The 57,671-nt window shown below is 72.3% G+C and carries 46 protein-coding genes, 5 pseudogenes and 1 riboswitch (2 of these 52 running past the window's edge); of the genes and pseudogenes, 33 read left to right on the forward strand and 18 right to left on the reverse strand.

Translation table 11 applies throughout. From position 1 onward, the window contains the following. Positions 1-2,915, reverse strand: partial view of a carboxyl transferase domain-containing protein gene (locus ACQP0N_RS15780; protein ID WP_433121107.1) — the 5' portion only. The gene continues 2,548 nt to the left of window position 1, outside the view; only the first 2,915 of its 5,463 coding nucleotides appear in the window; it begins with the start codon at positions 2,913-2,915; the stop codon falls past the left edge of the window. 360 nt (positions 2,916-3,275) lie between these two features. Then, positions 3,276-3,482 carry a hypothetical protein gene (locus tag ACQP0N_RS15785; protein WP_355052696.1) on the reverse strand — a complete coding sequence of 69 codons (207 nt, stop codon included), beginning with the start codon at positions 3,480-3,482 and terminating at the stop codon, positions 3,276-3,278. A 230-nt stretch (positions 3,483-3,712) separates the two neighbouring features. Here ACQP0N_RS15785 and ACQP0N_RS15790 point away from each other — a divergent pair, with 230 nt between their 5' ends. Then, positions 3,713-4,540 (forward strand): hypothetical protein, encoded by an 828-nt coding sequence (locus ACQP0N_RS15790; protein WP_433121110.1) that lies wholly within the window; start codon positions 3,713-3,715, stop codon positions 4,538-4,540. 23 nt (positions 4,541-4,563) lie between these two features. Here the strand turns inward: ACQP0N_RS15790 and ACQP0N_RS15795 are convergent, their stop codons facing one another. The 5 genes from ACQP0N_RS15795 to ACQP0N_RS15815 all read right to left on the reverse strand — a co-directional run bounded on the left by ACQP0N_RS15795 (position 4,564) and on the right by ACQP0N_RS15815 (position 9,887). Further along, positions 4,564-5,769, reverse strand: coding sequence for a low temperature requirement protein A (locus tag ACQP0N_RS15795; protein ID WP_433121112.1), 1,206 nt, complete (start codon positions 5,767-5,769; stop codon positions 4,564-4,566). A 204-nt stretch (positions 5,770-5,973) separates the two neighbouring features. Beyond that, a complete protein-coding gene (locus tag ACQP0N_RS15800) occupies positions 5,974-7,047 on the reverse strand; it encodes a helix-hairpin-helix domain-containing protein (protein ID WP_433121114.1) in 1,074 nt (357 codons plus the stop codon). A 238-nt stretch (positions 7,048-7,285) separates the two neighbouring features. Next, positions 7,286-8,635 (reverse strand): FAD-dependent oxidoreductase, encoded by a 1,350-nt coding sequence (locus tag ACQP0N_RS15805; protein WP_433121116.1) that lies wholly within the window; start codon positions 8,633-8,635, stop codon positions 7,286-7,288. Position 8,636: 1 nt separating this feature from the next. Further along, positions 8,637-8,984 carry a TcmI family type II polyketide cyclase gene (locus ACQP0N_RS15810; protein ID WP_355052691.1) on the reverse strand — a complete coding sequence of 116 codons (348 nt, stop codon included), beginning with the start codon at positions 8,982-8,984 and terminating at the stop codon, positions 8,637-8,639. 93 nt (positions 8,985-9,077) lie between these two features. Further along, positions 9,078-9,887 (reverse strand): AfsR/SARP family transcriptional regulator, encoded by an 810-nt coding sequence (locus ACQP0N_RS15815; RefSeq protein WP_433121118.1) that lies wholly within the window; start codon positions 9,885-9,887, stop codon positions 9,078-9,080. Positions 9,888-10,320: 433 nt separating this feature from the next. Between ACQP0N_RS15815 and ACQP0N_RS15820 the strand changes: the two genes are divergently transcribed. The 10 genes and pseudogenes from ACQP0N_RS15820 to ACQP0N_RS15865 all read left to right on the forward strand — a co-directional run bounded on the left by ACQP0N_RS15820 (position 10,321) and on the right by ACQP0N_RS15865 (position 19,508). Beyond that, positions 10,321-10,659, forward strand: coding sequence for a TcmI family type II polyketide cyclase (locus ACQP0N_RS15820; protein WP_355052689.1), 339 nt, complete (start codon positions 10,321-10,323; stop codon positions 10,657-10,659). Beyond that, entirely contained in the window at positions 10,656-12,413 is a 1,758-nt protein-coding gene (locus ACQP0N_RS15825) for an acetyl-CoA carboxylase carboxyltransferase subunit alpha (protein ID WP_433121121.1), read from the forward strand. Before ACQP0N_RS15820 ends, ACQP0N_RS15825 begins: the two co-directional genes overlap by 4 nt. Beyond that, a pseudogene (accB, locus tag ACQP0N_RS15830) lies at positions 12,410-12,984 on the forward strand (acetyl-CoA carboxylase biotin carboxyl carrier protein). Before ACQP0N_RS15825 ends, accB begins: the two are co-directional and overlap by 4 nt. Positions 12,985-12,998: 14 nt before the next feature. Next, positions 12,999-14,428, forward strand: a pseudogene (locus ACQP0N_RS15835) (acetyl-CoA carboxylase biotin carboxylase subunit). Further along, positions 14,425-15,255 carry an SRPBCC family protein gene (locus tag ACQP0N_RS15840; RefSeq protein ID WP_433121123.1) on the forward strand — a complete coding sequence of 277 codons (831 nt, stop codon included), beginning with the start codon at positions 14,425-14,427 and terminating at the stop codon, positions 15,253-15,255. Before ACQP0N_RS15835 ends, ACQP0N_RS15840 begins: the two are co-directional and overlap by 4 nt. Beyond that, positions 15,248-15,664 carry a cupin domain-containing protein gene (locus ACQP0N_RS15845; protein ID WP_433121125.1) on the forward strand — a complete coding sequence of 139 codons (417 nt, stop codon included), beginning with the start codon at positions 15,248-15,250 and terminating at the stop codon, positions 15,662-15,664. Before ACQP0N_RS15840 ends, ACQP0N_RS15845 begins: the two co-directional genes overlap by 8 nt. A 42-nt stretch (positions 15,665-15,706) precedes the next feature. Next, positions 15,707-16,975 carry a beta-ketoacyl-[acyl-carrier-protein] synthase family protein gene (locus ACQP0N_RS15850; protein ID WP_433121127.1) on the forward strand — a complete coding sequence of 423 codons (1,269 nt, stop codon included), beginning with the start codon at positions 15,707-15,709 and terminating at the stop codon, positions 16,973-16,975. After that, a pseudogene (locus tag ACQP0N_RS15855) lies at positions 16,972-18,221 on the forward strand (beta-ketoacyl synthase N-terminal-like domain-containing protein). The gene ACQP0N_RS15850 and the pseudogene ACQP0N_RS15855 overlap by 4 nt, the downstream one beginning before the upstream one ends. Then, entirely contained in the window at positions 18,218-18,559 is a 342-nt protein-coding gene (locus tag ACQP0N_RS15860) for an antibiotic biosynthesis monooxygenase family protein (protein WP_433121129.1), read from the forward strand. Before ACQP0N_RS15855 ends, ACQP0N_RS15860 begins: the two are co-directional and overlap by 4 nt. A 121-nt stretch (positions 18,560-18,680) precedes the next feature. Next, positions 18,681-19,508: a M55 family metallopeptidase gene (locus ACQP0N_RS15865; RefSeq protein WP_433121131.1), complete on the forward strand. Its 828-nt coding sequence runs from the start codon at positions 18,681-18,683 to the stop codon at positions 19,506-19,508. 73 nt (positions 19,509-19,581) lie between these two features. Here ACQP0N_RS15865 and ACQP0N_RS15870 read toward each other — a convergent pair. After that, positions 19,582-19,745, reverse strand: a pseudogene (locus ACQP0N_RS15870) (IS5 family transposase); the annotation flags it as partial. A gap of 536 nt (positions 19,746-20,281) precedes the next feature. Between ACQP0N_RS15870 and ACQP0N_RS15875 the strand changes: the two are divergent. The 16 genes and pseudogenes from ACQP0N_RS15875 to ACQP0N_RS15950 all read left to right on the forward strand — a co-directional run bounded on the left by ACQP0N_RS15875 (position 20,282) and on the right by ACQP0N_RS15950 (position 40,623). Continuing rightward, positions 20,282-26,497 carry an RHS repeat-associated core domain-containing protein gene (locus ACQP0N_RS15875; RefSeq protein ID WP_433121133.1) on the forward strand — a complete coding sequence of 2,072 codons (6,216 nt, stop codon included), beginning with the start codon at positions 20,282-20,284 and terminating at the stop codon, positions 26,495-26,497. Between the two features lie 8 nt (positions 26,498-26,505). Beyond that, on the forward strand, positions 26,506-26,904 hold the full coding sequence (locus ACQP0N_RS15880; RefSeq protein WP_433121135.1) for a hypothetical protein: 399 nt from the start codon (positions 26,506-26,508) through the stop codon (positions 26,902-26,904). Between the two features lie 253 nt (positions 26,905-27,157). Beyond that, positions 27,158-27,487, forward strand: a complete 330-nt coding sequence (locus ACQP0N_RS15885) for a hypothetical protein (RefSeq protein ID WP_433121137.1) — start codon at positions 27,158-27,160, stop codon at positions 27,485-27,487. 262 nt (positions 27,488-27,749) lie between these two features. Beyond that, the gene (locus tag ACQP0N_RS15890; protein WP_433121139.1) at positions 27,750-29,144 is read left to right on the forward strand and encodes a class I adenylate-forming enzyme family protein; all 1,395 of its coding nucleotides are present in this window, start codon (positions 27,750-27,752) and stop codon (positions 29,142-29,144) included. A 182-nt stretch (positions 29,145-29,326) separates the two neighbouring features. Then, positions 29,327-29,593, forward strand: coding sequence for an acyl carrier protein (locus tag ACQP0N_RS15895; protein ID WP_355052676.1), 267 nt, complete (start codon positions 29,327-29,329; stop codon positions 29,591-29,593). Further along, positions 29,593-29,838, forward strand: coding sequence for an acyl carrier protein (locus tag ACQP0N_RS15900; protein ID WP_433121141.1), 246 nt, complete (start codon positions 29,593-29,595; stop codon positions 29,836-29,838). Before ACQP0N_RS15895 ends, ACQP0N_RS15900 begins: the two co-directional genes overlap by 1 nt. Beyond that, entirely contained in the window at positions 29,831-30,928 is a 1,098-nt protein-coding gene (locus ACQP0N_RS15905; RefSeq protein ID WP_433121143.1) for a beta-ketoacyl synthase N-terminal-like domain-containing protein, read from the forward strand. Before ACQP0N_RS15900 ends, ACQP0N_RS15905 begins: the two co-directional genes overlap by 8 nt. A 128-nt stretch (positions 30,929-31,056) precedes the next feature. Next, complete coding sequence (locus tag ACQP0N_RS15910) at positions 31,057-31,551, forward strand: beta-ketoacyl synthase chain length factor (protein WP_433121145.1); 495 nt, start codon at positions 31,057-31,059, stop codon at positions 31,549-31,551. Then, a complete protein-coding gene (locus ACQP0N_RS15915) occupies positions 31,548-33,164 on the forward strand; it encodes a class I adenylate-forming enzyme family protein (RefSeq protein WP_433121147.1) in 1,617 nt (538 codons plus the stop codon). The genes ACQP0N_RS15910 and ACQP0N_RS15915 overlap by 4 nt, the downstream gene beginning before the upstream one ends. An 81-nt stretch (positions 33,165-33,245) precedes the next feature. After that, positions 33,246-34,482, forward strand: a pseudogene (locus ACQP0N_RS15920) (beta-ketoacyl-[acyl-carrier-protein] synthase family protein). A gap of 72 nt (positions 34,483-34,554) precedes the next feature. Continuing rightward, on the forward strand, positions 34,555-35,628 hold the full coding sequence (gene hppD / locus ACQP0N_RS15925; RefSeq protein ID WP_433121149.1) for a 4-hydroxyphenylpyruvate dioxygenase: 1,074 nt from the start codon (positions 34,555-34,557) through the stop codon (positions 35,626-35,628). Then, positions 35,625-36,536, forward strand: a complete 912-nt coding sequence (locus tag ACQP0N_RS15930) for a phytanoyl-CoA dioxygenase family protein (protein ID WP_433121151.1) — start codon at positions 35,625-35,627, stop codon at positions 36,534-36,536. The genes hppD and ACQP0N_RS15930 overlap by 4 nt, the downstream gene beginning before the upstream one ends. Before the next feature lie 2 nt (positions 36,537-36,538). Further along, positions 36,539-37,330, forward strand: coding sequence for a DUF3050 domain-containing protein (locus tag ACQP0N_RS15935; RefSeq protein WP_433121153.1), 792 nt, complete (start codon positions 36,539-36,541; stop codon positions 37,328-37,330). Beyond that, positions 37,327-38,298 (forward strand): thiamine pyrophosphate-dependent dehydrogenase E1 component subunit alpha, encoded by a 972-nt coding sequence (locus ACQP0N_RS15940; RefSeq protein WP_433121155.1) that lies wholly within the window; start codon positions 37,327-37,329, stop codon positions 38,296-38,298. The genes ACQP0N_RS15935 and ACQP0N_RS15940 overlap by 4 nt, the downstream gene beginning before the upstream one ends. Before the next feature lies 1 nt (position 38,299). Further along, the gene (locus tag ACQP0N_RS15945) at positions 38,300-39,268 is read left to right on the forward strand and encodes an alpha-ketoacid dehydrogenase subunit beta (RefSeq protein WP_433121157.1); all 969 of its coding nucleotides are present in this window, start codon (positions 38,300-38,302) and stop codon (positions 39,266-39,268) included. Then, positions 39,265-40,623 (forward strand): hypothetical protein, encoded by a 1,359-nt coding sequence (locus tag ACQP0N_RS15950; RefSeq protein WP_433121159.1) that lies wholly within the window; start codon positions 39,265-39,267, stop codon positions 40,621-40,623. The genes ACQP0N_RS15945 and ACQP0N_RS15950 overlap by 4 nt, the downstream gene beginning before the upstream one ends. Before the next feature lie 70 nt (positions 40,624-40,693). Here ACQP0N_RS15950 and ACQP0N_RS15955 read toward each other — a convergent pair whose 3' ends face one another. From ACQP0N_RS15955 to ACQP0N_RS15975, 5 genes are all read right to left on the reverse strand, one after another. Continuing rightward, positions 40,694-41,386 (reverse strand): SGNH/GDSL hydrolase family protein, encoded by a 693-nt coding sequence (locus tag ACQP0N_RS15955; RefSeq protein WP_433121161.1) that lies wholly within the window; start codon positions 41,384-41,386, stop codon positions 40,694-40,696. 9 nt (positions 41,387-41,395) lie between these two features. Beyond that, positions 41,396-42,334 (reverse strand): exo-alpha-sialidase, encoded by a 939-nt coding sequence (locus ACQP0N_RS15960; RefSeq protein ID WP_433121163.1) that lies wholly within the window; start codon positions 42,332-42,334, stop codon positions 41,396-41,398. A 205-nt stretch (positions 42,335-42,539) separates the two neighbouring features. Continuing rightward, a complete protein-coding gene (locus ACQP0N_RS15965) occupies positions 42,540-43,445 on the reverse strand; it encodes an aminoglycoside phosphotransferase family protein (protein WP_433121165.1) in 906 nt (301 codons plus the stop codon). Between the two features lie 236 nt (positions 43,446-43,681). Beyond that, the gene (locus ACQP0N_RS15970; RefSeq protein ID WP_433121167.1) at positions 43,682-44,902 is read right to left on the reverse strand and encodes an MFS transporter; all 1,221 of its coding nucleotides are present in this window, start codon (positions 44,900-44,902) and stop codon (positions 43,682-43,684) included. Next, entirely contained in the window at positions 44,899-46,458 is a 1,560-nt protein-coding gene (locus ACQP0N_RS15975) for an AMP-binding protein (RefSeq protein WP_433121169.1), read from the reverse strand. Before ACQP0N_RS15975 ends, ACQP0N_RS15970 begins: the two co-directional genes overlap by 4 nt. A 287-nt stretch (positions 46,459-46,745) precedes the next feature. Between ACQP0N_RS15975 and ACQP0N_RS15980 the strand changes: the two genes are divergently transcribed. The 6 genes from ACQP0N_RS15980 (at position 46,746) to ACQP0N_RS16005 (ending at position 52,998) form a co-directional block, all read left to right on the forward strand. Beyond that, positions 46,746-48,050: an SGNH/GDSL hydrolase family protein gene (locus tag ACQP0N_RS15980; RefSeq protein ID WP_433121171.1), complete on the forward strand. Its 1,305-nt coding sequence runs from the start codon at positions 46,746-46,748 to the stop codon at positions 48,048-48,050. A gap of 66 nt (positions 48,051-48,116) precedes the next feature. Continuing rightward, complete coding sequence (locus ACQP0N_RS15985; protein WP_433121173.1) at positions 48,117-49,328, forward strand: cytochrome P450; 1,212 nt, start codon at positions 48,117-48,119, stop codon at positions 49,326-49,328. 9 nt (positions 49,329-49,337) lie between these two features. Next, positions 49,338-50,324: an alpha/beta hydrolase gene (locus tag ACQP0N_RS15990; RefSeq protein ID WP_433121175.1), complete on the forward strand. Its 987-nt coding sequence runs from the start codon at positions 49,338-49,340 to the stop codon at positions 50,322-50,324. Next, positions 50,317-51,417 carry an alpha-hydroxy acid oxidase gene (locus ACQP0N_RS15995; RefSeq protein ID WP_433121177.1) on the forward strand — a complete coding sequence of 367 codons (1,101 nt, stop codon included), beginning with the start codon at positions 50,317-50,319 and terminating at the stop codon, positions 51,415-51,417. The genes ACQP0N_RS15990 and ACQP0N_RS15995 overlap by 8 nt, the downstream gene beginning before the upstream one ends. A gap of 4 nt (positions 51,418-51,421) precedes the next feature. Further along, positions 51,422-52,738, forward strand: coding sequence for an aminotransferase class I/II-fold pyridoxal phosphate-dependent enzyme (locus ACQP0N_RS16000; protein WP_433121179.1), 1,317 nt, complete (start codon positions 51,422-51,424; stop codon positions 52,736-52,738). Next, a complete protein-coding gene (locus tag ACQP0N_RS16005) occupies positions 52,738-52,998 on the forward strand; it encodes a hypothetical protein (protein ID WP_007460594.1) in 261 nt (86 codons plus the stop codon). Before ACQP0N_RS16000 ends, ACQP0N_RS16005 begins: the two co-directional genes overlap by 1 nt. 50 nt (positions 52,999-53,048) lie before the next feature. Here ACQP0N_RS16005 and ACQP0N_RS16010 read toward each other — a convergent pair whose 3' ends face one another. The 5 genes from ACQP0N_RS16010 to ACQP0N_RS16030 form a co-directional block, all read right to left on the reverse strand. Continuing rightward, positions 53,049-54,485 (reverse strand): glycine hydroxymethyltransferase, encoded by a 1,437-nt coding sequence (locus ACQP0N_RS16010; protein WP_357119020.1) that lies wholly within the window; start codon positions 54,483-54,485, stop codon positions 53,049-53,051. Between the two features lie 18 nt (positions 54,486-54,503). Further along, a riboswitch (ZMP/ZTP riboswitch) is annotated at positions 54,504-54,593 on the reverse strand. Between the two features lie 292 nt (positions 54,594-54,885). Further along, positions 54,886-55,386: a hemerythrin domain-containing protein gene (locus ACQP0N_RS16015; protein ID WP_357119014.1), complete on the reverse strand. Its 501-nt coding sequence runs from the start codon at positions 55,384-55,386 to the stop codon at positions 54,886-54,888. Between the two features lie 93 nt (positions 55,387-55,479). After that, complete coding sequence (locus ACQP0N_RS16020; RefSeq protein WP_433121183.1) at positions 55,480-56,349, reverse strand: NAD(P)H-hydrate dehydratase; 870 nt, start codon at positions 56,347-56,349, stop codon at positions 55,480-55,482. Then, the gene (locus ACQP0N_RS16025) at positions 56,333-57,064 is read right to left on the reverse strand and encodes a histidine phosphatase family protein (protein WP_433121646.1); all 732 of its coding nucleotides are present in this window, start codon (positions 57,062-57,064) and stop codon (positions 56,333-56,335) included. Before ACQP0N_RS16025 ends, ACQP0N_RS16020 begins: the two co-directional genes overlap by 17 nt. Positions 57,065-57,126: 62 nt before the next feature. Beyond that, a protein-coding gene (locus tag ACQP0N_RS16030) for a glycosyltransferase family 39 protein (RefSeq protein ID WP_433121185.1) crosses the window boundary here: on the reverse strand, positions 57,127-57,671 show its 3' portion. It continues 1,015 nt past the right edge of the window; the window shows 545 of its 1,560 coding nt (coding positions 1,016-1,560); its start codon lies off the right edge, out of view; it ends in the stop codon at positions 57,127-57,129.

Here is a 57,671-nt window from a genome sequence, read left to right on the forward strand (position 1 = left end):
GAGCAGTCCGCGACCTCGCGGGTCCGCACCCGGTTGAGCGCCTTGTTGCCGTAGTAGCGGCGGGTGAGCACCTCCAGCATGACCGTGTTGTCGAGGTGGTGCCGCACGAGGCGCTGGCCCAGCAGACGGACCAGCGGCTCGGTGCTGCGGACCATCTCGGCAACGCGCTCGGCGCGGTCGGGCGAGTCCGGGTGGGCGTCCAGGTGTCGCAGGTGGGCCCGTACCTGCGCATAGACGCGGGCACGGTTGCGGCGCAGCAGCGGCTGCGCGAACCAGGCGAACACCACGCCCCGGGCCAGGTCGGCGATGGCGGGGAAGCGGACCTGCGTCGCGGCCACCAGCCGCTCCAACGCCAGACCGGCGGGCTCCCGCAGCGACTCGTCCGGCGGCGTCTCGCGCAGCCACTCGCGCAGCAGCGACGCCACGACGGTGGCGTCGACGGACGCGCGCTGCTGGGCCAGGAAGATCCGGAACACGGCGGCTTCCAGGCCGGGGGAGCGCTCCAGGTCGGTCACGCCGTAGTGGCTGAGCGCCTTGGCGAGCTTCGCCTGGAAGGCATCCGGCAGGCCGGCCCGCTCCACGTCGAGGCTCTGCAGGTAGGTGTGCAGGTACTCCCGGTCGCTGCGCGCGTGCGCGCCGCCGTCCTCGCCGGTCGGCCGGTTGCGGCTCAGCTCGGCCAGGTCGGCGAACGCGTCGATGAGGTCCACCTCGGCGGCCAGCGGCCGGTGCCCGTCCTCGGCCGCCAACCGGCGTACGACGAGATAGTCGTCGAGCACCCGACGGTCGTCGTGCGGGTCGACGTCGAAGCCGAGCAGCAGGCCGCGCAGGTCCTCCTGACCGCGCCGGCTGTGCTCGTACGCCGACAGACCGGCGTCGGCGGCGGGCAGGTCCAGCTCGACGGTGGGGCCGCTCGGAGCGGCCACGGTGTCGGCGGCCTCGTCGGCGACCGGCTCCAGCCGCAGCAGCGGCGCACCGGCCTCCACCTGGCTGCCCACCGAGACGGCGCACTCCTTGAGCCGGGCCCGGAACGGCGCGCGCAGCACCGTCTCCATCTTCATGGCCTCCAGCACCAGCACCGGCGCGCCCGCCTCGACCTCGGCGCCCACCTCCAGCGGGGTGGCGACGACGAGCGCCGGCATGGGGGAGCGCAGGACGCCACCCTCGTCGCGGCTGACCCGGTGCGTCACGCCGTCCACCTCGACGAGGTGGGTCGGGCCGTGGGTGCCCGTCAGCAGGCGGTAGCGGATGCCGTTGACGGCGATCTGACCGGTGTGCCGGTCGAAGCGGTCCAGCTCGACGTCGGCCGTGCGGACGTCGCCGCCCACCTCGATGCCCACGCGGAACCGGTGCGCCCCGATCCGGGCCACGCGCAGCCGGTAGGTGACGCCCCGCAGCTTGAGGTCCAACGGTCGGCCGCTGGCGTGCTGCACCTGCGGACGTCCACCGGCGGCGGTCGACAGCAGCCGCTGCCGCTCGGCGCGCTCCTCTTCCTCGTACGACTCGATCGCGGCGGCGGCCAGGGCGACCGCGGAGTGCCGGTGCGTGACGAGTCGGCCCTCGCCCCGGACCCGGTCGATCCAGCCGGTGTCGGCGCTGGCGTCGATGACCTCCGGCTGGTCGAGCAGGTCGAGCACGAAGCTCTTGTTCGTCGCGCCACCGTCGATGATCACGGTGGTGTCGGCCATCGCCCGCCGCAGCTTGCCCAGCGCCTCGTCCCGGTTCCGTCCGTACGCGATGATCTTCGCGATCATCGAGTCGAAGTCGGCCGGAATGGTGTCGCCCTCGCTGACGCCGGTGTCCACCCGGATGCCCGGCCCGGCGGGCAGATCGAGCCGCGCGATCCGCCCCGGCGACGGCGCGAAGTCGCGGTCGGGGTCCTCGGCGTTGAGCCGGGCCTCGATGGCGTGCCCGCGCTCGACCGGCGGGTCACCCACGAGCCGGCCGCCCGACGCGACGTGCAGCTGCGCCTTGACCAGATCGAATCCGGTGGTCAGCTCGGTGATCGGGTGCTCGACCTGCAGGCGGGTGTTGACCTCCAGGAACGCGAACAGCCGGTCGCCGGGGTGGTAGAGGAACTCGACGGTCGCCGCGCCCCGGTAGCCGACCGCCACGGCGAGCCGCTCCGCCGACGTCTTCAGCTCGGCGGCCTGCGCCTTGTCGAGCACCGGCGAGGCCGACTCCTCGATGACCTTCTGGTTGCGCCGCTGCACCGAGCAGTCCCGCACGCCCAGCGCCCACGCGGTGCCCTGACCGTCGGCGATCACCTGGACCTCGACGTGCCGGGCGCCGGTGACCAGGCGCTCCAGGAACACGATGCCGCTGCCGAACGCCCGCGCCGCCTCCTGGCTGGTGCGCTCGTACGCGTCGGCGAGTTCGGCGTCGCTGGTGACCACGCGGATGCCGCGCCCACCGCCGCCGGCGGTCGCCTTGAGCATCAGCGGGTAGCCGATCTCGGCCGCTGCCGCCGTCGCGGCCTCCAGGGTCTCGACGGCGCCGCGACTCCACGGCGCGACCGGTACGCCGACCTCCTCGGCGATCAGCTTCGCGCCGATCTTGTCGCCGAGCTGGCGCATGGCCTCCGGACTCGGTCCGACGAAGGTGACCCCGATCTTCTCGCACAGCTCCGCGAAGGCGGGATCCTCGGCGACGAAGCCCCAGCCGACCCACGCGGCGTCGGCGCCGGTCTCGGTCAGGGCGCGCTCGAGCGTCGCGAGGTTCAGGTACGGGCGGGCCGACGCGGGCCCGAGGTCGTAGGCGATGTCGGCCTCGCGCACGAAGGTGGCCGTGCGGTCGACGTCGGTGTGGAGGGCGACCGTCTCGATCCGGCTGCCCGTCTCCGCAGCCAGCTCCCGGACCGCGTGGATGAGCCGCATGGCGGCCTCACCACGGTTGACGATGGCGACGCGGTTGAACACCCGACTGACCCCTTTGGTAGACCATCTGTACGTGCCGAGACGTGACGGCTCCCGGCAGTGATCACTTTTCCGGCTCGGAGCGGACGGCGCCATGGTGCAACGGCCGAACCAACCGCCGCTGATTTGTAGAGACCCCACAAAACTTTTTGGCTGTCAGCCGCCGGGTGCCGGATAGATGTCCCCTCTTCGCGATGAACGCCCTGACATCACCTTTCGGCTTCTTCACCCCATTGCGCCCGCCCTGGGTGCTGCCCGCACCCTCACCCGACCGGCCACTCGGCGGACCGACCGACCGGGCGCCCGGGACCGAAAACGGCCCGCGCCCTATCACGGGCGCGGGCCGGGCGAACCACCTTCGTCCTACTTGGACGGCTCGGGCAGCTTGCAGTCGATCTTGGGGTTGGCCCCGATGTAGTTCAACGGTCCGGCCACGATCGTGACCAGGATCGTGCCCGCCTCGGCGCAGTTGGTGTCGTCGCCGCTGTAGTAGCCCCGCTGGCCGGCGGCGACCGCGCCGATCACCAGCCAGATAACGACGATGACTCCGAGTATCGAGGTGCCGCGCATCGCTGCCTCCTGAAGGAATGTGGTGGAGCTGAGGTGCACGCGTTGTACCCAATCGGGTCGCGCCGCTAACGGTGGACGCGTCGCACCCCCGCCGCATCGTCCGTCCGGCCGATGCCGGCATCGGCCGCCCGCACGAGGTCTCCCCGCGCGGCTATCGGATCGCCGACCGACCCGGCCGCCGCGCGGGGCATCGGACGTAGAACTGCCTCACGGCCCGCCGAGGAGGACCCATGGACGTCCCGACACCATCGCTCTACGTCGACCGCCCCGACGACGTCGCGGTCGCCGCCCGCGCGCTCGCCCGAGGCGCGGTCGTCGCGGTGGCGTTCGCCAACGTCTACGCCCTCGTCGCCCGCCCGGACCCGGCCACCGTCCGCCGGGTGAACCTGGCCAAGGGCCGGGCCGTCGACCAGGTCGGCAGCATCACCACCGCGATCGGACGTATCCCGGGGATGTTCGACTGGTCCCGCATCTCGCCCCGGTTGCCGGTCGGCCGGGTACGGGCCCTGATGGACGCCCTCTACGGTGCCGGACCGTTCGGCTTCCGGGGTCCGGCCGCCGAGCGGCTGCCCGACCACCTCACCCAGGTCGACTGCGGACTGCGGACCGCCCAGGTCATCGCTCCCGGCCTCACCTGCCCGTCCAACATGTTCTTCGAGCGGGCGCTCGCCGAGGCCGGCACCGACCACCTCTACATCACGTCGGCGAACCGGTCCCGGCACCACACCGGCGCCGCCGACGAGCCGGCCCACTGGAAGGCCGGCGCGCTCGCCGCCGACTTCGCCCACCTGCGCGACCTGGTGGTGCTCGCCCACCCGGACGAGGCGGTGGCCCGCGCCGTCTACCCGGGCTACCTCACCACCTCGGTGACCCTGCTCTCCTTCCACGCGCCGGTCGGCGAGTTGGAGGAGCCGCCGGTGCTGACCGTGGACCGGCACGGTTCGCTGCACGTCGACGACGTACGCCGGGCGGCCGTTCCACTGGGTCTCCAGGTGCGCCTCGGCAACACCGCCGGGCAGCGGCTACAGGCCCGGGGGTACGCGGGCGCGCTGGTGTGACCACCCGCCGGCCGGCGGCCGGTTCAGTGCGGCGGCGCGGGGGACTCCGGCGGCTTGCCACGGCTGCGGCGGTGGTCCGCGTAGGCGACCCCGGCCAGCACCAGCATCGCGCCGAACGAGGCGGCCAGCGGTGGCAGGTACATCACCACGGGCGCGATCGTCAGCAACGCGAGGAGCCCACCGGGGCGGGACGGCGACACCCGACTGAACACCTCGTACTCGAACGAGGACCGGCCGACCAGGAACAGCGCCGGGCCGCCGAGGATCACCGCCACCCAGGCCGGCGGCGTACGTCCCGGGTGGTCGTGCAGCACCAGGTCGAACCCGGAGGCCGTGGTCACCACCCCGGCGATCATCAGCAGGTGGGTGTACGGGGCGGTGAACAGGAACTTGGCCGGCGCGCCGGAGATCTTGATGGCCGCCGGCAACAGCTGGCCGGACTTGTGGACGTAGATCCGCCAGAGCAGCAGGGTGGTCCCGAACGCCACCGCGAACGAGGCGATGTTCTGGGCCTCGGTGTGCGCCAGGTTGAACATGGTGCCGATGGTCAGGATGGCGTCGCCGAGCGCGATGATGAAGAACTGCTGGTACCGCTCGGACAGGTGCTCGGCCGTGACGTTGCGCTGCGGCTCCGGCACCACCCCCAGGCCCGGCACCGGGTACGCGAGCCGGAAGCCGGTGTAGTCGATGGCCAGCGCGATGGCCCAGCACGCCATCCGGGCGTCACCGGCGACGAACGCGCCGATGATCCAGGGGATCGCCGACACGACGAACCAGGTGAAGATGCGCAACGCCCGGCGTTGGGTCTGTGGTTGGCGGCGCACGGCCGGCATCAGGAACAGACCGCGCCCCAGGTGGATGGCCACGTACGTGCCGGCGAAGACGATGCCGCGCGCGTTGAACGCCTCCGGGATCGCGGTGGTCATCAGCAGCGCGCCGAACATGACCGAGGCGATCAGCAGCTTGATCTCGGTCCGTTCCGGGTCGTACAGGTCGGTGACGAGGGTGGTGATCGCCCACGTCCACCAGACGGCGGCCAGCAGGATCAACGCCTGTCCGGCGCGGTGCCAGTCGAGCTGGTCGACCATGCCGCGCGAGATGAGCGCGAGCGCGACCACGAACACCAGGTCGAAGAAGAGTTCGAGCAGAGTCACTCGGCGGGGGGAATCCGGGTCGCGTACCGGTGGTCGCGTCCTGCCCGGCCCGGGCTCCGGCGCGGAGAACTGCACGCTCGCTCCTGCGGTGCCGGTCGACTCGGCGGACCGTCCGGCCCACCTCGACCGACGCTAGCCAGCGGCCCACCCCGTCACCTCGGGATTCGTCCCACCGTCCCCCGACCGGGCGTCGGTCGACCCGCGTCCCGACCTCCGGACACTCGGAACGAGCGAACCCCCGGACGTCCGCGCGGACGTCCGGGGGTTCACGGTGGTACGTCAGCCCTGGTCGCCGCCGGGCAGGACGGCGCTCGCCGCGTCACCGGCGCCGGCCAGCACCCGAGCCTGCTGGGGCCAGGTGGCCAGCGCGGGCGCGGCGCGCAGGCCGGCGGTCCGGATCAGGTCGCGCAGCGCCGGCTCGTCCAGCTCGCCGAGCTGGCGGTAGGTGCGCACTCCGGCCGCCTGCAACGCGGCCGCCATCTTCGGACCCACACCCTGGATCCGACGGAAGTCGTCCGCCGGGCCCGTCGGGTCGGTGTCCGCCGTGGCCGCCGGGATCGGCGCGGCGTCGGCCGCGCGGACCGGCGGCGTGGCCCGCGCCGGCTCGGCCTCGTCGACGTCCGCCGTCGGCAGGCCGGCCGCGACCGCCGGGGTCGTGTCGGCCGGCGTCGTCCCGGTGTACGCGCTCTCGGCGGAAACGGCGTCGGCCTGCTCGTCCGGCGCGGCCGGGACGGTCTCGGCCGGTGTGGCGTCACTGGCGGTCGGCGTGGCGTCGACCGGCTCGACCGGCGTGGTGTCGACCGGCGTGGTGTCGACCGGCTCTGCCGGCGTGGTGTCGATCGGCTCGACCGGCGTGGTGTCGACCGGCTCTGCGGCGGTGGGCTCGTCCGACGGAGTGTCGGTGCGGTCGTCCAGCGGCTGGCGCGGGGCGATCACCGTCGCCGGGGCGGGCTGCTCGTCGACCGTGCCCGGCTCGTCGACCGCGTCGGTCCGGTCGTCGGCCGGAACGGCCGGCGGGGCTTCGGTGAGGGCCATGTCGCCGGGGTCGACGGCGTCCGGCGCGGAATCGTCCGACGTGGTGACGGCGGCCGGCGCGCTGACGGTGTCGACCGGGGTCGGCTCGTCCGCGACCGCCGCGGGCGGGGAGTCGATGCTCGCCGCCGGCCGGGCCTCGTCGGTCGTGGCCGGTGGCTCCGGGCTGGTGACCACGGCCAGGCCGGCGACGGGATCACCGTCCACAATGGGCCGTGCGGTGGCCCCCGCGCCCTGCCGGCCGCGCAGCAACCATCCGGCGGCCAGGCCCAGCAACACCGCCACGACCACTATCAGCGAGTGTCCGATAGACCACTCCACGGCGAACCTCCTTCTCACCTCGTCGAGAAAGTCACGAGAAAAACTCGCCGCAGCTTCGCACACGCGATCGGACGACGACAGACAGGACCGGTCGTACGGCCCGCGTCGACGTCCACCACCTCGCGGGGTGCCGGACGGGTGACGCAGCGTCGCGCCCACCAGCGCCGACGTCGCGGCCGGCACGAGGCGACCCGGGTACGACGCTCGCACGTCGTACCCGGGTCGGTGGGTGCCGCGGTCAGTCCTCGTCGCCCTCGTAGGTGTGGAAGTCGTCGACGAAACGGCGTCGCAGAGGCGGCACCCGACTGGTCACTCCGAAGTAGCCGCGCGCGCCGAGCAGGGCGAGACGGCCCACCACCGGGCGGTACATCCGGTCCTCGCCGTTGGTGCCGCTGCGGTTCAGCGATTCGGCGACCCGGGCGAAGCCGTACGGCACCATGGTGGCTTCGTAGTCCGCCACGGCCTGCACGAGCGTCTTGTCCCCGGCGGCGGCGCCGGTGAGCTGCTGGCACAGCAGGCGGGCGTCGCGTAGCGCGGTGTTCGCCCCCACCCCGCGCCCCGGGGTCATCGTGTGGATGGCGTCCCCGAGCAGGGTGACGGTGCTGCTCTTCCAGGGTGGCGTCGGCTCGGACGTGCTCACCCTGATCGGCAGGACACTGCCCGGATCGCTGATCCGCAACAGTTCCCGCAGGTCCGGGTGCCAGTTCGGGGTCAGGTCCAGCGCGACCCGCTTCAGGTCCTCGCCCCGGCGTTCCAGGACGTCGGACGGGAACCGACGGGCGGTGCTCCAGATGATGAGGTTGATGTAGTCGGCGCTGGTGTGCTCGGACAGGCCGGACCAGGCCCGCAGCAGGGCCGCGTCGTCGTCGCCGACGCCGGGCTTGATCGTCCGGTTCGCGTCCCACTTGAACTCCATCACGTGCAGCACGCCCATCGTGCCGCCGGCGCCGAAGATCAGCGAGATGCCCTTGGCGACGCGCTCGGGTACGAGACCGCGGGTCTGCGCGGTCAGCGGGATGCGGGTGGCGATGTTGATCGTCCCGGCGTCCCGGATGACCGCGTGCGGCAGGTACTGGCGGCGTACCGCCGAGTGCGTGCCGTCCGCCGCCACCAGCAGGTCGCCGGTGGCGGTGGTCCCGTCGGCGAAGTGGGCGGTGACCGTGCCGTCGTCGTGCTGCTCGTACCGGACGAAGGTCTTGTCGAAGTGCACCACGTCGGCCAGGCCGGTCAACAGCACCTGGCGCAGGACCATCCGGGCCACCGAGTGTTCCGTCCGTACGGGATCGACGGTCGGGCGCAGCTCGAACGACGCGGTCTCGCGCAGCCCCTGCGTGACGACGTTGAAGTAGCTCGGCGGCCGCGCGCAGGTAGCCAGGAACGTGGCGAACAGTTGGGGTGGCAGGCAGTCGCGCAGTGCCCGGCTGCCGGTGGGACCGATGCCCACGCGGTATCCGAGCAGCCCTTCTCCGCTGTGTCGGTGCCGCTCGTAGACGGCGACGCTGATGCCGGCGCGGCGCAGCCCGTGCGCCAGGCACAGGCCGCCGGTGCCGGCGCCGATGACCAGGACGTGCGGTCCGGTGGTGGACATGTCAGCCGGCCGGGTGGGGCGCCGCCACGTCGGCCGCGTCCCAGCGGTAGAAGCACTCGGCGATGGCGTCCTTCGGGGAGCGCCAGGTCGACAGGTACGGCGAGGTGTGCGCGGCGAGCCTTTCGTTGACCTGCTGGAACAGCGGATGGTTACGGGCGGCGGCGAGGGCACCCGGATTGACGTCCGAGGTCTCGATGAGGTGCACGAACACGTCGTGCAGGCCGTACAGGGACCGGTGCGTGACGCCGGTGAGGCCGGGCAGTTCGGTGGCGTCGGACTCGGCGAAGATCTGGGCGACCCGCCCCTCCGCGCCCGGGATGATCCGGCTGACGATCAGTAGACGACTCATGGGACCCCTTCCGCCGGTGGCCGATCCCGACCCGCAGGCCGGTGGTCACGTGCTCGATGCGGTCACCGTGCCGCAGGCCGTGTCACGTCACCGTCACGTGCGCCGACCGGCCGGTGACGGTCGTATGGCGGTGTCCCGGCCGACGGCGGGGCGGGTGGCCGCCCGGATCGGGGCGAGCGTGTCGTCGAGCAGGGCGCTCATCGCCGGGCTGGGTTCGAGGCGCAGCTCGCGGCGCAGCAGGTCCCGGTAGACGTAGAAGGCGTGCACGGCTTCGAAGGCGTTGCCCTCGGCGAGGTGGATGCGGACCACCAGCCGGTGCGGTGTCTCGCGCAGCGGTTCGGCGGCCATCGCCTCCAACGCGGCCTCCAACGCCTCGCCGTGCCGCCCCGCGGCGAGGTGCTGGGCGGACACCTGCTCCAGCATGTGCAGACGCAGTTGCCGCAGCCGTTCCCGGTCCAGCAACACCCAGTCGTCGTACCAGCCGGGCAGCAGGTCGTGCCGGCCGGCGACGAGCGCCCCGGCGGTGGTCCGCGGGTCGTCGCCGTTGCGGACACGCTCGGCCGTCCCGACGAGGTCGTCCACGTCGAGACGGACGGCCGGGGACAGCCGGACGGTGTCGCCGGCCACCACCATCGGGCAGCACGGGTCCTGCCGCAGCCGCCACAGCGCGGTCCGCAGCGACGACAGCGCCCGCTCCTCCGACACGTCGGGCCAGAGCAGCCCGGCGAGCTGGCTGCGGGTGGCGCCGGGGCGCAGCCCGATCAGGGCGATCACCCGTTGCAGTCCGCGCGGCACCACGATGTGCGCGGTGGCGTGCAGGAGGCGGAAGCCACCGAGCAGGTGCAGCGAGAGGTCGCCCTCGCCGGGACCTTCGGCGGTCGGCACGGACGGATCAGCGGCCACGGCGGCACCCCCTGTGGAACGCTCGTCCCGACTGTCTGCTGTGTCCCGGATCGGCTGCCCGCGTCGCCACCGTCGGCTCCGTCGATGGAATCCGACCACGGCTGTCCAGGCGCGGCGCCACCCGCCGGGGCCGCCGGGCTGACCACCGTGAAGATTATCAATTACGGTCACGTTGAGTCAACGCCCGCGTTGGCCCTATCTCGCCCATGAAATCGCTTCTGAACTGCAAAAACGTCGATCCTTCGAGCCGTGCCGCACAAGGGACGCATAGCTCATGCACAGGTTGCGTCAACGCAGCGTCACCGTTGGGCGTCGCCGGTCGATCCGTCGCGGTGACGCCGCCGTGACGACGACTGCCGCATCGTGGCGGCAGTCGTCCAGCGCGTCCGAGCCTCATTCGGCCGACCCGGACGCTGTGGGGGGAGGCCCAGCCATGGACCGATCGCTGATCATCGCGAAGGTCGTACCGACCGCGCAGGCGCAGGTCGCCGAAATCTTCGCCGAGTCGGACGCGACCGAGCTGCCGCGCCTGGTCGGCGTCCGGCACCGCGCGCTGTACCGGCTGCACGACCTCTACGTGCACCTGCTCGAGACCGAGCAGCCGGCGCAGCCCGCAGTGGAGGCCGCCCGGGGCCACCCCGAGTTCATCCGGGTCAGCGACCGGCTCCGGCCGTACGTCTCGCCGTACCTGCCGACCTGGCGCTCCCCCCGCGACGCGATGGCGCGCTGCTTCTACCGGTTCGACGCCCCGGACGCCGGAGGGCGCTCGTGACCGCCGCCGCGGGGCAGGAGGAGCAACTCTGGTCCCGGTGCGCCGGCTGCGCGAGCCTGCTCTACCGCAAGCGGCTGCGTCGCAACCTGGACGTCTGCCCGGAGTGCGGGGAGCACTCGCGACTCGGCGCGCCGGAGCGGCTGCGGCAACTCGTCGACCCGGGCTCGCTGCGCCTGCTGCCCGACCGGATACCCGAGGCGGACCCGCTGAACTTCGTCGACGTGCTCCCGTACCCGCACCGGCTCACCGCCGCGCGGGCCGCCACCGGCCTGCCCGAGGCTGTCCTCTGCGGCACCGCCACCATCGGCGGGCACCCGGCCGCCCTGGCGGTGATGGACTTCCGCTTTCTCGGCGGCAGCCTCGGCGCCGCGGTGGGCGAGCTGATCACCCGCACCGCCGAACGGGCGCTCGACGACCGGGTGCCGCTCATCCTGGTCACCGCGTCCGGCGGCGCACGGATGCAGGAGGGCGCCCTGTCGCTGATGCAGATGGCCACGGTCAGCCAGGCGATCGCCGCCCTGCGCGAGGCGGGCCTGCTCACCGTCAGCGTGCTCACCGACCCGACCTACGGCGGTGTGGCGGCGTCCTTCGCCACCAACACCGACCTGGTGCTCGCCGAGAGCGGCGCCCGGATGGGCTTCGCCGGTCCGCGGGTGATCCGTCAGATCACCGGTCGGGCCCTGCCGGAGGGGTTCCAGACCGCCGACTTCCTCCTGCGGCACGGGCAGGTCGACATGGTGGTGCAGCGCCGGTCGCTACGCGGTCGGCTGGCGGCGCTGCTGGCCGCGGCCCGCACCGGCCGTCCGGCGCGGGCGTCCGTACCCCGTCAGGAGCCGGCGCGACACCACGAGCGTCTGGCGGACGCGGTCCCGCCGGCGGTGGCCGACGGGCAGCGACCGCCCACGGCGGCGGCCGACGACGGCACGCAGCCGGCGGTACGTGACGCGTGGGACACCGTGCGCACGGCCCGCCATCCCGGCCGACCCACCACCATGGACTACCTGGACTCGGTCTTCGACGGGTTCGTCGAGTTGCACGGCGACCGGCTCGGCGGGGACTGCCCGGCCATCGTGGGCGGGATCGCCCGGCTGGCCGGGCGGCACGTGATGGTGATCGGCCACCAGAAGGGGCACACCACCGCCGACCTGGTCGCCCGCAACTTCGGCATGGCCAGCCCGGCCGGGCACCGCAAGGCGTTGCGGCTGATGCGTCTCGCCGCGCGACTCGGCCTGCCGGTGGTCACCCTCGTCGACACGCCCGGCGCGGACCCGGGGATCAGCGCCGAGGAGCAGGGGCAGGCGGCGGCGATCGCGGAGAACATCCTCACCCTCACCGTGCTGCCGACGCCCGTCGTCACGGTGATCACCGGCGAGGGCGGCAGCGGCGGCGCGCTGGCCCTCGGCGTCGCCGACCGGGTGCTGATGCTCCAACACGCCGTCTACTCGGTGATCAGCCCGGAGGGCTGCGCCGCCATCCTCTGGCCGGACCGCTCCGCCGCCCCGCAGGCGGCCCGCGCGCTGCGGCTGACCGCGCCCGACCTGTGTCGCCTCGGCGTCGTCGACGAGATCGTCCCCGAGCCGGCGACGGCGGCCCACGACGACCCGGCCGAGACCGCCCGGCGGCTGCGCGCCGCCCTGCTGGCCAATCTGGTGCCGCTGCTGGACGTGCCGCCCGCGATGCTGGTCCGCCTGCGACGGCAGCGCTTCCGTCGGTTCGGCGGCACCCGCGCCGGCACCCAGGCGGGTGCCCGATGACGGCCGGCGCGACGATGTCCACCGCCGACGGCCCGAACGGCCGGGCGGACGTCGACGGGCGCCTCCCGGCGGACGGGCTCGACGCGGACGGCGAGGAGGTGCTGGCCGGGCTACGCCGACAGGCCCAGCACCTGCTCGCCGAGCTGGCCGGGCCGGTACGTCGGATCCGGCTGCGCAGCGGGGCGACCGTGCTCGAGATCGAGTGGCATCCGGACGAGCCGGCCGGCGGCTCGGTCGTACCTCCGGCTCTGCCGGCGACGGCCGCCACGCCGCCGCCGAGCGCGGCCGCGCCCGGTTCGCCGGCCGCGCTGATCCGCCCCCGGTTCCTGGCCGCGCCGCGATCCGGGCGCCGATCGTCGGCACGTTCTACCGCGCGCCGGAGCCGGGCGCGCGGCCGTTCGTCGCGGTCGGCGACCTGGTCCGCCCCGGTCAGCCGGTGGCGATCGTCGAGGCCATGAAGTTGATGAACGAGGTGAGCGCCGACCGGGCCGGCCGGGTGGTCGCGATCCTCGTCGAGGACGGTCAGCCGGTGGAGTACGACCAGCCACTGGTCGAGCTGGATCCGGCCTGACGGCGGGGATGGCCATGTTCGAGACCGTCCTGATCGCCAACCGGGGCGAGATCGCCCTGCGGGTGCTGCGGGCCTGCCGGGAACTCGGCGTCCGTACCGCGGTGGTCTACTCCGCCGCCGACGCGGACTCCGCGGCCGTCCGCCTCGCCGACCAGGCCGTCCGGATCGGACCGGCGTCCAGTCGGCGCAGCTATCTCAACGCCGCCGCGATCGTGGAGGCTGCCCGCCAGGTCGGCGCGCAGGCCGTCCACCCCGGGTACGGGTTCCTCTCCGAGGACGCCGACTTCGCCGAGATCTGCGCGGACAACGGCCTGACGTTCATCGGCCCACCGCCGGCGGTGATGGCGGCGCTGGCCGACAAGTCCTCGGCCCGGGCCCTGATGAGTGGGGCCGGACTGCCGCTGCCGGCGGGCAGCGTCGCGCCGGTGGCCACCGCCGCGGCGGCGGCCGAGGTCGCCGACGCCGTCGGCTACCCGGTGATCGTCAAGGCCGCCGCCGGGGGCGGCGGCCGGGGATGACCGTGGTGCGCCGTCCGGCCGAGCTGGCCCGGGCGTACGCGCGGACGCGGGCCGCCGCGCAGGCCGCCTTCGGCGACGACCGGGTGTACGTCGAGCGTTACCTCACCGAGGCCCGGCACGTCGAGGTGCAGGTGCTCTGCGACGCCCACGGCAACGGCGTGCACCTGGGCACCCGGGACTGCTCGGTGCAGCGCCGGCACCAGAAACTCGTCGAGGAGGCCCCCGCACCCGCGTTGTCCGCCGCGACGCTCGACTCCATCGCCGAGACCGCGCTGCGGGGCGCGCTGGAGGTGGGCTTCGTCGGCGCCGGCACGCTGGAGTTCCTGGTCGACGCCGAGGAACGCTTCCACTTCCTGGAGATCAACTGTCGGATCCAGGTGGAGCACCCGGTCACCGAGATGGTCACCGGGATCGACCTGGTGCACGAGCAGCTGCACATCGCGGCCGGCGTGCCGCTGCGGTGGCGGCAGGAGGAGATACAACTGCGCGGCGTCTCCGTGGAGTGCCGCGTGAACACCGAGGACCCGTCACGCGGCTTCGCCCCCACCCCCGGACGGCTCGAGCGGTTCACCCCGCCGGGCGGCCCGTTCACCCGGGTGGACACCCACGCCCGCGCCGGCTACCTGGTCGGCCCCTGGTACGACTCCCTGCTGGCCAAGGTCGTGGTCTGGGCGCCCGACCGGGAGTCGGCGCTCAACCGGCTGGAACGCGCCCTGTACGAGTTCGACATCGCCGGTCCGGGTGTGCACACCACCATCCCGTTCGTCCGGCGGGTGCTCGACGACGCCGGGTTCCGCAAGGGCCGCTACACCACCGGCCTCGTCGACCGCCTGCTCGCCGCGCCCGCGTCGCGGCCGGCGGCCACCCCCACACCCCGCGCCGCGCCCGCCGCGGAGCCCGACGTAACCCACAGGAGGACCCGATGACCGTCACTCATGGTCGCCCGATGACCGCCGAGATCACCGACATCCTGGTGGCGCACTGCGGCCTGGACGCCGAGGCCGCGGCCCGCACGCCCGCCGCGTCGCTGGAGGAACTCGGCATGGACTCGCTCGCCCTGCTGGAACTCTCGGCGGTCGTCGCCGACCGGTGGCAGGTGAGCATCCCCGAGGAGGCCGGGCAACTGAGCATCGCGGCGGTGGCCGACCTGGTCGCCCGCCGTAGCGACCCGCCCGGGCACACCGAGAACACCGTGGTCATCGACGCGCCGCTCGCGCTGGTCTGGGACGTCACCAACGACGTGGCGAACTGGACCGAGCTGTTCACCGAGTACGCCGTGGTGGAGATCCTGCACCGCGACGGGCTCACCGTACGGTTCCGGCTCACCATGTACCCGGACGAGAACGGGGTGGCGTGGAGCTGGGTCAGCGAGCGTACGGCCGACCCGGTGAGCCGTCAGGTACGGGCGCACCGGGTGGAGACCGGGCCGTTCGAGTACATGCGGATCCACTGGCGCTACGCCGAGGAGACCGGCGGCACCCGGATGACCTGGACGCAGGACTTCGCCATGAAGCCGACCGCGCCCGTCGACAACGCCGCCATGACCGAGCGGATCAACACCAACAGCGTCATCCAACTCGCGGTGATCAAGGATCGGGTGGAGCGGATCGCCCGGGACCGTGCCGGCCAGAGCGGCCCGCTCGGCGGCTCGGTTCCGGCGCAGGCCGGACCCGTCGACGGCGACGCCTCGGCGCAGGTCGGTTCCGCCTCGGCGCAGGCCGGTTCCGCCGCGGGGGAGGCCGGCGATGAGTGATCTGGGCACCCGTCTCATAGCGGTGTCGGACGTGACGGCGGACCGGCGACGCGGCGGTGAGTTGCGGGTGCTGTTGGGCCCCCGCACCGTCGGCAGCACCTCCGGCTTCCTCGGGGTGGCGACCCTCGCGCCCGGCGAGCGGATCGCCGAGCACTACCACCCCTACAGCGAGGAGTTCCTGTACGTGGCTCGCGGCACGATCACCGTGGACCTGGACGACCAGCCCACGCAGGTGGCCACCGGCGAGGCGCTGTTCGTACCGGTCAACGTGCGGCACCGGCTGCGCAACACCGGCACCGAGCCGGCCGAGGTGGTCTTCCACCTGGGCCCGCTGGCCCCGCGCCCGGAGCTGGGGCACGTCGACACCGAACTCGTCGAACAGGGGGTGGGTCGTGAGCGCGAGGAGTGAGCCGGGTTTGCGAGCCCCGCAGTCGCGAACAGAGGTGGCGCGGTGACCGGGCGGCGCACGGTGGTGACCGGGGTGGGCGTCGTCGCCCCCGGCGGCGCCAGCCGGGACCGGTTCTGGAAGACCATCACCGAGGGGCGTACGGCCACGCGGCGGATCAGCTTCTTCGACCCGTCGCCGTTCCGCTCGCAGATCGCCGCCGAGTGTGACTTCGACCCGGTCGCCGCCGGGCTCACCGACGCCGAGCGGCGTCGCGCCGACCGCTACGTGCAGTTCGCGCTGGCCTGCTCCACCGAGGCCATCGCCGACGCCGGCCTGGTGCTCGACGACGCCGAGCGGGACCGCGCCGGGGTGGTGCTCGGCACCGCCGTGGGCGGCACGATGGCCCTGGAAGAGGAGTACGTCCGGGTCAGCGAGCACGGTCGGCGGTGGCTGGTCGACGCGGCGCTCGGCGGCCCGTACCTGTACCAGGCGCTGGTGCCCAGCAGCCTGGCCGCCGACGTGGCCTGCCGGCACGGCCTGCACGGCCCCGCGCAGGTCGTCTCCACCGGCTGCACGTCCGGTATCGACGCCATCGGCTACGCCCACCAGATGATCGTGGACGGCGAGGCGGACATCGTGCTGGCCGGCGCGGCCGACTCGCCGATCTCACCGGTCACCGTCGCCTCGTTCGACGCGATCAAGGCGACCAGTCCCGACAACGACGACCCGGCGCACGCCTCCCGCCCGTTCGACGCCGACCGGCACGGATTCGTGCTGGCCGAGGGCGCGGCCGTGCTGGTGCTCGAGGAGGCCGAGCACGCCCGACGGCGGGGCGCCCACGTCTACTGCGAGGTCGCCGGCTACGCCAGCCGCAGCAACGGATTCCACATGACCGGGCTGCGCCCCGACGGGCTGGAGATGGGCCTCGCCGTCAGCGACGCGCTGCGACAGGGCCGGATCAACCCCGAACAGGTCTCCTACATCAGCGCGCACGGCTCGGGCACCCGGCAGAACGACCGGCACGAGACGGCCGCGTTCAAGCGGGCGCTGGGCGAGGCCGCGTACCGGGTGCCGATCAGCTCCATCAAGTCGATGGTCGGGCACTCGCTCGGGGCGATCGGGTCGATCGAGATGGCCGCCTGCGCTCTCGCGATCGAGTTCGGGGTGGTGCCGCCGACGGCCAACTGGAGCACCCGCGACCCCGAGTGCGACCTGGACTACGTACCCAACGAGGCGCGGGAGGTGCCGGTGAACGTGGCGCTGTCGGTGGGCAGCGGGTTCGGTGGCTTCCAGTCGGCGATGGTGTTCCGCCGACTTCCGGCGGCGGCGTGAGCACCGCCCGGGCGGTCGTCACCGGCATCGGTGTGGTCGCGCCCAGCGGCGTCGGCGCGGACGCGCACTGGCGTACCGTCCTGGCCGGCACCCGGCGCACCGGGCCGATCACGCTCTTCGACCCGGCCGGCTACCCCACCCGCCTGGGCGGCGAGGTGCCCGACTTCGCGGCCGAGTCCTACGCCGAGAGCCGGCAACTGGTGCAGACCGACCGATGGACACACCTCGGCTTCGCCGCCACCCGCCTCGCGCTGGCCGACGCCGGGCTGCCCGAGCGGGCGCCCGACCCGTACGGCTACGCGGTGGCCCTGGCCAGCTCCTCCGGGGGCAACCTGTTCGGGCAGCGGGAACTGCAACGGCTCTGGGGTGGGCCGTCGCGCACCGTCGGCGCGTACCAGTCGATCGCCTGGTTCTACGCGGCGAGCGTCGGACAGCTCTCCATCCACCACCAGTTCAAGGGGCCGAGCGGGGTGCTGGTCGCGGAGGCGGCCGGCGGGCTGGACAGCCTCGCGCACGCCGCCCGCGCGGTGCGCCGGGGGACGCCCGTGGTGATCGCCGGGGCGACCGAGTGTCCACTGAGCCCGTACGCCCTGGCCTGCCAGTTGCGCTCCGGGCTGCTCAGCGACGTCGCCGACCCGGAGCGGGCGTACCGGCCGTTCGACGCGACGGCCAGCGGCTACCTCCCGGCCGAGGGCGGCGCGGTCTTCGTGGTGGAGGAGTTGGGACACGCGCTGGCCCGGGGCGCCCGGATCTACGGCGAGGTCAGCGGCTGGGGGCCACCCACGACGCCGCGCACACCACGGCCGACAGCGCCGGCGACCCGATCCAGTACGCGCGGGCGATGCGGCTGGCCCTCGACCGGGCGGGCGTCGCGTCGAGCGGAATCGACGTGGTGCTGCCCGACGCCCTCGGCGTACCCCGCTACGACCGCAGCGAGGCCGCGGCGCTGCGCGCCGTGTTCGCCGACCGGCCGCCCCCGGTCACCACCCAGAAGCCGCTGACCGGCCGGGCCCACCAGGGCGGCTCGGCACTGGACGTGGCCACCGCCCTGCTCGCGTTCGCGCACGACACGCTGCCCGCCTCAGCCGGCCCCGACGAGGTCGCCGACGGGTGCGAGCTGGACTTCCTGCGCGAGCATCGCCGACCGCGTAGCCGGCTGGCGCTGGTCTGCGCGCGGGGCTTCGACGGATTCAACAGCGCGCTGGTCCTGCGGGGCGCCGCGCCGACGGAAGGAGAGACGCCGTGAGCGAACAGCGGGCCCGAGTGGTCTTCCTGGTCCGAGTGCCGGCGCCGCGCACGGAGAAGTTTCTGGCCGCGTACGAGCAGATCCGGCACCTGGTCGCCGACGGCGTGCCGGGGCACCTGGTGGACCAGGTGTGCCGCTCGTCGACCGACCAGGAGCAGTGGCTCATCACCAGCGAGTGGGCGAGCCTCGCCGACTTCGAGGCGTGGGAGCGCACCGAGGAGCACCGCGACCTGGTGCGGCCGATGCGGGAGTGCTTCACCGACGCCCGTTCACTGCGCTTCCACATCCATGCCCAGACCCCGGACGAGGCCCGCCTCGCGGCCGCCACCGGGCTTTGATCCACTCCAGATCGCCGAGGTGGGGGTATCCGGAGCGGGTGGATGCCCCCACCCCGGCGACCTGCTGTCGATCAACTCGACCACCGTCGTGACCATCGGGAGCGCGTAGGATCCCAAGGTCATGAAGGTACTGATCTCCGTCGACATGGAAGGCGTCTCGGGGATCGTGCATCCCACCGAGACGAATCCCGATCGGTACGACTACGAGCGCGGCCGGGCCCTCATGACGGCCGAGGCGAACGCGGTGACCGCGGGCGTCCTCGATGCCGCACCCGACGCCGTGGTGTGGGTCGCCGACGCGCACGGCACGTTCCGCAACATCCTGCCGGAGGACCTCGACCGCCGGGCGCACCTCGTGCGCGGCAAACCCCGCCCGCTGGGAATGCTGGCCGGGCTGGACGAGCACACGGATGCCGTCATGTTCATCGGCTATCACGCTCGGGCCGGTGCTGGCCCGGCCGTGCTGGCCCACACGATGAGTGACGCCATCCTCGACGTACGCGTCGCGGGGCGGTCGCTGGGCGAGATCGGCCTCAACACCGCCATGGCGGGACACCTGGACGTGCCGGTCGTTCTGCTCAGTGGAGACGACGCCGCCTGCGCCGAGTTCGGTGAGCTGGTGCCCTCGGCGGTCACCGTCGCCGTGAAGCAGACCCTGGGTCAGGCCGCCGCGGTGGCTCTGCATCCGCAGGAGTCGCGCGAGCGGCTGCGTCGCGCCGCCGCCGACGCCATTACCCGACGCGCCTCGATTCGCCCGTGGACGATGGCCGGGCCGGTGGACGTCGAGGTCGACCTGTACGGCCCCTACATGGTCGACGTCGCGGTGTTGGTGCCGGGTGTGACCCGGGTCGGCGGCGGCCGGACGGTCGCCTTCCGCGCGGCCGATGTCGCCGAGGCGTACCGGCTCGTCCAATTGCTCGTCCAACTCGCCAGCATCACACCCGGCTAAGGCGTGTTTCCTAACCCGGTCAGAGCCACTCGGTGATGATCGTGATGGTGAGGACGGCTTGGAAGCGGACCCGCTCCTTCGGCCGATGCCCGTCGGTGCGAGCGCCGGCGGGCACTGGCGGGCGCGGCTGGTCATCGAGTCCACGCTCTCCGTCCAACCGATACGGCCAGTCGCGTCGCCGGCCGCCTGCAACGCGGACAGGGCCTTGTCCCAGGTCCCGTCGCGCTGCCAACGCCGGGTCTCCGATAGGTCGCCGCGCCCACCAACTCCTGCGGGCCAGGTGGCCAAGCAGGGGTGTCTTGGCTGTCGCTCGAGGTTCGTAGCGCGAAGACGGTGCGTGTCGGGCGCGCCGAGAGCTGCCGTTCCTCTGTCCCGCCGGTGGTCTGGTAGGTGAGTCGGAGTCCGAGCTGCCGGTAGACCTCGGCCTTGTCGTCGGGGTCGATGGGGTTTCGCCTCCGCGGACAAATCGGGTCGCTTCTTCCGCCGGTCTCGATATTCAGCGTCGCGGTCATCAAGGCACCCGCCTCACCAGGCACATCGGCCGGTGGGTCAGGTCGGAAGCCCGCCTGGATCCACAGGCTCGATGGAGCAGTGCCTCTGGCAATCCCCCGAGCCGTGATCATCGATGTCCGTCCAGCTGATGATCACAACTCACTTTTGTAGTTACGTGATCGACGATCTGTATTCATCTAGGAGGTTCAGTGGAACGAAGAAGATCCGTGTGGGGCCCGGTGTCTCGGATCCCACGCCTGTCGCGTAGGCCCGCCGGGCGGATGCTTGCCGCCGGTTTGTCGTTGGTGTTGGCGGCGACGATGGCGGACTGGGTGGCCGCGCAGCCGGTCGCTGCGGCTCCGAAGCCGACCGAGCGTGCTCAGGCCGAGCCGCAGGTGTTGGAGCGGCCGGATGAGGCGGCGGCGCTGGTGACGGCGCGGTTGACCAACAAGAAGGTCCGGATCACCGGGATGACGTCGGAGACGTCCGAGTTCTGGGCGTTGCCGGACGGGCGGGTGGAAGCGGAGGTCCACCTCGCCCCGGTGCGGATGCGGCGAAGCGGCGGCTGGGTTCCGGTGGATCTCGCCATGGCCGCTCAGCCGGACGGTTCGGTGGCACCGAAGGCTCATCCCGGCGACCTGCGCCTGTCTGGAGCACGGCCAGCGTCGTCCAATGGAGAACTGGCCTCGCTGGAGACCGGTAGCGGTCGGATGGCTCTTGGCTGGAGCGGACGGCTCCCGGCACCGGCCATCGAGGGCACGAAGGCCAAGTACCCCGAGGTGTTCCCTGGCGTGGACCTTGTGGTGGAGGCCACTCGGACCGGTGTCGAGACGTTCCTGGTGGTGAAGTCCCGCGAAGCGGCGGCTCACGTCGCTCAGGTGAACATGCCCGTCACCGGTGAGGGACTGAAGTCGCTTGCGCGGGAGCCAAACGGCAACATCAAGTTCCGGGACGGCGGGGGTCGGCAGATCGCGTCATCCGCCGCACCGGAGATGTGGGACGCCCACGTCGACGCGGTGGGACGGCCAGCCGCGCAAAAGGTGGTCTCTGCCCAGGTCGGTTCCTTGACTGAGGTCAAGAACCGGGGCCGTCGTGCCGACTTCAGCCTGCGCCCGGACATGAAATGGCTGACCGCTCCCGAGCGGCAGTACCCGGTGGTCATTGACCCGCAGCTCAACCCAGTGTTGACGACGTTCGACACGTATGTGAAGCAGAACGACGGCGTCGACCGGGGTGGTGCCAACGACCTGCAGGTGGGCCGTTCCTCGGACGGACTCATCGCTCGCGCCCTGGCCCGCTGGGACACCACGGCTCTGGTAGGCAAGAAAATCAACTCCGCGACCATGTACTTCTGGAATTTCTGGTCGGGGACCTGCTCGGCACGATCGTGGGAGCTGTGGTCGGTTGGGCCCGTCTCCGAAGGGGTGCTCTGGAGTACCCAGCCGGCGTGGAACTACCGCGAGGCTACGTCGACGGCCACCAAGGGCTTCAACGCAACCTGCGACGACGGCTGGTCATCCATCGCGGCTACGAGCTTCTTCCAACGCGCGGCGAATGTCGGCGACACGCGGGCCGATATGGGTATTCGGTCCACTTCGGAAACCGACGCCACCGCCTTCAAGCAGTTCCGGTCCCGTAACGCGGCAGAGCCGGCCGAGGTGCCGTACGCGGTCGTCAACTACGACTCGTACACGACGGTCACCGCGCGGGCGACGGTGCCGTCATCACCGTGCGCGACCGGGTCCAGCACCCCCTACGTGAACACGCGGACGCCGCAGCTCCGGGCGCAGGTCACCAACCCCGGCGGGGGGCAGGTGAAGGCCGAGTTCGAGTGGCTGACCGGCGGTGGCACCCGGCTCGGTGGTGCGATCGTCGGGCCGGGCGCGTCGGGCTCGTGGCTGGCCACCTCGGTGCCGGCCGGCGTCTTCGGCGAGGGTGCAACATATTCGTGGCGGGTCCGCGGGACCGACGGCCTGGTCGACGGGCCGTGGAGCGGGAACTGCGCGATGATCGTGGACACCGTCGCGCCGTCGGCGGCACCCTCAGTGGCGTCTACGACGTACCCACAGGGGCAGTGGGCCGCAGCGGCCGGGACGGCGGGTGGCTTCACCTTCGGCGCCTCCGGCGTGAGCGACGTCTCCGCCTACGAGTACGGCCTGAACGTCAACCCGCCCAATCAGACCGTCAACGCGGCCACCCTCGGCGGCAGTGCGACCGCCTCGATCACCCCGACCGCCGATGGGCCGCAGACACTGTACGTGCGCTCGCGTGACCGGGCGGGCAACCAGTCGGCGATCCAGGCGTACACCTTCAACGTCGGCTCCGGTGCGGTGACCTCGCCGAAGGAAGGCGACATCAGTGCGGCAAAGGTGGCCGTCACCGGTGTGGGCCAGGCGGCCGCCACCGGTGTGACGTACCAGTGGCGGCGCGGCGACGCCGATGGGTGGGTGGACATCCCGGCCGGGCACGTCACCGTTGCTGCGGGCGGGGGCGCCGTGACCTGGCCGCTGCCGACCAGCGGTGGAGGTAACTTCCCCAAGCTCAATTGGAACCTCGAGGCCACCCTCGCGGCGGTTGACGCGGAGTCCATCGCCCGCAGTGGTCCGCTCCAGATGCGGGGCACCTTCACCGGTGGCAGCGGAGGCACCTCCAGTACGGTCAAGATCAGTTTCGACCGGGACCAGGCATCGGCTGCGGCGCAGGAGATCGGGCCTGGCTCGGTCAACCTCATCACCGGCAACTACACGGTGACCGACACCGACGTCTCCGTCGACTCGTTCGGCAGCGACCTGACGCTCACCCGCTCGTACAACACGCGACGGGCGGGCGAGACGGACGCGGCGAACATGTTCGGACCTGGATGGGTGTCCGGGGCGGTGGTCGAGGAGGCGGCGTCGCCCTACACGTCACTGACCGTGTACGGCTCACTGGTGCAGGTCGGTCTGCCGGAGGGTGACACGATCGGCTTCACCAAACGTAACGCCACCGTCTTCGATCCCGAGGTCGGGTCGGAGTTCCTCAAACTGACCTACAACTCCACCGGCGACTCGTACGCGATGACGGACGAGGACGGCAACTCGGTGTTGTTCACCAGGGTCCCCGGGAGTGCTGCGGGCAAGTACTTCCCGACTTCGGTGACCGTGCCGGGCAGCAACCAGACCACGACGCTGGGCTGGGAGAAGGCCACCGTCGCCGGCAAGGAGGTTGTCCGGCCGACCCGAATGCTGGCTCCGGTGCAGGATGGGATCAACTGCACGACGTTGACCCGCGGCTGCCGGGCACTGACGTTCACCTATGCCACGACGACGACGGCAACCGGCACCGCTGAGCCGGCATGGGGCGACTACACCGGCCGGGTGAAGGAAATCTCCTTCACCGCCTGGGATCCGGACCTGGCCACACCCGCGATGCGTACCGTGCCGATGGCCCGGTACGCCTACGACAACGCTGGTCGGCTACGAGCGATGTGGGATCCGAGGCTCGACTGGAACGACGCCGGCACCATACGGCAGCTGCGGGAGACCTACGACTACAACGCCGACGGGATCCTCAGCGTCATCAAGCCGGTCGCCGAGGAGCCGTGGCAGCTCAGCTATACCACCATCCCGGGCGACCCGGGGCTGGGCCGGCTGCACAAGGTGACCCGCTCGGCGCTCACCGCCGGAACCGCCATACAAACGGTGGTCTACAAGATTCCGGTGTTCGGCACCGGGGCGCCCTATGACCTCTCACCAGTACAGACCATCCGGTGGGCGCAGGCCGAAGCACCAACCGACGCCACCGCAATCTTCCCGGCCAACCAGGTACCGGACGGTAACCCGGCAGCGGGCAGCCTGCCGTCGTCGTACGAACGGGCGACGGTGACCTACCTCGATGCCAACGCCCGGGAAGTCAACACCGCCTCACCAGGGGGGCACATCGGTGCCACCTGGTACGACCAGTGGGGCAACACCATCCGCACACTGACCGCCGGCAACCGGGTCCGGGCCCTCAACACCGCCTCGTCGGACGACGCTGCGGCGGAGAGCCTACTCGCGCGTCGCTACTCCACCCTCAACATCTACTCCTCCGACGGGCAACGGCTCACCAGCACACAGGAGCCCGAGCACGACGTCATGCTGGCAAACGGCACCACCGTGCGTGGACGCAAGCACACCATGAGCACCTACGACCAGGGCGCACCGACCACGGGCGGCCCGTACAACCTGGTGACTACCCAAGTCGTCGCCGCCCGGATCTGGGACAGCAACGGCATCGAGACCGACGTCGACCAGAGGACCACCACCACCGCGTACGACTGGGCACTGCGCGACCCGACCGTGGTGACGGTGGACCCGGCTGGGCTGGCCCAGACCACGCGCACGACGTACGACCCGATCACCGCCCTGGTCACCTCGACCACGGCTCCGGCAGGCGGTGCCACCACCAACACGCCCGCCACCCAGATGACCATCTACTACCGGGCTACCTCCGGTTCCGGCTACAGCGAGTGTGACCTCAAGCCGGAGTGGTCCAACCTGCCCTGCCGGGTGCAGCCCGGCGGCCAAGCCGCCAGCGGGCCGGAACTACCGGCGACCACCACGACCTACGACATGTTGAACCAGCCGAGGGTGGTCACCGAGAAGACCAGCGCCGGCACGTTACGGACCACCACCACGACCTACGACAACGCGGGCCGGGCGTACGAGACGAGCGTGGCCGCCGCCGGCCTGGGCACGGCAGTACCCATCAGCCGGAACGTCTACGAACCCGCGACCGGCCGCCTGCTGCGCAGGCAGCAGGTGGTCGGCGGACTGGCGACCGCCCAGGTGGAGAAGGGGTACGACAGCCTGGGCCGACAGACCTCGTACACCGACTCCGACGGAGTCACCTCGATCACCACGTATGACCTGCTCGGGCGGGTGGCGACCAGCAACGACGGCAAGGTCACCCGGACCTACACCTATGACGGTGGCGCCGAGCGGCGCGGCCTGCTCACCTCGGTCAACGACACGCAGGCCGGCGTCTTTTCCGGCAGCTACGACGCCGACGGCACACTGACAGCGGAGACCTGGCCAAACGGTGTTCAGGTGACCACGCAGACCGACGAGACGGGCACCCCGGTCGGCATGACGTACGTCAAGCCGGGCTGCGCGGCCACCGACTGCACCCTGCATACCGAGTCGGTGGTGGAATCGATGCACGGCCAATGGCGAGACCGGTCGTCCAGCCTTTCCAAGCAAAACTACAGCTACGACCAGGCTGGCCGGCTCGCTTCGATCCGGGACACCATCGGCGGGCAGTGCACCACCCGGTCGTACGGGCTCAGCACCTCGTCGAACCGCATGTCGATGAGCACCTACGGCCCAGGCGCAGACGGTGCCTGCCAGACGACGACTCCGGCGTCGTCGCGAACGTGGACCTACGACACGGCAGACCGGGTCAACACCGCTGGTTACGTGTACGACGCGCTCGGCCGGACCACGACGCTGCCAGCGATCGACACTGCCATCTCCTCGGGTGGGAACGTAACCCTCACGTATCACTCGACGGACCTGGTGGACACGATCACCCAGGGCGGACGCACGACCGATTACGTCCTGGACGTGACCGGTGAGCGAGTCCGTTCGTGGACCGACAACGCCAGCGGCACTGCCGTGCAATCGGTGCACCACTACGATGGAGACGAGGACAACCCGTCGTGGACGCAGGAGACCGCTGACCGGTTCACCCGACCCGTGTCGGGCCTGTCAGCGATGGCCGGCGTCTTCGACAGCGAGAGCGCCAAGGTCGACTGGCAGATCACCAACCTGCACGGAGACCTGGTCGCGACGATTCACGCCGACGACGAGGGTCTGTCGCGCACCAGCGAGGCCGACGAATACGGCACGCCGCGTAATCCAGACGACGTCGGGTCGCAGCGGTACGGCTGGCTCGGCGCCAAGCAGCGAGCAGCGGACACACCGTCAGGCATCGTCCTCATGGGCGTCCGCCTCTACAATCCGACCACCGGCCGCTTCCTCCAAGTCGACCCCGTTTACGGCGGCAGCGCCAACCCCTACGAATACTGCGGAGCCGACCCGGTCAACTGCTTCGACCTCGACGGAAAGCGAGCAGAATGCGGCTGTAGTAGCGACTACGGCTGGAAGAGGCCAGTAAAACGTTGGCTTCAGCGTGTAATCGATGGTGCCAAGCGCCTTAATACCAAAGTCACCAGATGGCAGGCCAAAACTGCGGCGCGAGGATTCCTTCGTGGGGCGAAGGGGGTCAGGTCAGCCTGGTCGGCCGCCGGACGAAGACTCTGGTCAAGCAAGTTCTTTGGTGTGCGAAGCAAGTGGTTCGGCAATCAGGGCGCCGGAAAGGGAGCGCGAGCAGGTCGTTTCAACGGACCTGGCAAGAAGGGCTGGCGTGTGGGGTGGAGTGTAAAGCCACGTGGGAACGGAGAATATGGCTGGATCTTCCGTGTCCGCACTGGCGGTGGGCGGAAGTGGGACATCATTAATGGACCGCGAACGTAGGAAATAGCATGGAAGAGTTTCTGCAGAGCATGATTGCAGACATTAATGATTCGGCAAATATCAGGTGGGATATTGATCGAGGCGGGGTTTCAACGTTATTTGTGGAGCCGATCAACGCCGGGCCCTGTCCATTCAGCGTGGCCTGGAGTGCGCACGAGACTGTTGTCGGTTTCGCGCTCAACTCTCGCATAGAATTCGGGCCGGGCGACGAGGACCTACCGCTCATTGCGAAAGTAATCGGCGCGTGCATCGATGGGCGGGTGGCATTGGTTAATTCAGGCCGGCGGCGCGGCGCGGCGATCGAACTCGATGACGGCTCGGTCGTAGGTGACTCCGGCGCAGTTCGCAGGACGAACACTGAACGGCGATTTTCCTACCAGCCCTACCAGCGGACCGAACGTAATTGACTGAGCTGGGGGGCTTGCGGACTTAGCGCCCGCAAGCCCCCCAACCGTCTTGATCGGTTGCTTCCTGTCGGGTCCGCTTACGCGGCGCTACGTCCGCGACGGTTCTCCGTCGGCGCCGAGCAGCCACGATCACCGCGAACATGGGTGGGCTTCGCGGACGTCCGCACAGCTGGCCCATGTTGAGTGGTGCGGCGACCGGCGGGCTACTCGCACCCTTCCGACGGCGCACCACACCGCGTTCGGCCCCACCGCTGTGCTGCACGCCCGCTTCCTCGCCGCGTTGCGCCTCGGCGACACCGACCAGGCCCTGCGCCACCACCGGACCGCCGTCCGCCGCGACGACTGGTCCCTGCTGCCCGCCGAGCATCGGGCGGCGCACCTTGTCGACGCTGCCCGCGCCCACCTCGACAGCGGTGACTTCGCCGGGGCCGGGCGCGCGCTGGCCGACGCCCACGCCATCGCACCCGGCGAGATCGGCTGTCGCCCCGCCGCCCGTACCCTCATCGCCGAGATCGCCCATCGCGGCCCGGCGGCCGCCGGCGTGGCTCGGCTGGCCGACCTCATCGGCCTATCCCGTGCCTGATCGACTCGGCTTCCCGGAAACTGCGGTGTCCAATCGCGGGGGACAGCCCGGCTTCCAGGAAGCCGAGTCGATCATGGCCGGCAGGTGGGAACGGGTGGTGGGCGGCGGTATGCGGCAATCGGTCCGGGCGCTCAAAGTGATCTAGCCATTTGCATCTAGCGATGCTCAACACGGCTGTCGTAGGGTTCCGGCAGCACCTCGAAAGATGCCAGAAATTGGCTCCTATGCCCTACTTTGCGCTGCGCGTCGAATGGTGGGGGCAATGAATCATGCCGCCGAAAACCTTACGGTAGATGACCCCGGCTGGGTGGATGAAGTCCTGTTCGCCGGCCGTCCGACCGATGTTTGTCTCCGCCTGCCGGAACCGATCGACCGGGCCACCCTGCACCGGTTGGTGACCGCCGCGCAGGACCGGCTGACCGCTGCCGGACTACGTGCCGGTGGCGCCGTGGCGCTGCGGTTGCCGCCGTCGCTGGCGTACGTCGTCAACCTGCTCGCCGCCTGGCGGGCGGGAGCGCAGGCGATCCTGCTCGACCACCGGCTCACCGACCACGAGGTGGACCGGGCGCTTACCCGGCTCACCCCGCAGGTGGTCGTCGCGCCGCTGCGAACCGGCGGGGGCGCGTTGAAGGTGTTCGTCGACGTCACCGAGAGCGTCACCCGGTACGCGGACGGCCCAGCGGTCAGCGGCCACGCCGTGATCCAGCTCAGCTCCGGCTCGACCGGCCCGTCCAAGGTGATCGGCCGTACGGCCGCGGACCTGGTCGCCGAGGTGCGCCGCTACACCCGTATCGACGGGGTGGCGCTGCCCGGCGAGCGGATCATCCTGCTGCCCTCCATGGTGCACGTGCTCGGCCTGGTCGGGGGCCTGCTCTACGGTCTGCACGCCGGTGTGGAGCTGGTGCCGCCGCAGCGGCTCAGCGGCGACGCCGTGCTGGCCGCCATCGCCGCCCAGGCCACGCCGGCCACGGTGCTGGGCGTGCCGTTCCACATCGGTCTGCTCGCCTCCAGCCGGCCGACCGGTCCGCTGCCGCAGTTCCGCCGGATGACCACCGGCGGCGAGCTGGTCCCGGCCGCGGTGGCCCGGGCCTTCACCGACCGGTACGGGGTCCCGCTGGGCAACATGTACGGGATGACCGAGGTCGGGGTCATCGGCACCGACCTGTACGGCGCGCACCGCCCGTCGATCGCCCCCGCGCCCGGCATCGAGGTCCGCGAGTCCGGCGGTGAGCTGTGGGTGTCCTGCCCGGCGTCGCCGTACGTCGGGTTGAGCGACCCCACCCGCTGGGCCGACGGCTGGCTGCACACCCGCGACGCCGGCACCGTCGACGCCGACACCGGCCTGGTCACCGTGCGCGGCCGCCTCGACTCGCAGGTCTCCGTGGGCGGCATGAAGGTCGACCTCACCGAGGTGGAGGCGACCGTCGCCGAGCTGCCCGGCGTGGCCGCCGCCGTGGTGGTGTGGGACGACGGCATCACCGCCTACGTCCAGCCCGACGGCCCGTTGTCCGAGGAGATCCTGGACAAGCTCCTCGCTGAGCGGTTGGCCGGCTACAAGCGACCACGGGTGGTGCGCCTGCTCGAGGCCTTGCCCCGTACCACCACCGGCAAGCTGGTCCGCTCCACCGACGCGTTGCGCTCGGCGGTGACGTCGTGACCGGCCCGCTGCGCCACCTCGACGCCGACACCCGCGCCGCCAAGCGCGCCGACTACCGCGCCGCCAACCGCGCGCGGCGATCGTACGGCGGGATCCGGCCGACCGCCGGCGTCCCGACCGCCCCAGACCCATTCGGTGTCCCGATCGGACACCGTCACGTGGCTCACGCAGAAAGGGTATCCATGAGAGCCGAGGTCCGCGCCTTCGTCGTCGAGCAGCTCGTCGACATGAACTACGACGTCGAGGGGCTCGACGACGACACGACGCTCGGCCCGTCCGGCGTCGACCTGGAATCCCTGGCCCTGTCCGATCTGGCCGTCCGCGTCGAGGACCAGTTCGGCCTGACGTTCGCCGACGACGAGTCGGAGAAGCTCGCGCTGATGACGGTCGGCGAGTTCACCACGATGGTCGCCGACCGCGTCGCCGAGGCGAAGCGCGACGACGCCTGATGACCGGTCAGCCCGACCTGGGGCGAGCTGACCTGCTGAGCATGCTCGCCGAACTCACCGCGAAACCCGCCGACGAGGTCCCGGACCGGGTCGGCTCGATGGAACTGGCCTGGCTCGTACACCTCGTCGAGCAGCGCTACCAGCGTGAGCTGGACCTCACCGAGGACGACCTGGCCGGCATCCGTACCGTCGACGACGCCTTGGCGGTCCTGCGGGCGTCGTTGACCGCTCCCGCAGATGGCTGAGCCGCCCGTCGTCCTGCTCACCGGTGTGCACGCGGTCAGCGCCCTGGGGCGGGGCGCCGAGGCGCAGCTCGCCGCCACGCCGGCCTTCGGACCGATCCGTCGCTTCGACACGAGCGCACGCCGGGTCACCGTGGCGGCCACCCTGTCCGAGGTCGGCACCCTCGCCGACGAGCTGGCCGACGCGATCGACGCGGCCTGCCGGACGGCCGGCCTGGACCGCGCCCGGCGCGCGGGGTGCGCGCTGCTGCTCGCCGTGCACGGCGGCCCGGCCGCCGGCGTGGAGCCGGTCCCGTCCGCGCTCGCCGGTCAACTCGCCGCCGGGTGTGGGCTGTCCGGTCACACCCGGGTCTACACCAGCGCGTGCGTGTCGGCGAGCACGGCGGTGGCCGACGCCGCCACCCTGATCAGCCGGGGTGATCTGGACCGGGTGGTGGTGGCCGCCGGTTATCTCGTCGAGCCGGACCAGTTCGCGCTCTTCGACGCCGGCCGTGCTCTCGCCGACGACGGCGCGGTGCGCCCGTTCAGCGCCGGCCGCCGGGGGTTGCTGCTCGGTGACGGCGTGGCCGCCGTGGTGGTCGAGTCCCGCGCCGAGGCGCGGCGGGGCGTGGAGCCGGTGGCGACCGTCGCGGGCTGGGGACGTGCCGGGGACGCGTACCACCCGTGCCAGCCGGACCCGACCGGCGCCGGGCTGGCCCGCGCCGCCAGCGCCGCGCTGCGCCGGGCCGGGCTGCCGCCGCAGGCGATCGGGTACGTCAACGCCAACGCCACCGGCACCGCCCAGAGCGACGCCGCCGAGGCCGCGGCGCTGCGGCGGGCCCTCGACGGGTACGCCACCGACGTGCCGGTCAGCTCCACGAAGGGGTTGCACGGGCACGCGTTGGAGGCGTCCGGGTTGCTCGAACTGGTGGTCACGGCGATGGCGCTGCGGGCCGGCGAGTTGCCGGTCAACGCCGGCTGGCAGGCCCCCGACGAGGCGTGTCCCGTCAACGTCATCACGGCGGCGTCGCGCCGCGCAGGGGTGACCCACGCCCTGACCCTCAACTCCGCGTTCGGTGGAGCCAACACCGCGCTCCTGGTCGGCACGCCATGACCATTCCGACCTCCCCCACCCCCACCTTCCCGCGATCTTGCACATTCTGTGGTGACGAATCCGGCGAAGAACGCGAATCCACAACAGAAACCGCAAGATCGCGGGAGGTAGGGGTGGGGGAGGCAGGGGTGCGGGAGCTCGCGCGGGCGTGTTGGCCCGAGCCGGGGGACGGGGTTCTGCCGGGGGTGCCGGGGTTCGTGCACTCGACGTTCGCGCCCACGGTCGTGGCGGTCGGCGAGCGGTGCCTGCGGCGGCGGTACGGGGACCAGCCGTTGCCGGAGGAGGTGCGCACCGCGATCGTGCTGGTCAGCGCCAGCGGTGACCGGGCCAGCGCCGACCACGTACGCGTGACGGTCGAGGCCGGCGGCCGGATCGGGCCGCTGTTCTTCTACCAGTCCGTGCCCAACAGCGTCGCCGGGCACCTCGCCGCCCGCTGGGGACTGCGCGGCCCGGTGGTCTGCCTCAGCCCGACCGGCGACCCGTACGCCGAGGGCACCGCGCAGGCGGCCCTGCTGCGCGACGACGGCGACGCCGACGAGGTGTTGCTGATCCTGATCGAACAGACGCCCGACCTGTCCACGGAGGCGGTCGCGGTGCTGCTGGGGGGAGGAGCACGACCATGAGGAAACCGGGACTGCGCGGCCGGTTGGCCGCCGACACCGAGCTGGGCGCGGGCAACATGCTGGCCCGCGTGCTGGCGCACGGCGCCGACCCGGACGGGCCGGGGCTGACCTTCGACACCGCCGTCGACGGGCATCCGGCGCAGGCGCCCCTCACGCTGGGCCAGCTCGACGAGCGGGTCGCCGCCCGCGCGGCGTGGCTGCACGAGCAGGGGGTACGCCCCCGCGACCCGGTGGCCGTCTGGGCCACCGCCGCCGCCGACATGGTGCTGAGTTTCCTGGCGCTGGCCCGGCTCGGCGCGATCCCGGCGCTGATGAACGGCAAGCTCCGTCCGGAGATCGCCGCCGAGTACATCCGTCGGCTGCGCGGTGTCGGGGTGCTCGCCGACGACGCGCACACCGCGCTGCTGGCCGGGCACGAGCTGGGCGTACCGGTGCTGGGCACGCCCGCGCGGGCCGGCACCGGCGATCCGGCGGCGGCTCCGCCGCACTACCGGCACCACCCGGACGACCCGATCGTGATCACCCACACCTCCGGGACGACCGGGGTGCCCAAGGCGGTGCTGCACTCCCACGCCAGCCTCTTCGCGGCCACCCGGCACCTGCTGAGCATGCCGCAGGCGCAGGGCACCAGCCGGATCCTCAACGCGCTGCCCGCGCCGCACACCGCGACCGTGCTGATGGTCAACCAGGCGCTCGGCAACCGCGCGGAGATGTTCCTGCTCTCCGAGCAGGGCGGCGAGCGGGTCCTCGACGCGATCCAACGCTGGCGTCCCGACGGGGTGTTCGGTTTCTCGGTTACCTGGGCCGAGCTGGCCCGGTTCGACCTGTCCGCGTACGACCTGGACTCGGTGCGGCTGTGGTTCAACACCGGCGACTGCTCGCACGAGCCGCACATCCGCCGCCTCGTCGCGGTCGGTTGGCACGACACCGTCACCCGCGACGGGGTGGCGCGAGTGCCCGGCTCGCTGTTCATCGACGGGCTGGGCTCCAGCGAGATGGGACACTCGATGTTCCACATCACCCACCGCGCCGACACCGACCGGTACGGCCGCTGCATCGGCCGGCCGTACCAGTTCACCAAGGTCGCGGTGCTGGACGCCGACGGCGAGCCGGTGCCGGTCGGCGAGGTGGGTTTCCTGGGCGTCGACTCGCCGTCGCTGTTCCGGGGCTACTGGAACGACTCGGCCACCACCTACCGGTTCCGCCAGCGCGGCTGGTACCTCACGGGCGACCTGGTGCGTGCCGACGCCGAGGGCCGGTACTACCACCTGGACCGCGCGGTCGACTCGGTCGACGCCGGGGACGGGCGGCGGTTCTTCACCGCGCTGGCTGAGGAGCGGATCCTCGCCACCTGCCCGGACGTCACCGACTGCACGGTGGTGATCGTCGCCGAGGGCGGGCGGGTGGTGACCGACGTGCTGCTGGAGTTGGCCGCCGGCGCCGACGAGGCCGAGGACCGCACCGAACGGGTGCGCGCCGCCCTCGGCGCGGACGTCGGCGCCACGCTGCGCCGGGTCGTGCCGGTACGCTCCGACGACATTCCGGTGACCGTGACCGGCAAGGTCCGCAAGGTGGCCCTGCGGGAGCGTTACCTCACCGAGGCCGCGTCGTGAGCGGGCCGTCGTGAGCGAGCGAACCAGGCAGCTCAGCCGCTCGGAGTCTCGCGCCGGCGCGGAGCGAAGCGGAGCGCCGGCGTGAGCGCGCTGATCACCGGGATGGGCCTGTTCTCTCCGGTCGGGCGGGGCGTCGAGGAGACCTTCGAGGCGTTGACGACCGGGCGGTCCGGGCTGACCCGCCCACCCGAGGGCCATCCGGCGTCGGGTTCGCTGGACGTCGCCGGCCTGCTGCCCGACATCGACCCGCGCAGCGTCATGCCCGGCCCGGAGAGCCGGGTGTTGGACCGGACCGTGGTCCTGGCGTTGCTCACCGCCGCCGACGCGCTCGCCGACGCCGGCATCGAGGTGGGCCGCGACGTCGACCCCTCCCGGATCGGCGTGATCGTCGGTGGGGTCGGCGGGCTGGCCACCCTGGAGTCGCAGGTGCTGGCCCGTGCGGCGCGGGGACGGTCGGCGGTCAGCCCGTACCTGCTCACCGGCATCCTGCCGAACATGCCGGCGGCGAGGATCGCCATCGCGTACGGCATGCGGGGTTACAGCTCGTCGGTCGGCACGGCCTGCGCCTCCGGGGCCCAGGCGGTGGCCGACGCGGTCCGGCTGATCCGGTGCGGGGAGGCCGACGTCGTGGTCTGCGGGGCGAGCGAGGCGCCGCTCTTCCCGACCTTCACCGACACGTTCGGCAACGCGCGGGCACTGGCCCGTGCCGGCGGCGACCCGACCCGGGCGAGCCGGCCCTTCGACACCTCCCGCAGCGGGTTCGTGCTGGCCGAGGGGCGGCGCTGCTGGTCCTCGAACGCGCCGAGCACGCCGCCGCGCGTGGCGCCCGGGGTACGCCGAGGTGGCCGGCTACGGCGCGACCACCGACGCGTACCACCCGACCGCCCCGCGCCCGGACGGCTCGGGCGCGGCGGCGTGCATCCGGGGCGCGCTGCGCAGCTCGGGAGTGCCCGCGGCGGCGGTCGGCTACGTCAACGCGCACGGCACCGGTACGAAGCTCGGCGACATCGCGGAGACCACGGCCCTCAGGGACGTGTTCGGTGACGGCGGTGTGCCGGTCAGCTCCACCAAGGCGCTCACCGGTCACCTGCTCGGCGCGTCCGGGGTGTTGGAGACGGCGGCCACCGCGCTGGCGCTCGGTCGGGGGTTGCTGCCGCCGACGTACCACCTCGACGACCTGGACCCGGCCTGCCCGGGCGATCACATCCGGGGGGCGCCCCGCCGGACCGATGCGGAGTACGCGCTGACCAACTCGTTCGGGTTCGGCGGCCAGAACGTGAGCCTGGTGCTCGCGCGGGTCGCCGAGCCGAGGAGGTGAGCGACGCGCATCCCGGGCTGGGGGCGTCCGGACGGCAACACGGGCGAAGCATGGGGAAGGGCACGTGACGACATGGACATCCGTGGTATCGACCACATCGAACTCTACGTAGGCGACGCCCGACAGGCGGCGTTCTGGTTCAGCACCGCCGTCGGTTTCCAGCTCTGCGGGCAGGGCGGCCCGGAGACCGGGCTGACCGGGCAGCGCTCGCTGCTGCTTCGCCACGGCGACATCCGACTGCTGCTCACCTCGGGGCTGAGCGTCGACCATCCGGCGGCCCGGTACGTGCAAAGGCACGGCGACGGCATCGCGGTCGTCGCCGTCGAGGTCGACGACGTCGTGGGCGCGCACGCCGAGTTGCTGGCCCGGGGTGCGACGGGGGTGACGCCGCCGACCACCCGCACCGGCGCGGACGCCGAGGTGGTGACCGCCGAGGTGGAGGGCTTCGCCGACGTGCGGCACCGCCTGGTGCAGCGTCGGGGGAGTCGGAGCGAGTTCCTGCCCGGGGTGATCACGCCGACGCCGCCGGCGAACGAGGAGGAACCCGTCCTCGCCGAGGTCGACCACCTGGCGGTGTGCGTGTCGCCCGGGGAACTCGACGGGACCGTCCGGCACTTCGAGAAGCTGTTCGGCTTCGCGCAGATCTTCGAGGAGCACGTCGAGGTCGCCGGACAGGGCATGAACTCGAAGGTGGTGCAGAGCCCGTCCGGGCGCGTGACCGTGGTGCTGCTGGAGCCGGACCGCACCCGCCGGCCCGGGCAGATCGACGCGTTCCTCGACCAGCACGCCGGTGGGGGCGTGCAGCACCTGGGGCTGCGCACCGACGACATCGTGGCGGCCGTGGAGTCCCTCGGCCGGCGCGGGGTGCGTTTCGCCGGTACCCCCGGCGCCTACTACGACACCCTCCAGGCGCGGGTCGGTCGGGTGGACGCGCCGCTGCACCGGCTGCGTGAGCTGGGGGTGCTCGTCGACTCCGACCACGGTGGACAGTTGTTGCAGATCTTCGCCGAGTCGATGCACGTGCGCCGCACGCTGTTCCTGGAGCTGATCGAGCGGCGGGGCGCGAGCGGCTTCGGCAGCGGCAACATCAAGGCGCTCTACGAGGCCAAGGAGCGGGAACTGGCCGCGCAGGCGGTGGTCGCGTGAGCGCGCTGACCGGCGCGGAACAGGCGCTGCTGCCCTCCGACGAGGACGTGCGGCACTACGCCGAGCACGGCTGGTACCTGTCCAAGAAGATCTTCACCGATGACGAGGTGGAGGCGCTCGCCGCCGCCGCGGGGCGCTACTACGACGGCGAGCGGGATCGCCGCCTGCCGGTACGCCCACCGAAGCTCGCCTACTGGGAGCCGTCGAACGGGCCGGTGCAGCGGCACAACGACTACGTCCACCACGAACACGACGGGCTCGGCGCGATCCTGCGCAAGCCGCTGCTGGGCGCGGTGGCCGCCCGCCTGGCGCAGGCCGACGAGATCCGTGTCTTCCAGTCCACCCTCATCCTCAAGCCACCGATCGAGGGCGAGCCGAGCAACATCGTGCCCTGGCACTTCGACAAGCACTACTGGGCGTCCTCGTCGTCGGAGAAGATGCTCACCGCGTTCATCCCCTTTCACGACTGCGGGGAGGAGATGGGCACCATCACGATGGTCGACGGCTCGCACCTGTGGAAGGAGATCGGCGCGGACGACACCGTGGTACGGCACTTCGCCGACCGCGACCGGAGTCAGCTCGAGGAGATGCTGGCCGAGAACGCCGCGTACAACGGCGCGGAGATCCGCAAGATCCCCATGGTGATCCCCCGGGGACACGTGAGCTTCCACCACTGCCGCACCTACCACGGCAGCGGCCCCAACGTCAGCGGTCGTCCCCGACAGGCGATCTCGCTGCACCTGCAGGACGGCGACAACGCCTGGCGGGAGTATCCCCTCTCGGACGGCACGCTCGCCGCGTACAACCACGACGTGCTGGTCCGCCGCACCCACGAGGGGCGGCCGGACTACGCGGACCCCGACTACTGCCCGGTCATCTGGCGCGACCGCGCCCAGCAGGGAGGCTGACAATGTCACGGTACGACTGGGGTAGGACGCACCCGGGCATCGAGCGGCTGGAGGCGGCGGTGACCGAGCGGCGCGACGCCGTGGTCAAGCACCCGCTCTACGCCAACCTGGACACCCACGAGGCGCTGGTCACCTTCATGGAGCACCACGTCTTCGCGGTCTGGGACTTCATGTCGCTTCTCAAGTCGTTGCAGCGGCAGCTGACCTGCGTGAGCGTGCCGTGGATCCCGACCGGCCCGACCGGCAGCCGTCGGCTCATCAACGACATCGTCATGGTCGAGGAGAGCGACGAGCTGGGCGAGGGCTACATCAGCCACTTCGAGTTGTACGTGCGGGGCATGGCCGAGGCCGGCGCGGACACCACCGCCGTGAACGCCCTCGTCGACCTGCTGCGCGCGGGCCGGCCGGTGACCGACGCGCTCGCCGAGGCGGGGGCGCCGGCCGCGTCCGCCCGGTTCGCCGCGACCACCTGGCAGATCATCGAGTCGACCCCGGTGCACTGCCAGGCGGCGGCGTTCGCGTTCGGTCGCGAGGACCTGATCCCCGACATGTTCACCCAGGTCGTCGCCGTCAACGAGCGCAGCAACCGGCTGCACACGTTCGTCGACTACCTGGAACGGCACATCGAGGTCGACGGCGAGCAGCACACGCCGATGGCCATGCAGATGCTCGCCGACCTGTGCGGCGACGACGACGCCAAGTGGCAGGAGTGCGCCGACACGGTCAACACCGCCCTCGCCGCCCGCGCCCGGCTCTGGGACGACATCCTGGCCGCCATCAAGGCCCCGGCGTGAGCGACGCCGACCCGGTCCGGCTCTACCGCACGGTCCGGCTGATCCGCCGGTTCGAGGAGCGGGCGGTGGAGCTGGTCCACGGCGGGCAGATCGCTGGCGGCATCCACCCGTACCTCGGTCAGGAGGGCATCGCCGCCGGCGTCTGCGCCACGCTGGGCGTCGACGACGTGCTCGCCGGCACCCACCGCGGGCACGGGCACGTGCTGGCCCGGGGCGCGGACCCGGCCCGGATGCTCGCCGAGCTGTGCGGCCGGGTCACCGGCCTCAACGCCGGCCGCGGCGGCTCGATGCACGCCGCCGACCTGCGTATCGGCGTTCTCGGCGCCAACGCGATCGTCGGCGCGTCCGGGGCGATCATCACCGGCGCGGTCTGGGCCCGTCGCCGGCAGGGCCGGGACACGATCGGGGTGAGCTTCTTCGGCGACGGCGCGGTCAACGAGGGGATGCTGCTGGAGGCGTTCAACCTGGCCGCGCTCTGGCGGGTGCCCGTGCTGTTCGTCTGCGAGAACAACGGCTACGCCACCACCATGCCGGTCGCCGGCGCGGTCGCCGGCAGCATCGCCGGGCGCGCCGCCGCCTTCGGCATCCCCGCCGTCGAGGTCGACGGCCAGGACCCCGAGACGGTACGCGCCGCCGCGTCCGCCGCCGTCGCGCGGATGCGCGCCGGCGGCGGCCCGGAGCTGGTCGAGGCCCGTACCTACCGCTTCGACGTCCATCACACCTTCGAACACGGGGTACGCCTCGACTACCGCCCGCCCGACGAGGTGTCCCGGGGTCGGTCCCGGGACCCGGTGGACATCCAGGGCGCACGGCTCACCGACGCCGACCGGGCAGCCGTGGACGCCGAGATCGAGGCGACCCTCGACGAGGCCGTGCGCTTCGCCCTGGCCAGCGCGCACCCCGAGCCGGCCGACGCGCTCGCGTACCTGTACGCCAGCGGCCTGACCGCCCGCACCGGAGGTGGTTGAGGTGCCCCGACTGTCGTACCGGCGGGCGTTGACCCGGGCCCTCGCCGACGAGCTGGCCCGCGACGAGGCGGTGTTCGTGCTCGGCGAGGACGTCCAGGTCGGCGCGTCGCTGGTGACCACCGGCCTGGCCAAGCGGTTCGGGACCGACCGGGTCCGCGACACGCCGCTGTCCGAGCAGGCGTTCACCAGCTTCGCCACCGGGGCGGCGCTGGCCGGGCTCCGGCCGGTGATCGAGTTCCAGATCCCGTCGCTGCTGTTCCTCGTCTTCGAGCAGATCGTCAACCACGCGCACAAGTTCCCGCTGATGACCGGCGGGCAGTGCGCGGTGCCGGTCACCTACCTGGTGCCCGGCTCCGGGTCGCGCACCGGCTGGGCCGGGCAGCACTCCGACCACCCGTACAGCCTCTTCGCGCACGTCGGGGTGGTCACCGTCGTACCGGCCACCCCGGCCGACGCGTACGGGCTGCTGGTCACCGCGATCCGGCACGACGACCCGGTGGTCGTGTTCGCGCCGGCCGGCGCGATGGACGTCCGGGACGACGTCGCCGAGCTGGAACCGGTGCCGCTGGGTCGGGGTCGCGTGCATCGGCGCGGCGACGACGTCACCGTGGTCGCGGTCGGGCACCTCGTGCACGACGCGCTCGCCGTGGCCGAGGAATTGGCCGACGAGGTGTCGGTGGAGGTCTTCGACCCGCGCACCCTCTATCCGTTCGACATCGACGGCGTCTGCGAGTCGGTGGCGCGTACCGGCCGCCTCGTCGTCATCGACGACGCCAACCGCTCCTGCGGCATCGCCGCCGAGATCATCGCCTCGGTCGTGGAGCGGGTGCGGCTGCTCGCCCCGCCGCGCCGGGTGACCCGACCCGACGGCGCGGTGCTGCCGTTCGCCCCCGCCCTGGACCGGGCCGTGCAGCCCGGTCGGGAGCAGCTCGCCACCGCCATCCACCTGACCATGAAGGACGGCTCATGATGGACCCGAACTATCCCTGGCCGTCGGCCGACGGAGCGTGGACGGACCTGCCCGAGCCCGCCCGCCGGGCCATGGTGGCGACCGGCGCCGCCGCCTGGGACCGCGTCTTTCACGGCCGGGCCACCTACAACAAGCAGTGGCGGCTGGCCCGCCCCCCGGTGCTGGCCGCCGACACCTGGCGGGAGCTGAACGACGTCTGCGACCGGCTGGCCCAACTCATCCTGGACGCCTGCCGCCGTCGGGTGGACACCGCCGGTGAGCTGCGCCGGCTGCTCGGCGTCCCGGCGGGGGAGACCCGCCTGCTGGACGAGTCGGAGCCGCTGACCGAGGCGCTGCTGGCCGCGTACCGGCCGGACGTCATCTTCACCGACGGCGTGCCGAAGTTCGTGGAGTACAACATCGACAGCAGCCTCGGGGGAGGGTTCGACGCCGACACCGTCATCCAGCGGTTCGCGCAGCTCTACACCGAGCACGGGCTCCTCGACGACCTGCCGCTACGGGCCGCGCCGTCCCTGCTGGACCAGCGGTTCGTGGCGATCCGCGACGAACTCGACCTGCCCGAGGGCGCCCGGCTGGCTCTGTTGATGGACTTCGACGCCGACTACCCCGGCCTGGACGACCCGGAGACGTTCATCCGGATCCTCAGCCCCCTCGCCGTCCGGGCCCGGGACTTCGGCATCGACCTGGTCATCGCGCCCCTGTCCAGCGCCACCCTGGACGCCGGCAACCGCCTCGTCGTGGACGGCGCGCCGGTCGACGCGCTGTTCCGCCTGTTCGTGCCCAACCGGGTCACCCCCACCGCCGGTCTGGACGCGGTGGCCGGCGCCCTCGCCGCCGGCACGCTACCGATGTACGTGTCGGCGGCGGCCTGGCTGCTCGGCAACAAGACCACCTTCGCCTGGCTGTGGGAGGACGTCGACACCCTCCCCGCCGACGACCGGACGCTGATCCAGCGGCACGTGCCGTACACGGTGCCGTTGACCGCCGCGGTGCTCGACCGGGCGATCGCCGAGCAGGCCTCGCTGGTGGCGAAGCCGGCGGACGGCTCGGCCGGGCACGGCGTGCTGATCGGCCCCGAGCTGAGCCCGTCGGACTGGGTCGAGGGCCTGCGCGCGGCTGTCGACCGGGGCGGGGCGATCCTGCAGCAGTACCTACCGGCCGACCGGGTGCCGATGGACTTCGTGCAGATCGAGACCGGCGAGACGGTCACGGCGGACGTCCCGTACAGCCTGGCCCCGTACCTGTTCGGCCGAACGGCCTCCGGCGGCCTGGCGCGGGTCGGCTACCCCGGCGGCGACGGCATCCTCAACCTGGCCCACGGAGTCCTCCTGACCGGAATCCTCCTGCACAACTGACCAGCCCTTCTCCCCGTCGATCATGAAGTTATCGCCCGACACGCCGATGACGGCCGCAATAACTTCATGATCAACGGGGTTCGGGCGAGGGCCGGAGGTGGCGGGACAGGGCGCGGAGGGTTTCGGCCGTCGCGATGGCGTCGCTGCGGCCGCTGCCGTGGCGGCCGTCGGTGCTGTAGAGGGTCGCGTCGGCCGTGAGCGGGTGGTCGGTGAGGTGCACGTGGACCGTTCCCAGGCGGTCGGCCAGCCGCGCCGTGTGGGCGGAGAGGCGGCGCATCCGCTCGCCGAGGCCGGCCCGCATGTGCTCGGGCACGGCCGGGCTGTGCGACACGTCGAACATGCCGATGGTGATCACGTCCGCGCCCGCGTCCCGCAATTCCTCGATTATCGAGGTCAGCTCGACGTCGACCGCGTCCGCGTCGTACGCGGGATGAAAGGCGTCGTTGCCACCGCAGACCACCAGCGCGAGGTCCGGTTCGGCGGCGAGCGCCGGGGCGAGCTGGGTGGCCCGCACCTGGTGTGCGCGCCGACCGCGTCGGCCGAGATTCACGTACGTCAGCTCGGGGCGCACGGCCCTCAGCTCGGTGGCGAGCCGGTCGACCCACTGCACGTCCGGGTAGCCCGGCGTCGGCTCGCACATGCCCTCCACGACGCTGTCGCCGAGCGCCACGAACCGCCGCCACGGGTGAGCGCGCAGCAGCTCGGTGGCCTCGCCGGGACGCAGACAGTACGGGTCCGTCGATTCGCTCAGCGTCGATGGCATGCCGGCACGCTAGCCGACCGCCGCCTCCTCAGCCAGGCTCACCTCGGCCAGGTAGACGCAGGTCCGCTCCTCGTGCGAGGAGTAGTAGCTGACCCACAGCATGTCGTCGTGCCACACCAGACCGGGGTAGCTGGTGTCGCCGCCGGAGGGCAGTGCGACCAGTTCGGTCAGCGCGCCGCGCTCGGGGTCGACAGCGCAGATCGCGGTCCGGACGTCGCCGTCGAGCAGGCGTACCCCGGCGATCAGCCGGCCGTCGGGCAGCCGCCGCAGCGCCGGGCCGCCGACCCGGACGCCCAGGTCGGTCCAGGACCACTCGCGGTACGGCGGGTCGGCCCGCCCGAGCTGCGCCGTGGCGCTGTCGCCGTCGCGGCGCAGGAGACAGTGCGCGGTGCCGTCCGGGGCGAAGGCCAACCCGGACTCGTTGGGGTAGCCGCCCTCGAACAGCGTCGGCACCCACGGCCGCAGGTCGACACCGTCGATGCTGCGGTAGAGCCGGGCGAGCCGCGGCCCTCGGGTGGCGTAGCCGATGCCGTACATGGCGTCGTCGTGCCAGGCAGCCTGCCAGACCCACACGTCCGGCTCGCCGACCGGCGTCGGCTCACCCCAGGCGCGACCGTTGTCGGAGATCCAGGACAGGGTCGTGAACGTCTCGGTCCGGGCCGCGGCCAGCAGTTGCAGCCGCCCGTCGGGGCGTGCCACGAACCGTGGGTCGCGCAGGTCGCCGGCCGCCCGGATGACCGCCGCGGAGCTCCATGCCCGTCCGTCCGTCGACGTCAACAGCCGGATCACGCCGTCGTCGGAGAGGTGGCCGTCGGCCTCGCGGAAGGCACAGAACCACGTCCCGGCGTGCCGGACGAGGTCGGTGAACGCGCTGTGCGGCGCGCTGTCGCCGATCCGGCGTACGGCGACGACCTCGGCGCTGGTGCGACGGGTGGATGACGACGTCATGCGCGACGGGCCTCCTGGCGCTGGTGGGCGGAACGTCCCGGTGACGACGGACGACGCTAGCCGCCGCCGTCGACGCCCGGACGGCCGTGCGGAGAACGGAGGACGAACGATGTCCTGTCGCAAGGGCGTCGTTCACGGCGTCGGCTGCGGTGCCCGCGCGGCCACACCGAACACGCCACCTCGGCGGCGGCCGGCCGCTGACGGCTCAGCGGTGTTCGTCGAGCAGCTCGTCGATGACGCGCCGGGAACCGGCGGGGTCGGGACCGTCCAGGGTGATCAGCGCCTTCCACAGCGCCCAACCTCGTCCGCGCGCCCAGGTGCCCGCGTCGACGTCGAACGCGTCGCGGAACGCGGCCCGGCTGTCGCCGTGCAGCAGGGTCCAGGCGATCACCGTGTCGCAGGCGGGATCGCCGACGCCGCAGCAGCCGAAGTCGATGACGGCGGCGAGCTGGCCGTCGCGCACCAGCAGATTGGCGTACGCGACGTCGCCGTGGAACCACACCGGCGGGCCCGACCAGGTGGCATCGAGCGCGTCCTGCCAGACGGCGGTGACCGCGTGGACGTCGAGCCGGTCGCGGTGTGTCTCGATCGCCGCCCGGGTCTCGGCGTCGTAGGTGGACAGCGGTCCTCCCCGCCAGAAGCAGTGCGGGCCGGCCGCGGGGCCGTCGGCGGCGTCGACGGCGCGTAGGGCCCGCAGGAAGGCGGCGAGGTCCGTCGCGAACCGGGTCAGGTCGTCGATCCGCGCGGGGCGTGCGGTGTGCCCGTCGATCCAGCGGTACACCGACCAGGGGTACGGGTAGCCCGCTCCCGGCCGGCCGTGGGCCAGCGGCACGGGGATCTCCAGTGGGAGGGCCGCGCCGAGCATCGGCAGCCACCGCTGTTCCTTGGCGACCTGGGCCACGTACCCCTCGCCGCTGGGCAGCCGCACGGTCATCTCGTCGCCCAGGTGGAAGGTGCGGTTGTCCCAGCCGCCCACCTCGACGGAACGGACGGGCAGGTCGGCCCAGCGTGGGAACTGCTCGGCGACCAGTCGACGGACCAGGCCCACGTCGATGCGCTCGGCTGTCGTCTCGTCAATCTGCGGCACGTCGGGTGCGGGCTGTGCGTTCATCCGCCCGAGCCTGCGGGCTCGGCCGGCCGGCCCGCAACCGATTTGCCCGCAGGAGGGGACCGGTCGGGCCAACGCTCGGGACAGGTGTCCGGGAGGTGCGGCGCCTGGCCGTACCTCAACTGCCGCCTTTGCTCTGCTTCAACCGGGGCAACACCGATGCCCCGAAAGTGTTGCCTGGGTTGAAGCAGAGCAAAGGGGGCGCACGAGACGGTTGGGAGCCGCTGGGCAGCGGGACATCAGGCGGCGGCAGGTGTCGGCCGGGTCGGCGCCTTCGGGTTGGACCCCCTGGCCACCAGCGGAAATGTGGTGACGAGGAGGCAGGCCGCCGCCATGAGCAGCAGCGCCGGGGTGAGGCCGAACGCGTCCACCGACCAGCCGCCGAGGAGCGCGCCGACCGGCAGGCCGACGAAGGCCAGCGAACCGGCGATGCCGAGCACCCGGGTCTGCAGGTCCGGTGGCACCCGCTCGTAGAGCGCCACCCCCAGCAGCGGGTTGACCGCCGCGATGCCGATCCCGGACAGGAAGGTCACTACGAGGACGACCGGCAGCTCGTCGCTGATCGCCAGGGCGACCAGTCGGGGTGTGCCGGCGACTGTCGCCCCGATGAGGAACGTCAGCCGGCCGGGCAGCCGGGGCCCGAGCGCGGTGAACGCCACGTTGCCCAGCAGCGCGCCCGCCGAGAAGGCCGCGAGCACGAGCCCGAGCCCGCTCGGACCGTGCAGTTCGCGGGCGACCCAGAACGGGATGTAGACGGCCACGCTCGCGTTGGCCACCATGTTCAGCGCCGAGACGACCACCAGCATGCCCAGCAGCGGCCGGTCCCGACCGAGGTAGCCGAAGCCGTCCCGCAGCGCGCGAAGGTAGCCCACCGGCGCGGTGGGCGTCGCCGGGGCGGCCGGCGGGCGGACCAGGAGGCCGATGAGCAGCGCGCAGATCGCGAAGCTGGCCGCGTCGATGAGGATCGCCTGGGTCACCCCGAACGCGGCGATCAGCACACCGCCCACGGCCGCGCCGAACAGGGTCACCACCCGGGTCAACCCGTCGTACGCCGAGGTGAGGCGGATCAGGGGCACCCCGGCGGCCTCGGCGACCGGCCGGAACATGACGTGCTTGACCCGGTCCCCGATGCCGCGCAGCGCGCCGGCGACCGCGACCAGCGCCACCAGGGGAGCGAAGCCCAGCCACGGGGTGAGCGCGACGACGACCATCGCCAGGGCGCTGCCCGCGTCACAGAGGATCGACGTCCGGCGCAGGCCGATCCGGTCCGCCCAGGGCGTGCCGAGGGCACTGGACAGCAGGTACGGCAGGGTCTCGGCGAACGCGACCAGACCCATCTTGGTCGGACTGCCGGTGGTGACCAGCACCAGCCAGGGGATGGTCACCACCGAGATGCGGGTGCCCAGGTTGGAGATCAGGTCCGCGCCGACCAGGACGACCAACTGCCGGCGGGGGTTCACGCCCCGACCGCCGCCGCCCGCCGCGCGGCATACTCGGCGCGCAACGCCCGCTTGTCCACCTTGACCGACCGGTTCACCGGTAACCGGTCGACGAACTCCACCCCGACCGGTGCCCACATCTCGTTCAGCTCGGCGGTCACCAGGTCGATCAACTCCGTCGCCGTGACCGTCGCGCCCGGCGCGGGCACCACGTACGCGTACGGCGCCTCGCCGACCTCGTCGTCCGGCACGCCGATCACGGCGGCGGCCCGCACCTGCGGGTGCCCCGCCAGCACGTCCTCGATGGGGCGGCAGAAGATGGCCCAGTTCCGCCGGTGCGTGACGATCATGTCGTGCGCCCGGTCGACCAGGTAGAGGTAGCCGTCCTCGTCGAGGTGGCCGATGTCGCGGGTGCGGACCCAGCCGTCGACGAGCGTCTGCGCGGTCAGCTCGGGCTGCCCGTGGTAGCCGGCGAAGCTCAGCCGGCTGCGCACCCACACCTCGCCGTCGTGGCCCGGCGGCAGCACGACGCCGTCGTCGTCGCGGATCTCGATCCGCACGTCGCCGTAGGGACGCCCGCAGGAGCGCAGCCGCTCCGGGTGCTCCGGATCGTCGGTCAGCCCAGGCAGCGCGGTGATCACGACGGCCTCGCTGAGGCCGTACACGATGCGCAGCACCGGGCCGAACCGCGCGATGGCCTGGCGCAGCCGGGCGGGCGCGGCGGGCCCGGCGCCCACGTTGAACATGAACATGGCCGAGAAGTCGGCGCCTGCCAGCGCCGGATGGTCCAGCAGCTCGTAGAGCATCGGCGGGGTCACGAAGGTGGAGTTAATCCGCTCCCGTTGCACGGTCGCCACGAACGCCGTCGGGTCCCAGTCGTCGCGCAGGAACAGCACGCCGCCGGTGAACAGGTTGAACAGGGTGGTGATCTGGCCGCTGGCCAACCACATGGGCGAGTGCGACAGGTGCCGCAGCAGCGGGAAGCCGGCGGCGCGGAAGTCGGCCGCGAGGGTGAGGATCTGGGCGTAGAAGCTCTCGGTGTGGTGCACCAGCTTCGGGGCGCCGGTGGTGCCGCTGGTCTGCAGGAACGACTCCGGCGCGGGCACCTCCGTCGTCGGCGGCACGGAACCGCCCGTGTCCGCGGTGAGGTCCGGGCCCGCGCCGCCGGGGCCCAGGCAGCACACCGGTACGCCGGGCAGCGCGGCGGCCAGCTCCGGCCCCAGGCTGGCCGGGTCGCGGGCGTCGTAGACCAGGGCGTCGGGGCGGGCCAGCCGGACGAACTCGTCGACCTCCCGGCGGGCGGTGACCGGGGCGACCCACATCGTCCGGCACCCGAGCAGGTGCAGCGCGAGTTGGAGCAACGGCCCCTCGACGGCGTTGGCCATGGTCACCAGCACCGCCGCGCCCGGCCGTACGCCGTGCCGGATCAGCGCCCCGGCCATCGCGCGTACCGACTCGGCGGCCTCGGTGTAGGTCAGGCGGCGGCCACCGCCGACCAGCGCCTCCCGATCGCCGAAGTCGGCGAACAGGTCCAGCGCCCTGTCCACATAGGTCGCGTGCCCGGGTCCGTCAGTCATCCGGCAAACCCCCATCGCAGGAGAGCGGCGGTCTCCGGGTCGGTTCCCGGTGACGTCGCGGGCGGTGGGGCGCGCGTTCGGGCGACCGCACCGCCGCCGCCTGCGAGCCTAGGCCGACGGGGACGCGCCGGGACCGGGCCGAAGGGCGAAACCGCAGGCCCGGAGGACATTTGATCGTGTCGATCAGTTGATTGACGCCCGTCATCGGCGGCGGCTAGGTTTCTGGACCATCGTCCAGGCGGGAGCCGTCAGCGGACGGCCCTGGGCTGCCACACGATGGAGGTTCCATGTCGACCCCGAAGAGATGGCATGTCGTCACCGCCCTCGCGGCGCTACTGGTCACCGCGACACCCGCCGTCATCGCCACCGCCGGCGGATCCTCCACTGTCGCCGGTCGACCGGACCGGGGTGAGTGGGCGGGCAGTTGGGCCGCGGCGGTCACCCGGGGCAACTCGGTCGGTCTGACCAACACCGGCCTGAACGACCAGAGCGTCCGGATGGTCGTGCACGTCTCGGTGGGCGGCCCGGCGCTGCGTGTACGACTCAGCAACCTCTACGGCGAGCAGGCGGTCCGGGTGGGGCGCGCCACCGTCGCCCGACCGAACACCGCGACCGTCGACGACGTCTCCGACATCGACCCGGCCTCGCTGCGTCCGCTGACCTTCACCGGCGCGGCCTCGGCGACCATGAACCGGGGCGCGGAGTTGCTGAGCGACCCGCTGACCTTCGCCGTCGCCGACGACAGCGACCTGGTGATCACCCTGCACTTCCCGACGCCGACCGGGCCGACCACCTTCCACGGGCAGTCCCAGCAGACGAACTTCATCGGCGCGGGTGATCTGACCGGGGCCGCCGACGGGGCCGGTTTCACCATCCGACCGAACTGCTGCTGGTTCTTCCTGTCCGGCGTCGACGTGCAGCGCAAGGGCACCCCCGGGGCGCTGGTCGTGCTCGGTGACTCTATCGGGGACAGCAACGGCAGTACCGTCAACGCCAACCGGCGCTGGCCCGACCTGCTCTCCGACCGGCTGCTCGCCGATCGGCCCGACAAGCGCACCCCGGGCGTGCTCAACCTGAGCCTGGCCGGCAACCGCCTCAACCACGAGGGCACCGAGCCGGGCGCGGGCGACTACCCTGGCTACTTCCAACTCGGCCCGAACGCGGCGGCCCGCCTCAACGAGGACGTCTTCGCCCAGACCGGGGTGCGTACCGTCGTCACCCACCTCGGCATCAACGACATCTGGATGTCCAACGACTCGTCCGAGGCGATCATCGCCACCCTGCGGCAGATCAACCAGCAGCTCCAGCAGCGCGGCCTGACCAGCCTGGTGGCCACGCTGACGCCGTACGAGGGGCACGGCGCGCCGACGGTGTGGACGCCGGAGAAGGAGGCCACCCGGCAGGCCGTGAACGCGTACCTGCGCGGCAGCCGGGAGTTCGACGGGCTGCTCGACTTCGACCGGGTGCTGCGGGACCCGGCCCGGCCCAGCCAGTTGCTGCCGGCGTACGACTCCGGGGACCACATCCACCCGAACGACGCCGGCAACAAGGCGATGGCCGACGCCGTGCCGTTACGGCTGCTCGGTCTGTGACACCGCCGGGGGCGGCGGGTCACCCCGCCGCCCCCGGAGCACCGACATCCTGGGGAGGAGTACGTCGTGACGGTGCAGGACCTGCTCACCGGCCTCTACAGCGAAGAGGGCCGCCAGAATCCGTACCCGTGGTACGCCCGCCTGCACCGGCTCGGGCCGGTCAGCGCGGTGCCGCCGCGCGCCGAGCACCGCACCGTGGCGGCGGTGGCTGTCGGCTACGACCTGATCGATCAGATGCTGCGCGATCCACGGTGGACCAAGCAGCCACCGCCCGGCTGGGAGGAGCACGAGATCCTGCGCACCTTCCAGACGTCGATGATGTTCATCAACCCGCCCGACCACACCCGGATGCGGCACGTCTTCTCGCGCACCTTCACCCCGCGCCGCCTCGGCGCGCTGGAGCCGGTGATCCTGCGCGTCGTCGACGACCTGCTGGACAGGATGGCCGACGCCGGTGACCGCGTCGTCGACTTCGTGGCCGACTTCGCGTACCCCATCCCCGCGCTGGTCATGGCCGAGTTCATCGGCATCCCGGCGGGGGAGTTGACCTGGTACCGCGATCGGGTGGAGCGCATCGACGAGTTCCTGGACGTGGCCGGCAAGACCCCGCAGCGGCTGGCCGCCGCGAACACCGCCGCGCAGGAGCTGCGGGCGTTCTACCGGGAGCTGCTGGCGCACCGCCGCCGCACGCCCGGGGAGGACCTGATCAGCGCCCTGGTCGAGGCGGTCGGGTCGGGCGAGGTGGAGCTGACCGAGGAGGAGCTGATCAGCAACCTGATCGTGCTGTTCAACGCCAGCTTCGTCACCACCGTCTACATGTTCAGCAACGGCCTGCCGCTGCTGCTGGCCCACCCGGGGGCGGTCACCGCGCTGCCCACCGACGACGCCCGCGCCGCCGGGTGTGTCGACGAGGTGCTGCGCCTGCAGAGCCCGGTGCACTTCCTCGCCCGGGCCGCGCCGGAGGACACCGTGCTGGCCGGCGTGCCGGTCACCGAGGGGGACAACGTGCTCATCATCATCGGCGCGGCCAACCGGGACCCGGCGCGCTTCCCCGACCCGGACGTCTTCGACCCGACCCGCGCCGGCCCGCCGTCCCTGGCCTTCGGGGTGGGCCTGCACTTCTGCCTCGGCGCGGCGGTGTCCCGGCTGGAGGGGCGCCTCGCGCTGCCCCGCCTGTTCGCCCGGTTCCCCCGGCTCGCGGTCACCGAGACCCCCACGTACAGCGGAAGCCTCTTCCTGCGCGGCATCGACAAGCTGCTGGTCAGCACCGGCGGATAGGAGATCAGCATGGCCCTGCACCCGGAGGTGGCGGCCTACCGCGCCGCCCGCGCCGCGGCGGGCACGCCGCCGCTGTACACGCAGACCCTCGCCGAGGCGCGCGCCGCGGACCTGGCCGCGATCCGCGCCGGCGGCGGCGCGGTCGAGCAGGTCGCCGAGGTACGCGACGAGCACATCCCCGGTCCGGGTGGTGATCTGCCCATCCGGGTCTACCGGCCGGCCGGGTCGGGTCCGCTGCCCACCCTGCTGTACTTCTTCGGCGGCGGCTGGACCCTCGGCAGCATCGACACCGCCGACGGGATCTGCCGCCGGCTGGCCAACGCGGTGCCCTGCCAGGTGGTGACCGTCGGCTACCGGCTCGCCCCGGAGCACCCCTTCCCGGCCGCCGTGCACGACTGCCACGCCGCGACCGTCTGGATCGCCGAGAACGCCGCCCGGTTCGGGGTGGACCCGACGAGGCTGGCGGTCGGCGGGGACAGCGCCGGTGGGAACCTCGCCGCCGCCGTGACCCTGCTCTGCCGCACGGACGGGCCCGCGCTGGCCGCGCAACTGCTCGTCTACCCGAACACCGACATCGGCGGCGACCCGTCCGGTCCGGTCGGCGACGACCCGACCCTGTTCAACCGCCACTCGGTGGCCTGGTACCGCACGCACTACCTCACCGACGCCGAGCGGGCGCGGGACCCGCTGGCGTCGCCGCTGCGCGCCGACGACCTGTCCGGCCTGCCGGCGGCTCTGGTGATCACCGCCGAGCTGGACCCGCTGTGCGCCGAGGGGCAGCGCTACGCCGAGCGGTTGGACGCCGCCGGCGTGCCCGTCCGTGCCGACTACTACCCGGGGATGATCCACGGGTTCTTCGCCATGCCCGGCGTGTTCACCGACGGCCGGCGCGCGCAGGACAGCGCCGCGGCGTTCCTGCGGGACCGGTTCGGTGTGTCGTCGGATCGGGAGGCGGCGCCGGCCCAGCCGGAGGGCACGGGGGTACGCGGTGGTTGAGCGGGTGCTGGCCGACCGGCCGGTGACGTTCGCCGACTACGGGGAACAGGCGCGGGCGGTGCTGACCCCGGACGTGTGGGACTACGTCGCCGGCGGTGGCGCGGCCGAGGTGACCCTGGCCGCCAACCGGACCGCGCTGGACCGGGTCGCCGTGCTGCCCCGGGTGCTGCGCGGCAGGGATGCGGTGGACACCGGCGTACGACTGCTCGGTGAGCCGTACGCGCTGCCGGTCGGGGTGGCGCCGATGGCCTACCAGCGGCTCGTACACCCGGACGGCGAGGCGGGCCTCGCGGCGGCGGCCGGCGCGGCCGGCGTGCCGTTCGTGGCGAGCACGCTGAGCAGCACACCGATCGAACAGATCACCGCGACCGGCGCCCACGTCTGGTTCCAGCTCTACTGGCTGCGCGACCGGGCTCTGGTCCGCGACCTGCTGGCCCGGATCGTGGCGGCGGGCTGCCGTGCCCTCGTCGTCACCGTGGACGTCCCGGTGCTCGGCCGACGCCCCCGCGACCTGCGCAACGCGTTCCGGCTGCCGCCCGACGTGGTCGCCGCGAACCTGCCGTACGGCAGGGACACGCTCGCCCACGCGGGCGTCCCCGGTGTCTCGGCGATCGCCGCGCACACCGACGCGTCGTTCGAATCGGCTCTGCGCTGGGCGGATCTGGCCTGGCTGCGCGAGCACGTCGACCTGCCGCTGGTCGTCAAGGGGGTGCTGGACCCCCGTGACGCGGTCGAGGCGGTACGGATCGGGGCGGACGCGGTGGTGGTGTCGAACCACGGGGGCCGGCAGTTGGACGGCGCCCCGGCCAGCGTCACCATGCTGCCGGAGGTCGTCGACGCGGTCGGCGACGGTTGTCAGGTGCTGCTCGACAGCGGCATCCGGGGCGGCACCGACGTGCTGCGGGCGCTGGCGCTGGGCGCGGCGGGCGTTCTGGTCGGTCGACCGCTGCTCTGGGCGCTGGCCGTCGGCGGGCGGCGCGGCGCGCAGGACGCGTTGGCGCTGCTCGCCGCCGAGGTGCGGGACGCGCTCACCCTCGCCGGGTGTGCCGACCCGGCGGCGGCGGCCGCGCTGCGGACCCTCCGGACGGGCTGAGCCGGTGGACGCCACCGAATCGGTCGACCTCACCGTCGCTGATCTGCACCCCGCGCTCGGCGACCCGGCGCTGACCTCGATGAACTTCCTCAACGAGGTGTCCGAACGGTATCCGGAAGCGGTGTCGCTCGCGGCCGGCCGCCCGTACGAGGAGTTCCTCGACGTCGCCGCGGTGCACCGGCACCTGGACACGTTCCACCGGCACCTCGTCGACGAGCGGGGGCACTCGCCCGAGCAGGCACGCCGGTTGCTGATGCAGTACGGCCGGACCAAGGGCATCGTGCACCACCTGGTCGCCCGTAACCTCGCCCTCGACGAGGGGATCACGGTCGATCCGGAGGCCGTCGTGGTGACCGTCGGGTGTCAGGAGGCCATGTTCCTGGTGCTGCGGGCGTTACGGACCGGCCCGACGGACGTGCTGCTGGCGGTCGCGCCGACCTATGTCGGGCTGACCGGGGCGGCTCGGCTGGTGGACCTGCCGGTGTGGCCGGTCGCCGGTGGACCGTCCGGCGTGGACCTCGCCGACCTGCGGGCCCAGGCGCGTAAGGCCCGAGAGGCGGGCCTGCGGCCGCGTGCCTGCTACGTGATGCCGGACTTCGCCAACCCGTCCGGGGTCAGCATCGACGTCGCCGACCGGCAGCGGCTGCTGGCGCTGGCCGCCGAGGAGGACCTGCTGTTGCTGGAGGACAACCCGTACGGGCTGTTCGCCGTCGCCGACGGGCCGCGTCCGCCCACGCTGAAGGCGCTGGACACCGACCGGAGGGTGGTCTACCTCGGCTCCTTCGCCAAGACGGTGCTGCCCGGTGCCCGGGTCGGTTACGTGGTCGCCGACCAGCGGGTGGCCGACCGGGACGGCCGCGTCGGGCCGTTCGCCGACCAACTCGCCATGATCAAGAGCATGGTCACCGTGAACACCTCGCCGCTCGCGCAGGCGGTGATCGGTGGGCGGCTGTTGGAGCACGGGTGCAGCCTGGTGCCCGCGAACACCCGGGAGCGGGCCGCGTACGCCCGCAACCTGCGCCACCTGGTGGCCGGCCTGGCCCGGCGTTTCGCGGACCGGCCGGAGGTGCGCTGGACGGTGCCGGCCGGCGGGTTCTTCGTGGTGGTGACCGTGCCGTTCGTCGTCGACGACGCGTTGCTGGACATCTCGGGGCGGGACTACGGCGTGCTGTGGACGCCGATGGCGCACTTCTACGACGACACCGCGCCGGTGCGCGCGCTGCGGCTGTCGGTCAGCGCGGTGACGCCGGAGCAGATCGACGTCGGGTTGGACCGACTCGCCGCCCTCGTCACCGACGAGCTCCTGCGTGGACGGTCATAATGGGCCGCATGGTTGCCTGGGAGTACGCCCTGCTCGTTCGTCGCTATCAGGGACAGGGTCGCAATTTCACCGTCTCGTTCGTCTGGTACGGCCCGGACGGGTCCCGTAAGGACATCACCGCCTACGGCGACACGGCCATCGCGCACCTCAACCGCGCCGGCCGCGAGGGCTGGGAGCTGGTCTCAGCGGCCGAGGACGTCAACAACGTCCAAGGCAGCACCGAAGTCCACCGCTACCACCTAAAACGCCCCCTGAACTAACACCTCGCCCCGCCCCCCCGTCCGCGGCGGGGGGGCGGGGCGAGGGACCGTCAGGTCAGGTCGACGGCGGGGTAGAGGGGGTGGGGGGCCAGGAGGTCGGCGGCCTGGCGGGAGATCTTGTCGGCCAGGTCGGCGTCGAGCGTGTACTTCGCCTTGGACGGGGTGCCGTCGGCGTTCGCGCCGGCCGTGGTCTGGGTCAGCACGGTGTGGATCAGCTCCGCCGTCTGGTCCATCTCGGCGGTGCCGAGGCCCCGGGTGGTCAGCGCCGGGGTGCCGATCCGGATGCCGGACGTGTACCAGGCGCCGTTCGGGTCCTGCGGGACCGAGTTGCGGTTGGTGACGATGCCGGAGTCGAGCAGGGCCTGCTCGGCCTGCCGGCCGGTGAGCCCGTACCCGGACACGTCGATCAGCACCAGGTGGTTGTCGGTGCCACCGGTGACGAGCTTCGCGCCCCGGCGCAGCAGCCCGTCGGCGAGGGCCTGCGAGTTGTCCACGATCCGCTGGGCGTAGTCGGCGAAGTCGGGACGGCGGGCCTCGGCCAGGGCGACGGCCTTGGCGGCCATCACGTGCGGCAGCGGACCGCCGAGCACCATCGGGCAGCCCCGGTCCACCTGGTCGGCCAGCTCCGGCTGGCAGAGCACCATGCCGCCGCGCGGGCCGCGCAGCGACTTGTGGGTGGTGGTGGTGACGATGTGCGCGTGCGGCACCGGGTCGAAGTCGCCGGTGAACACCTTGCCCGCCACCAGACCGGCGAAGTGCGCCATGTCGACCATGAAGGTCGCGCCCACCGAGTCGGCGATCTCGCGCAGGATCCGGAAGTTCACCTTCCGGGGGTACGCCGAGTAGCCGCCCACCAGGATCAGCGGCTTGAACTCGCGGGCGGCCTCGGCCACCCGGTCGTAGTCGATCAGCCCGGTGGCCGGGTCGGTGCCGTAGCTGCGCTGGTCGAACATCTTGCCGGAGATGTTCGGCCGGAACCCGTGGGTGAGGTGACCGCCGGCGTCCAGGGACATGCCGAGCATCCGCTGGTTGCCCAGCTCGCGGCGCAGCTCGAACCAGTCCGCCTCGGTGAGGTCGTTGACCTGGCGTACCTGGGCCTTCTTCAGGGCGGGGGACTCCACCCGGTCGGCGAGCACCGCCCAGAAGGCGACCAGGTTGGCGTCGATGCCCGAGTGCGGCTGCACGTACGCGTGCGCGGCACCGAACAGTTCCCGGGCGTGCTCGGCGGCGAGCGCCTCGACGGTGTCGACGTTCTGGCAGCCGGCGTAGAAGCGGCGGCCGACGGTGCCCTCGGCGTACTTGTCGCTGAACCAGTTGCCCATGGCCAGCAACGTGGCCGGGGAGGCGTAGTTCTCGCTGGCGATGAGCTTGAGCGACTCCCGCTGGTCGGTCAGCTCGGCGCCGATGGCGTCGGCCACCCGCGGCTCGACAGCCCGGATCACCTCGAGGGCGCTCCGGAATGCGGTGGACTCGGCGTTGCGCGACATGCGACCTCCTACGAATGTGCGGAAGGCCCAGGCGCACGGCAAACGTCCTCGTGACGGGGCCGCTCCCCGATGGTTCTCCATCCCAACGCGCCAGTAACGGCCCGCGCTGATCCTACCGGGCCGGCGCCGGCCGACCCGGCCGACCTCCCGACGCGAGCCCGCCGAGGTGGTTGAACGGTCCTCGCTCGGGCATGGGGCCAGGGGGCTTCGCGCCCGACCCCGCCCCCGCCCCGACCCCGCCTCCCGCGATCTTGCACTTTCTGTCGCGACAAAACAGCACGAAACATCGCCAATCGGCAACAGAAAGTGCAAGATCGCGGGGCGGGGGCGGGGGCGGGGCCGGGGCGGCACACCGAGGGGCCCGGCGATGTGCCGGGCCCCTCGGTGCGAACGCGTCGCCTCAGGCGGTCACCGCGTCGCGCGCCTTCTTGATCGCCTTCGGCTGGGTGGGGGTACGCGGCGCGTCGGCGCGCAGCGCGATCATCTTCTCGCCGATCTCCTGGAGCTGCTTACGGCCCAACGCCTCGCGGACCTTGGGGAACCACTCCTCCTCTTCCTCCTCGACGTGGTGCGTGACGTTCTCGATCAGCACCGTCGTCTTGGCGGTGAAGCGCTCGTCCTTGGCGTCCATGCTGGCCAGTTCGAGGCAGAGCAGGTCGGCCACGTGGTGCTCCTCGTACGACTCGAGGATGTCGTCCTCCAGGTCGGGCAGGAGCCGGCGGACCTCCGGGTACATCACCTCGTTCTCCAGGTAGGTGTGCACCGTCAGTGCCTCCAGGATCTGGTCCACCAGCTTCTGCCGCTGGCTCGCCGGTCCCTCCTCGGCGTCCTGGAAGGCCTTGAACAGACGGCGCATCTCCTTGTGGTCCTCTTTGAGCAGGACGATGGCATCGGTCGACACCGGTGTGCCCCCTTGTTCGGTAGCTCGGCTGGTGTCGATCCGGTACCCCGAGCCGGAGTGGCGAAACAGACGAACCCGGCTCACCTCGCCTGGTCAGACGGTGGCCAGGGTGCGCGGGATCTCGTCGAGCAGTTCCCGGGCCAGAAAACCGATCCGGCCGTACCGGGGAATCAGCCGCTGGCCGCTCACGGCGTGCGCGAACGCACCCCAGCAGGCGGCCTGCGCCGGGTCGGCGCCCCGGGACAGGAGACCGGCCAGCAGGCCGGCGAGGACGTCTCCGCTGCCGGACGTGCCAAGGCCGGCGTCGCCGCTCTCCTCCCGCCAGCCACGCCCGTCCGGGGCGGCCACGTGCCCGTAGAGCGAGACCACCGCCTCGTACCGGTGCGCCAGCTCGGCGGCCTCGGCGCTCAGGTCGTCGCCCGGGTCACGGCCGAGCAGGTGGCCGGCCTCGGTGACGTTGGGGGTGAGCACCACCGGGCGGCCGGAGCCGACCAGCAGCTTCGGCTCGTGGCTGAGCGCGCCCAGGGCGTACGCGTCCAGGACCAGCGGGGTCTGCGGCCCGGTCGCCTCCAGGACGAGGTCCAGCAGTCGGGAGGTCTCGTCGATGCCGGTCAACCCCGGACCCAGGGCCACCACGTCGGCCGCGCCGGCCAACTCGCGGAGCTGGCCGGCCCGATCGGCGGCGACCGTGCCGTCGGACGTCTCCGGCAGCCCCACCACGAGCGCCTCGGGCACCTGGATGCTCAGCGTGGCGGCGGTCGACTCGGCCAGGGCGAGCTGCAGGACCCCGGCGCCGGCGCGCAGCGCGGCCACTCCGGCGAGCAGGACCGCCCCGGGGGTGAAGCGGGAGCCGCCGATCACCAGCACGGTGCCCCGGCTCTCCTTGCCCCCGGCCGGCACCGGCAGCGCCCAGTCCCGCAGCAGCGCCGGCGTGATCACCTTCACCTCAGACCGGTTCGGCATGGATCTCGTCCTCCCTGGTCGCCTCGGCGCCCTGCCGGTGCAGGTGGCCGACCTCGTTGAAGCCGCCCAGCCGCAGGCGGCCCTGCTCGTCGGCGGACCAGTCGGTGACCGAGCAGTTGGCGATCACGTGTTCGCGGGTCAACGCCATCAGCTCCGGCTCGGTCAATCCCTCGATGAGGTAGCGCAGCAGGAAGACCAGCGCGTCGTGGCCGAACAGCAGCACCCGCTGGCCCTCGTGGTCGCGGCGCAGGTCACCGAGGAGCGTCCGCAGGCGCAGCGCCACGTCGGTCCAGGCCTCACCCCCGGGCGGCCGGTAGTAGAACTTGCCCAGCCGGTCACGCCGCTTCGCCTCGTCGGGAAACCGCTGGCGCACCCCGTGCCCGGTCAGGCCGTCGAGGATGCCCAGCTCCCGGTCGCGCAGCCGCTCGTCGCGGCTCACCGGAATCCCGGTGCCGCGCAGCGCCAGCTTCGCCGTGGACACCGCCCGCAGGTACGGCGACACCACCGCGACGTCGGGTCGCCGGTCCTCGGGCAGCCCCGCGAGCCAGCGACCGGTCGCCCGCGCCTGCTCCTCGCCGGTGTCCGAGAGCGGTACGTCGGCGTCGCGGTGGCTCAGGGCGATCACGTCCGCGCCGCTCTCCTCGGCCCGGGTGGCCGCCACGTTCGCGGTGCTCTCCCCGTGCCGGATGATCCAGAGCGTCGACAGTTCCGCCATGCCGACCCCGGTACCCGGGCTCGGCACGGGGTAACCGTGCCGGCGCCGGGCCGGGTGTCGACTCAGCCGCGCCGTTGCAGCAGGGCCACGGTCAGCCCGGTCACGTGCGTGACGCGGACCACCTCGTACCGTTCGGCGAGAGCGGCGGCCTGCTTCTTCGGCAGGCCGGTCAGCGGCGCGTCGGTGACCGTCGGCAACAGCACCCACAGTCGCGGCTCGTCCCGCAGGCAGCGGGCCGGAGTCGGGCAGTCCGCGCCGAACAGCTCGTCGCGCTGAGCCGCCGACCGCTGCTGGAAGACGTTGCGCGGCGAGATGTCGGCGGGAAGGTAGTAGCGCACCCCGGGCTCGTGCATCCACCACCACGGGCCACCCGCGACCAGGCCGTCGCCGGGCTGGTAGCCGGCCTCGATGACCCGCGCCGCCTGCGAGTAGGACAACGGCGCGAACGCGCGCTTCTGCGGGTACGTGTACCAGCCGTGCGAGTACTCCCCGCGCAGCGCGAGCTGACCGGGCACGCTCAGGGCGGCCAGCGCCACCACTGCCACCGCGACCAGCGGCGCGCGGCGCAGCGCGGCGACGGCGCCTCCGGCGAGCACCGCCCACGCCG

It is taken from the genome of Micromonospora sp. CA-246542, from assembly GCF_050942905.1.
Classification (GTDB): Bacteria; Actinomycetota; Actinomycetes; order Mycobacteriales; family Micromonosporaceae; genus Micromonospora.

Excerpts from the sequence above, each read along its gene's own strand:
- ACQP0N_RS15785 (WP_355052696.1), bottom strand. The coding sequence starts at position 3,482 with ATGCGCGGCACCTCGATACTCGGAGTCATCGTCGTTATCTGGCTGGTG.
- ACQP0N_RS15790 (WP_433121110.1), top strand. The coding sequence starts at position 3,713 with ATGGACGTCCCGACACCATCGCTCTACGTCGACCGCCCCGACGACGTC.
- ACQP0N_RS15805 (WP_433121116.1), bottom strand. The coding sequence starts at position 8,635 with ATGTCCACCACCGGACCGCACGTCCTGGTCATCGGCGCCGGCACCGGC.
- ACQP0N_RS15810 (WP_355052691.1), bottom strand. The coding sequence starts at position 8,984 with ATGAGTCGTCTACTGATCGTCAGCCGGATCATCCCGGGCGCGGAGGGG.
- ACQP0N_RS15820 (WP_355052689.1), top strand. The coding sequence starts at position 10,321 with ATGGACCGATCGCTGATCATCGCGAAGGTCGTACCGACCGCGCAGGCG.
- ACQP0N_RS15840 (WP_433121123.1), top strand. The coding sequence starts at position 14,425 with ATGACCGTCACTCATGGTCGCCCGATGACCGCCGAGATCACCGACATC.
- ACQP0N_RS15845 (WP_433121125.1), top strand. The coding sequence starts at position 15,248 with ATGAGTGATCTGGGCACCCGTCTCATAGCGGTGTCGGACGTGACGGCG.
- ACQP0N_RS15865 (WP_433121131.1), top strand. The coding sequence starts at position 18,681 with ATGAAGGTACTGATCTCCGTCGACATGGAAGGCGTCTCGGGGATCGTG.
- ACQP0N_RS15875 (WP_433121133.1), top strand. The coding sequence starts at position 20,282 with ATGCTTGCCGCCGGTTTGTCGTTGGTGTTGGCGGCGACGATGGCGGAC.
- ACQP0N_RS15880 (WP_433121135.1), top strand. The coding sequence starts at position 26,506 with ATGGAAGAGTTTCTGCAGAGCATGATTGCAGACATTAATGATTCGGCA.
- ACQP0N_RS15890 (WP_433121139.1), top strand. The coding sequence starts at position 27,750 with ATGAATCATGCCGCCGAAAACCTTACGGTAGATGACCCCGGCTGGGTG.
- ACQP0N_RS15895 (WP_355052676.1), top strand. The coding sequence starts at position 29,327 with ATGAGAGCCGAGGTCCGCGCCTTCGTCGTCGAGCAGCTCGTCGACATG.
- ACQP0N_RS15900 (WP_433121141.1), top strand. The coding sequence starts at position 29,593 with ATGACCGGTCAGCCCGACCTGGGGCGAGCTGACCTGCTGAGCATGCTC.
- ACQP0N_RS15905 (WP_433121143.1), top strand. The coding sequence starts at position 29,831 with ATGGCTGAGCCGCCCGTCGTCCTGCTCACCGGTGTGCACGCGGTCAGC.
- ACQP0N_RS15915 (WP_433121147.1), top strand. The coding sequence starts at position 31,548 with ATGAGGAAACCGGGACTGCGCGGCCGGTTGGCCGCCGACACCGAGCTG.
- hppD (WP_433121149.1), top strand. The coding sequence starts at position 34,555 with ATGGACATCCGTGGTATCGACCACATCGAACTCTACGTAGGCGACGCC.
- ACQP0N_RS15935 (WP_433121153.1), top strand. The coding sequence starts at position 36,539 with ATGTCACGGTACGACTGGGGTAGGACGCACCCGGGCATCGAGCGGCTG.
- ACQP0N_RS15950 (WP_433121159.1), top strand. The coding sequence starts at position 39,265 with ATGATGGACCCGAACTATCCCTGGCCGTCGGCCGACGGAGCGTGGACG.
- ACQP0N_RS15955 (WP_433121161.1), bottom strand. The coding sequence starts at position 41,386 with ATGCCATCGACGCTGAGCGAATCGACGGACCCGTACTGTCTGCGTCCC.
- ACQP0N_RS15960 (WP_433121163.1), bottom strand. The coding sequence starts at position 42,334 with ATGACGTCGTCATCCACCCGTCGCACCAGCGCCGAGGTCGTCGCCGTA.
- ACQP0N_RS15965 (WP_433121165.1), bottom strand. The coding sequence starts at position 43,445 with ATGAACGCACAGCCCGCACCCGACGTGCCGCAGATTGACGAGACGACA.
- ACQP0N_RS15975 (WP_433121169.1), bottom strand. The coding sequence starts at position 46,458 with ATGACTGACGGACCCGGGCACGCGACCTATGTGGACAGGGCGCTGGAC.
- ACQP0N_RS15980 (WP_433121171.1), top strand. The coding sequence starts at position 46,746 with ATGTCGACCCCGAAGAGATGGCATGTCGTCACCGCCCTCGCGGCGCTA.
- ACQP0N_RS15990 (WP_433121175.1), top strand. The coding sequence starts at position 49,338 with ATGGCCCTGCACCCGGAGGTGGCGGCCTACCGCGCCGCCCGCGCCGCG.
- ACQP0N_RS16005 (WP_007460594.1), top strand. The coding sequence starts at position 52,738 with ATGGGCCGCATGGTTGCCTGGGAGTACGCCCTGCTCGTTCGTCGCTAT.
- ACQP0N_RS16010 (WP_357119020.1), bottom strand. The coding sequence starts at position 54,485 with ATGTCGCGCAACGCCGAGTCCACCGCATTCCGGAGCGCCCTCGAGGTG.
- ACQP0N_RS16020 (WP_433121183.1), bottom strand. The coding sequence starts at position 56,349 with ATGCCGAACCGGTCTGAGGTGAAGGTGATCACGCCGGCGCTGCTGCGG.
- ACQP0N_RS16025 (WP_433121646.1), bottom strand. The coding sequence starts at position 57,064 with ATGGCGGAACTGTCGACGCTCTGGATCATCCGGCACGGGGAGAGCACC.